The 57,671-nt window shown below is 40.6% G+C and carries 36 protein-coding genes and 1 pseudogene (1 of these 37 only partly in view); 4 read left to right on the forward strand and 33 right to left on the reverse strand.

The genetic code is table 11. The features are described from left to right. Nucleotides 1-45 precede the first annotated feature (45 nt). Nucleotides 46-279: an acyl carrier protein gene (gene acpP, locus BHF69_RS08555; RefSeq protein WP_075670633.1), complete on the reverse strand. Its 234-nt coding sequence runs from the start codon at nucleotides 277-279 to the stop codon at nucleotides 46-48. A gap of 299 nt (nucleotides 280-578) precedes the next feature. Between acpP and BHF69_RS08560 the strand changes: the two genes are divergently transcribed. The 3 genes from BHF69_RS08560 (at nucleotide 579) to BHF69_RS08570 (ending at nucleotide 2,927) form a co-directional block, all read left to right on the forward strand. After that, nucleotides 579-1,847 (forward strand): SLC13 family permease, encoded by a 1,269-nt coding sequence (locus BHF69_RS08560; RefSeq protein WP_075670635.1) that lies wholly within the window; start codon nucleotides 579-581, stop codon nucleotides 1,845-1,847. Between the two features lie 14 nt (nucleotides 1,848-1,861). After that, on the forward strand, nucleotides 1,862-2,359 hold the full coding sequence (locus BHF69_RS08565; protein ID WP_075670637.1) for a hypothetical protein: 498 nt from the start codon (nucleotides 1,862-1,864) through the stop codon (nucleotides 2,357-2,359). Nucleotides 2,360-2,654: 295 nt separating this feature from the next. Continuing rightward, nucleotides 2,655-2,927 (forward strand): hypothetical protein, encoded by a 273-nt coding sequence (locus BHF69_RS08570; RefSeq protein ID WP_143249515.1) that lies wholly within the window; start codon nucleotides 2,655-2,657, stop codon nucleotides 2,925-2,927. A gap of 128 nt (nucleotides 2,928-3,055) precedes the next feature. Here BHF69_RS08570 and BHF69_RS14165 read toward each other — a convergent pair whose 3' ends face one another. From BHF69_RS14165 to BHF69_RS08615, 10 genes are all read right to left on the reverse strand, one after another. After that, a complete protein-coding gene (locus BHF69_RS14165; protein WP_158022566.1) occupies nucleotides 3,056-3,217 on the reverse strand; it encodes a hypothetical protein in 162 nt (53 codons plus the stop codon). 131 nt (nucleotides 3,218-3,348) lie between these two features. After that, nucleotides 3,349-5,502, reverse strand: a complete 2,154-nt coding sequence (locus tag BHF69_RS08575; protein WP_075670641.1) for a glycogen debranching protein — start codon at nucleotides 5,500-5,502, stop codon at nucleotides 3,349-3,351. 17 nt (nucleotides 5,503-5,519) lie between these two features. Further along, nucleotides 5,520-6,557 carry an NAD(P)-binding domain-containing protein gene (locus BHF69_RS08580; RefSeq protein WP_075670643.1) on the reverse strand — a complete coding sequence of 346 codons (1,038 nt, stop codon included), beginning with the start codon at nucleotides 6,555-6,557 and terminating at the stop codon, nucleotides 5,520-5,522. 52 nt (nucleotides 6,558-6,609) lie between these two features. After that, on the reverse strand, nucleotides 6,610-7,386 hold the full coding sequence (locus tag BHF69_RS08585; RefSeq protein WP_075670645.1) for a hypothetical protein: 777 nt from the start codon (nucleotides 7,384-7,386) through the stop codon (nucleotides 6,610-6,612). 137 nt (nucleotides 7,387-7,523) lie between these two features. Continuing rightward, nucleotides 7,524-8,102: a sugar transferase gene (locus BHF69_RS08590; protein ID WP_330393090.1), complete on the reverse strand. Its 579-nt coding sequence runs from the start codon at nucleotides 8,100-8,102 to the stop codon at nucleotides 7,524-7,526. A gap of 177 nt (nucleotides 8,103-8,279) precedes the next feature. Beyond that, a complete protein-coding gene (locus tag BHF69_RS08595; protein ID WP_075670649.1) occupies nucleotides 8,280-8,768 on the reverse strand; it encodes a hypothetical protein in 489 nt (162 codons plus the stop codon). Between the two features lie 324 nt (nucleotides 8,769-9,092). Next, entirely contained in the window at nucleotides 9,093-11,192 is a 2,100-nt protein-coding gene (locus BHF69_RS08600) for a transglutaminase domain-containing protein (RefSeq protein ID WP_075670651.1), read from the reverse strand. Between the two features lie 169 nt (nucleotides 11,193-11,361). Then, nucleotides 11,362-17,667 carry a leucine-rich repeat protein gene (locus tag BHF69_RS08605; protein ID WP_075670653.1) on the reverse strand — a complete coding sequence of 2,102 codons (6,306 nt, stop codon included), beginning with the start codon at nucleotides 17,665-17,667 and terminating at the stop codon, nucleotides 11,362-11,364. 164 nt (nucleotides 17,668-17,831) lie between these two features. After that, on the reverse strand, nucleotides 17,832-21,182 hold the full coding sequence (locus BHF69_RS08610; protein ID WP_330393129.1) for a phage tail tip lysozyme: 3,351 nt from the start codon (nucleotides 21,180-21,182) through the stop codon (nucleotides 17,832-17,834). Between the two features lie 93 nt (nucleotides 21,183-21,275). Then, nucleotides 21,276-21,542, reverse strand: coding sequence for a hypothetical protein (locus tag BHF69_RS08615; protein WP_075670657.1), 267 nt, complete (start codon nucleotides 21,540-21,542; stop codon nucleotides 21,276-21,278). Nucleotides 21,543-21,761: 219 nt separating this feature from the next. Here BHF69_RS08615 and BHF69_RS13810 point away from each other — a divergent pair, with 219 nt between their 5' ends. Further along, on the forward strand, nucleotides 21,762-22,415 hold the full coding sequence (locus BHF69_RS13810; protein WP_083651170.1) for a hypothetical protein: 654 nt from the start codon (nucleotides 21,762-21,764) through the stop codon (nucleotides 22,413-22,415). A 298-nt stretch (nucleotides 22,416-22,713) separates the two neighbouring features. Here BHF69_RS13810 and BHF69_RS08630 read toward each other — a convergent pair whose 3' ends face one another. From BHF69_RS08630 to BHF69_RS08725, 22 genes and pseudogenes are all read right to left on the reverse strand, one after another. Continuing rightward, nucleotides 22,714-27,753: an InlB B-repeat-containing protein gene (locus BHF69_RS08630; protein ID WP_242946133.1), complete on the reverse strand. Its 5,040-nt coding sequence runs from the start codon at nucleotides 27,751-27,753 to the stop codon at nucleotides 22,714-22,716. A gap of 144 nt (nucleotides 27,754-27,897) precedes the next feature. Continuing rightward, nucleotides 27,898-28,371, reverse strand: a pseudogene (locus BHF69_RS14850) (C40 family peptidase); the annotation flags it as partial. Between the two features lie 346 nt (nucleotides 28,372-28,717). Continuing rightward, a complete protein-coding gene (locus BHF69_RS14450) occupies nucleotides 28,718-28,990 on the reverse strand; it encodes an immunoglobulin domain-containing protein (protein WP_242946134.1) in 273 nt (90 codons plus the stop codon). A 33-nt stretch (nucleotides 28,991-29,023) separates the two neighbouring features. Further along, a complete protein-coding gene (locus BHF69_RS08640; RefSeq protein ID WP_158022567.1) occupies nucleotides 29,024-30,550 on the reverse strand; it encodes an O-antigen ligase family protein in 1,527 nt (508 codons plus the stop codon). 337 nt (nucleotides 30,551-30,887) lie between these two features. After that, nucleotides 30,888-34,733 carry an immunoglobulin domain-containing protein gene (locus BHF69_RS08645; RefSeq protein WP_075670665.1) on the reverse strand — a complete coding sequence of 1,282 codons (3,846 nt, stop codon included), beginning with the start codon at nucleotides 34,731-34,733 and terminating at the stop codon, nucleotides 30,888-30,890. A gap of 292 nt (nucleotides 34,734-35,025) precedes the next feature. Further along, on the reverse strand, nucleotides 35,026-40,563 hold the full coding sequence (locus tag BHF69_RS08650; protein WP_143249516.1) for a DUF6273 domain-containing protein: 5,538 nt from the start codon (nucleotides 40,561-40,563) through the stop codon (nucleotides 35,026-35,028). After that, a complete protein-coding gene (locus BHF69_RS14455; RefSeq protein WP_075670669.1) occupies nucleotides 40,490-41,587 on the reverse strand; it encodes a reverse transcriptase/maturase family protein in 1,098 nt (365 codons plus the stop codon). Before BHF69_RS14455 ends, BHF69_RS08650 begins: the two co-directional genes overlap by 74 nt. A gap of 312 nt (nucleotides 41,588-41,899) precedes the next feature. Further along, nucleotides 41,900-42,034, reverse strand: coding sequence for a hypothetical protein (locus BHF69_RS14855; RefSeq protein ID WP_442855858.1), 135 nt, complete (start codon nucleotides 42,032-42,034; stop codon nucleotides 41,900-41,902). 15 nt (nucleotides 42,035-42,049) lie between these two features. Beyond that, complete coding sequence (locus BHF69_RS08660) at nucleotides 42,050-42,472, reverse strand: four helix bundle protein (RefSeq protein ID WP_075670671.1); 423 nt, start codon at nucleotides 42,470-42,472, stop codon at nucleotides 42,050-42,052. Next, entirely contained in the window at nucleotides 42,462-44,183 is a 1,722-nt protein-coding gene (locus BHF69_RS08665) for a phospho-sugar mutase (protein ID WP_075670673.1), read from the reverse strand. The genes BHF69_RS08660 and BHF69_RS08665 overlap by 11 nt, the downstream gene beginning before the upstream one ends. A gap of 70 nt (nucleotides 44,184-44,253) precedes the next feature. After that, nucleotides 44,254-45,564, reverse strand: coding sequence for a sugar phosphate nucleotidyltransferase (locus BHF69_RS08670; RefSeq protein ID WP_075670675.1), 1,311 nt, complete (start codon nucleotides 45,562-45,564; stop codon nucleotides 44,254-44,256). Between the two features lie 9 nt (nucleotides 45,565-45,573). Further along, nucleotides 45,574-46,515 carry a GDP-L-fucose synthase family protein gene (locus tag BHF69_RS08675; RefSeq protein ID WP_334292913.1) on the reverse strand — a complete coding sequence of 314 codons (942 nt, stop codon included), beginning with the start codon at nucleotides 46,513-46,515 and terminating at the stop codon, nucleotides 45,574-45,576. After that, the gene (gene gmd, locus BHF69_RS08680; protein WP_075670679.1) at nucleotides 46,515-47,585 is read right to left on the reverse strand and encodes a GDP-mannose 4,6-dehydratase; all 1,071 of its coding nucleotides are present in this window, start codon (nucleotides 47,583-47,585) and stop codon (nucleotides 46,515-46,517) included. The genes BHF69_RS08675 and gmd overlap by 1 nt, the downstream gene beginning before the upstream one ends. A 27-nt stretch (nucleotides 47,586-47,612) precedes the next feature. Beyond that, entirely contained in the window at nucleotides 47,613-49,934 is a 2,322-nt protein-coding gene (locus BHF69_RS08685) for an ATP-grasp fold amidoligase family protein (protein ID WP_075670681.1), read from the reverse strand. Beyond that, a complete protein-coding gene (locus BHF69_RS08690) occupies nucleotides 49,931-51,049 on the reverse strand; it encodes a glycosyltransferase family 4 protein (RefSeq protein ID WP_075670683.1) in 1,119 nt (372 codons plus the stop codon). The genes BHF69_RS08685 and BHF69_RS08690 overlap by 4 nt, the downstream gene beginning before the upstream one ends. A 40-nt stretch (nucleotides 51,050-51,089) precedes the next feature. Continuing rightward, nucleotides 51,090-52,460, reverse strand: coding sequence for an oligosaccharide repeat unit polymerase (locus BHF69_RS08695; RefSeq protein WP_075670685.1), 1,371 nt, complete (start codon nucleotides 52,458-52,460; stop codon nucleotides 51,090-51,092). Nucleotides 52,461-52,488: 28 nt separating this feature from the next. Then, nucleotides 52,489-53,694, reverse strand: a complete 1,206-nt coding sequence (locus BHF69_RS08700) for a glycosyltransferase family 4 protein (protein ID WP_075670687.1) — start codon at nucleotides 53,692-53,694, stop codon at nucleotides 52,489-52,491. Nucleotides 53,695-53,697: 3 nt separating this feature from the next. After that, entirely contained in the window at nucleotides 53,698-54,285 is a 588-nt protein-coding gene (locus BHF69_RS08705) for an acyltransferase (RefSeq protein WP_083651180.1), read from the reverse strand. 10 nt (nucleotides 54,286-54,295) lie between these two features. Continuing rightward, nucleotides 54,296-55,564 (reverse strand): glycosyltransferase family 4 protein, encoded by a 1,269-nt coding sequence (locus tag BHF69_RS08710; protein WP_075670691.1) that lies wholly within the window; start codon nucleotides 55,562-55,564, stop codon nucleotides 54,296-54,298. A 14-nt stretch (nucleotides 55,565-55,578) separates the two neighbouring features. Next, on the reverse strand, nucleotides 55,579-56,265 hold the full coding sequence (locus BHF69_RS08715; RefSeq protein ID WP_075670693.1) for a CpsD/CapB family tyrosine-protein kinase: 687 nt from the start codon (nucleotides 56,263-56,265) through the stop codon (nucleotides 55,579-55,581). Continuing rightward, nucleotides 56,262-56,990, reverse strand: a complete 729-nt coding sequence (locus BHF69_RS08720; RefSeq protein WP_075670695.1) for a YveK family protein — start codon at nucleotides 56,988-56,990, stop codon at nucleotides 56,262-56,264. The genes BHF69_RS08715 and BHF69_RS08720 overlap by 4 nt, the downstream gene beginning before the upstream one ends. A 15-nt stretch (nucleotides 56,991-57,005) precedes the next feature. Next, nucleotides 57,006-57,671, reverse strand: partial view of a nucleotide sugar dehydrogenase gene (locus BHF69_RS08725; protein ID WP_075670697.1) — the 3' portion only. 582 nt of this gene lie beyond the right edge of the window; the window shows 666 of its 1,248 coding nt (coding positions 583-1,248); its start codon lies beyond the right edge, outside the window; its stop codon occupies nucleotides 57,006-57,008.

A 57,671-nucleotide genomic window follows, 5' to 3' on the forward strand; every position in this document is an offset into this window, starting at 1 on the left:
GTGGCTTATAATCAAGTACGGTTGATTATAAGCCGTGTATTCTTCTTAGTCTTCTACACCTTTGTTCTTTAAGTAGTTGATAACATCTCCTACGGTATTTAAGTTTGTTAAATCTTCAGAAGGGATATCTACATCATATTCTTCTTCTAAAGCCATAACTAATTCAAATAAATCTAAAGAATCTGCATCTAAATCATCTTTAAAAGATGTTTCTAATTCTACTTCGCTTTCGCTAACACCTAACTGCTCAGCAATGATTTCTTTCATTTTTTCTAACATAACTTTAATCTCCTTTAATAAACCCTAATAATCATTTTAAATAGTTTGATAGTCAAAGTATACCTTCCAGTACCCCCTTTGTCAAGCTATTTCCATATGTTTCTTTTCTAATCACTATTATAATGACCCATTTCCCCGTATGCAACTCTTTTTTTTATGGATGAACACATTTCATGAAACGTCTTTTAAACTTTTGTATAAAATTAAAAACATACAAAAAAGTTATTGCAAAATGAAAAAATTGGGTCTACATTATTCAAGAAAGTTTAATACTTACCTATTAAAAGGAGGAACGCAAAATGACAATTCAACAAATTATTGCCGTCGTTATTTTCATAGTAACTATGACAGCAATCATGACAGAAAAGGTCCATCGTACCGTAGCTGCCATGACTGGTGCCATTTTATTATTGGTAACCGGTATCTTAAGTCTTGATACTGCAATTGGATATGTGGATGTAAATACCTTAGGCGTATTGGTAGGAATGATGTTATTTGTCGGCATCGTCAAAAATTCCGGAATCTTTGAATACATAGCCATCAAAGCAGCAAAGCTTGCCAAAGGACGCCCATGGCCTATCATGGTAGCTTTCATTGTGATCACAGCTGTCCTTTCTGCCTTTTTAGATAACGTAACAACCGTTTTATTGGTAGGACCTATGACTCTGGCCATTACAAAAATGCTGAATGTAAACCCAATTCCATATATTATGACGCAGATTATGGCATCTAACATCGGTGGTACTGCCACTTTGATCGGTGACCCACCAAACATTATGATCGGAAGTGCTGCCGACCTTGGATTTGGTGACTTCTTGTTAAATACTGGTATGGCTTCTATCATCGTTTTAATCATCAGTATTTTGTGCTATTATGTATTGTATCGAAAACAACTGATCGTAGATGAAGCAAATATTAAAAAAGTCATGGCTCTGGATGAGAAAAAATCCATTGTCAATCCGGCATTAATGAAAAAGAGTATTCTCATGCTCTGCCTGGTCGCTCTGGGATTCATTCTCCATAGCCAGTTACATTTAGAGTCCTGTTACATCTCTCTATCTGCCGCCTGCATTATGCTGCTGATCGGGAAACAGGATCCAGAAGAAATCATCGCTACTGTAGAGTGGTCTACGATTCTATTCTTTATCGGTTTATTCGTCGTTGTCGGCGGACTGGAGCAGGTAGGCATTATTGACAGCCTTGCACATGGTCTGGTGGACATCACAGGTGGCAATATGTTGATCACCATGATGGCAATTTTATGGATTGCAGCGATTGTTTCTGCATTTTTGGATAATATTCCATTTGTGGCTACCTTGATTCCACTGATCATAACCATTGGAAAGACCGGCATGGATATTACTCCTTTATGGTGGGCACTGTCTCTTGGCGCATGTCTGGGTGGTAATGGTACCTTGATCGGTGCCTCTGCCAATGTGGTCTTATCTGGCATCAGCAATAAGGCCGGCCATAAGATTACCTTTGCCTCCTACTTTAAGGTTGGTTTTCCAATGATGATCCTATCCATCATCATAAGCAGCATCTTTTTATTAATCCGCTTTGCATAAGGGAGGAATGATATATGAAATTATCTGTAAGTGGAGATTATATCAATATGCTTCTGCGTCAAATGGGCGCAACCAGCATCAAACATTTTGACAGTAAGATGAACATCGTAAACTTCGATCTGGGAGATGGACTGATCGTATCTTATGTATATAATGTCACAAGAAAAAATAAATACTTTCTTCAGCGTATGCGCCCGTACTCCTTAGTAGAAGGCTTTTACGCTACAGAAGAAGAAATCATTGAGTTTATCCGCAAAGATATCGCCAGATTTAAAAACGCGAAAAACAGCAAGAACTTTAATACTTTCCTGTTAATTTCCCATCTGGGTCATCATGTATCTTCCCATATCGAAGAATTATTCTTAAATTATAACGTTCCGGAAGAACAGATGCGAAAGATTGAAAAGGAACTGGAAGATTCTCTCTACGATATTCTGGAAATGTTCCACAAATGCGAAAAAATTGATGTGGAAGGAAAGCAGGACGAAACGAATTCTAATTTGGACGAATAAAGAGAGAAATCATCTTCCAATACACCGTACGTCATAAAGCTCATGAGTGTTTTTGTAAATAAATGTAAATTATAATTGGCTTTTCTGACACGAAATGTTATAATATTACCATCTGGTAAAATATGGAAAACAATAAATATTGAACCATCTGGCCAGAAATATTATACTAGAAGGAGAATGAGAAGATGTCAGAAAAAACCGAAGGATGATGGAGCGATGCCGAAAATTAGAGGAATCCATAGGAAAAGGTGTTCTGGCAGAATTTCTAAGAAAGAACAGAGATGAGGTGCGGGACATGATTTTGACAGAGTATAATGAACAAAAGCATATCGAAAACGAAAAAAAATGGAGTTACGAAGAGGGATTACAGCTGGGCGAGGAAATCGGTGAAGCACGAGGAAGACGGCTGGGTGAAAAAATTGGAAAAATGCAAGCAGTTAAGGATATGATCATACGATTATCTCAAAAAAAAGAGATTTCTTTAAAAGAAGCTATGGAAATGCTGGATATCCCGGAAGAATATCAAAATGAGTATCTTGATCTAATTAAAAGTAACGATAACAAGTAATAGAATAAATGCGGGTTTTATGGACTAAATGAAGAAGAAAATTTCTCCTCCTGCGCCTAGGATGCCAGAACGTAAGAACAACCAAAGCTGTCTGGATTTACCCCCGAGCCAAACCCTAATCCGCTCCGCTAGTCGGGCTTGGCATGGCACAAGACGAACTGCCTTCTTTTTTTCCATAACAGTTGGAAAGGTAAGTAAACTTCCCTACCAACTGTCCTATGGAAAACAGTCATCTTCGATGCCTGAAGCAGTTCTGGTGATAGAATCCAGCCAACAGGTTGTTCTAACATTCCGCATATGTCGCTTTCGGAGAAGTTTTCTTCTTTGCCATGTTCCGTTTCTCCATATGAATATAGGAAAAACATGTATCAGATTTGGAAGCTCCGAAGCCTGATTGCTTCTGGAATGATTTCGTTCTCACTCAGCATTCTTGATCCGGCTGATAAAAGCTTCTTGCCGTAAAGACAGCAACGGTCCGTGGACGCAATACATACGTATCGATGACCCTCTTTTCCTCTCCTTCCGGATAACAATACCGCCCTTTTTCATCTCCATAAGTATCCACACTCAAATACCAGGAGCCTGCCATATGGAGCTGTGGTAAAGTAATCTCCACATCTTCCCAATAGCTGTTCACAGATACATAGACAATATCATCTCTGCCTTTTTCTTTATCATATCCAGCAAAGCTGACAGAAAACGTTCTTGCATCCCTTGGTATCGTAAGGTCCTCCGCATCAATATTGTGGGTATGCAAAAGATCCATGCCACAGATTGCATTTGGAAGCTTCTTTCGAATGACCACATGCTTCTTTCGATAATCGATCATAAACTGAAAGAACTTGAATAATTCTTTGTTCTTTTCTAGCAAAGACCAATCCAGCCAGGAAATCTCACCATCCTGGCAATAACAGTTATTATTTCCCTGCTGGGTATTGCCAAATTCATCTCCAGCTAAGAACATCGGTGTTCCCCTGCTGCACATCAGAACAGCACATGCATTCCGAATCATCCGATATCGCAGACTTAGCACTTCCGGGTCATCCGTCTCTCCTTCTGCCCCACAGTTCCAGCTACGGTTGTCATTGGCCCCATCCGTATTAAACCATCCATTGCTTTCATTATGCTTTTCATTATAGCTATAGAGATCATATAAGGTAAATCCATCGTGACAGGTAATAAAATTAATACATGAGTTATACCCGGCATAGGCCCCCGCGTAATCGGAATAGAGCCCTCCATACAAATCTCCAGAACCAGATACGCTCCAGGCTGCATTCCAGGATTCCCAATTTTCTCCTTTTAAAAATCCCCGAATAGAGTCTCTATAACGTCCATTCCATTCGGCCCATCTCTTATGTGCCGGGAAGCTTCCCACCTGATAGATTCCGCCAGCATCCCATGCCTCTGCGATCAGCTTCACATTGCTTAAAATAGGATCATTGGCCAGACTTTCCAGAAGCGGAGGATTGTTCATCGGAGAACCATCCTTGTTTCTTCCAAGAATCGATGCCAGGTCAAACCGAAATCCATCGATACGGTAGTGGATCGTCCAATACTGCAGACATTCCAGGATCATCTGCCGTACAATTGGATGATTGCAATTTAAGGTATTGCCACAGCCACTGAAATTATAGTAGTTTCCATCCGGTGTCAGCATATAATAAATCTGATTATCAATTCCTTTATAACTAAATGTTTTTCCCTGCTCATTTCCTTCTGCTGTATGATTAAATACTACGTCTAAGATTACCTCAATCCCATTGTTATGAAGCTCTCGAATCAATTCTTTTAACTCTCGCCCCTCATAATTGTATTCATCGGCTGCCGTATAGCTGGAGTTTGGTGCAAAGAAGCTGACTGTATTATAGCCCCAGTAATCGATCAGAGTTTTTCCCTTCACCTTACGAGGTGCCAGCATCTCATCAAATTCAAAAATTGGCATCAGCTCTACCGCATTAACCCCCAATTCCTTCAAATACGGAATCTTTTCCTTTAATCCTGCAAAAGTACCTTTGTGCTCCACTCCAGAAGAATCATGCTTTGTAAATCCTCTTACATGAAGCTCATAAATAATCAAATCACTCATTTCCCGCTTAGACTGCGGCATTTCGCCCCAATCGAAGGAATCACGGACCACTCTGGCATGATAAGTCGCTGTCTGCTTCTGTCCCCAGATTCTCTGCCCAGCCACCGCCTTTGCATAAGGATCCAGTAAAATATTATTCTTATCAAACAGCAGCCCCTTCTCCGGCTCATATGGGCCATCGATACGATATGCATATTCAAACTTTTCAATATCCAGATTAAAGACGATCATAGAATATACGTCTCCAATTTTATACTCCTCTGGAAATGGAAGCACTGCATATGGCTCTTCCTCTCCCCGATGAAAAAGCAGCAGCTCGCAACTGGTTCCCTCATGGGTATGAATGGTAAAATTTACTCCCATTGGAAGTACCGTTGCCCCATTGCTGTCAAAATAGCCCGGACGAACCGGATATCCACAAATCTCACCCATTGGTTTTACTTTCAGTGGAAATTCTGATATATATTTATGGTTATATTGCTTCATCTTCTTCCTCCTGTGTCTTATACCTCTTCTTCTGCAAATGCTTCCCATGGAATCTGAATCTTTTTGCCTCTGCTGATCACATCATCGATATGTAAAAGCAATGGATAATCTGATTCTTTTAAAACTCCTCTTTTGGCCATATCCCGAACAGCTCTGGCCGTTCGCTTGGCAATGACAACTGCCTCTACGGTCTCTCCAGCTAACATTTCTCTGGCTTCTTCATATGGAATTCCTTTTCCAAGCAAAATTCCCATTCTCCGGCTTCTTCCATTAAAGACCGTTACATACAGATCTCCAATTCCATGTACCAGATTTTCCGGGTTTCCTCCTACCACCTGAAGCAGACGGGACATCTCCTTCATACTCTGGCCAAATAACATAGCCTGTGCATCAAACAGCTTCATTCCATCCTCTCTTAATTCTTCCATTCCGATAGCAGTAGCCGTTGCCATGGCATATCCATTCTTTAATGCCACCGCACATTCCACCCCTGTAATGTCCGTAGAAAGGCTAATATGGTAATAATCCGTTGCCAAAAGCTTCTTAAACTTTCGAAGTACGTTCCTATCTTTTCCACAAAAAGCCACATGAGTCTGATCATGATTGGCTAATTTTAATGCAATACAAGGTCCTCCAATGGCATTTAAAGATAACTGCTTTCCTTCTGGAAGCATCCGTTCCCAATAATAGGGATATGGCGTTAAGGTCCCATCCTCCTCATTGATCAGACCCTTCGTTACGGTAATGACCTCCATGCCATCTGGCAGTTTCGGAAGAATCTCTGTTCCAAACCAGTCCACGCCAAAGCTGCTGACACCTCCGATGACCACATCAGCGCCTTCCATAGCCTGATCCAATTCTTCTATCTGATAATATTGTATCTTATCATATAACGTAGCTTTTAAGGTCTTATGATAATTGTTCTCTCTTAATCCATCAATGATCTCCCGGTCCAGGTGTGTCCCAACCAGTCTCACTTCGTGTCCATTTTCTATGGCTGGAAAGGTTAAAGCTGATCCCATCTGTCCTGCACCAATAATTGTAATTCTGCTCATACGATTCTCCTTCTTTTGTATCACATAGAGATGTGGAATATCTCCCACTCCGTTATTCTTGTGTCTCCTCTGATTCTTCCGTAACTGGTGCCTCCGTAGCCGGTGCTTCTGTAGCTGGCGCTTCCGTGGTTACCGTTTCTGTCGTAGCTGCTTCGGTTGTCGATGCTTCCGTGGCTGGTTCTCTTTCCTGTTCATCTGAGTCATCTCTCTGGTATTCCTGTCTGGAAGAAGTATTGGACTGCTCCTCCTGGGTCACTGCTTCTGTGGTCACTTCTTCTGTAGTAACCTCGCTCGTCGCTTCTGTCTTTTTCTCTTTCTTTTTCTTCTTTGCTTCTGTCGTCACTTCTGTGGAAGCTTCTTTCACTGCCTCCGTCGTCGGTTCCTGCCCTTTATGGTTACGAAAAGCCTTCACTGCCATGCCGCTGATAACTACGACTAGCAAAAGAATCAAAATACCAATGACTATGGCAATCTGCTTCTTCCTATCTTCCTTTGGCTGCTCTAAAAGCTCCTCCCTTGTCCAGTACTGACTACCGGTCTTGGAAGACTCTTCCCATTTATTTTCTACATCTTTGACGTCTTCTTCCATTACCACTTCTGGTTCTGTAAGCTCTTCTTCTATCTTTGGTTCTTGTTCGATGACCTGTTCCGGTTCTTCTGCCTCTGCTTTTTTTCGTCCCTGAAATTCCAAGATCAGATTACTCAGCCCTTCGGATAATTCTTGGGCTACCAGTTCCTTCTCTTCGTTGGTCTGTTCCCAATCTGGAACAATCCTTTCTGTATTTTTCTCGTTGATGGCTTCATCCCTTTCCTCTTTCAACCCGCTCAAATTTGGTACCTCCCTCTTTCTTTCGTATGAATAGATTTTAACACAAAAAGAGCCATTGCCGTGAAAGAAAATCAAAAAATTCCTTTCATTTTGCAATCGCTCTTTTTATCAGTTCTTCTAACTAAGCATTTATATGTTTACTCTGCTCCTTCACACATAAGTACCACTCTTATTGTTTTTAGAATAACCTTACAATCTGTCCAAAAACCTCGTTCCTGTATGTACTTTAAATCAAGTTCTACCCACTGGGCAAAATCACTGATGTTACTTCGCCCTTCACATTCCCGATAACATGCCAATCCTGTCTTAACATCCAGCCTGTGCATCTGATACTGTGTATATTGTGCTACCTCTGATGGAAGTGGTGGTCTTGGACCTACAATTGACATATCCCCCTGTAGCACATTCACCAACTGAGGTAATTCATCAATACTAGTTTTTCGAATAAATTTTCCAACCCTTGTAATTCTAGGATCATCTTTTATCTTAAATGCCGGACCGTCCATCTCATTTTGCTCTAATAGCTTCTCTTTCTTTTTATCTGCGTCCATGCACATGGAACGAAATTTATACATTTTAAATGTTCTTCCATGCTTTGTCATACGTGTCTGCGAATAGATCACTTCTCCTCTATCTTCTAATTTAATCGCAATAGCAATAATTAAAAATACAGGACTTAGCACGAATAATGCAAATGCTGATAAAACAATATCCATGAATCGTTTTCCTATTTCATAGCTTTTTTGGTTGATGCAAAACGTTCTTTTATAAGTAACGTTTTCTTTTCTTTGTATATTCTCTACTCCACTTATCATCTTCATCCCTCAATGAATCGGCCAACTTCCCTACTTTACAATTTATTCTCTCTATCTCAGACTACAGATATCCCACTATTATTTAATCGTAACTTTACATCCCTTTGATTCCTTAGAAAGAATAACGGTATTTCCATCATATTTCCACTGGATTTTTTTCTCTTTTTCTTTTCCATCCGCTCCAAGTTGTTCAGAAATTGCGTTTTCCAAAGATCCTGAGTCTGTCTTTTCAAATAGCAAAGTAATCGTGCTCACTTTTTTATCTTTTGCCGTTAAAGATGCTATAACATCCTCTCCGAATAACTTTGTCTTGTACTGATCCGCTTTTTCATCTGCACCAAACATCTTATATGTATTTGCCTCTTTTTTACCAATTCTCCCTACAAGCTTATCAAATGTAAACTCATCCTTCGCTACATTCAATCCTGGATCTGTCTCTACTGTTTCCTTTGTTGCCTTTGTTTCCTCTGTGGTACTCTTTTTCTCATCCGCTGTCCCACCACAACCTACACATACGGTCATAATAATGAGAAAGAATAGTATCTGCAGCTTTCTTTTCATTTTCATTGTTCCTCCTTATAATTCTTTATTCATACATTGTTTTTTATTATAGCATTTTCATTATTTATTTTTTTTAGTTTGTCATAATTACCCAGGTTATGGTCATAAAAAGTACTTTTCTGCTTAAATATGAATTATATTTTTATCTATAATTAAAAAAGCTTTAATCAATAATAATGCCATTAGATTCACTCTGTACAGTTCCTGCCAAAGACCATTGAGAATATGAAAGATCTAAAGTTAATGCTGGTCGTACACCAATGTTATTAAACACATGATCTCTATCAATATGGCTATACTGATCAATTTCACCTGTAATGGCTATGACTGTTACAGATTCCGCACCATTTCTGTTTTCACAAACAATTTTGCAACTTCTGAGGTTACACTATTTCCATTTTTATCGGTTACAACACAGCGATACTGCTGTCCATCTCTCGCTTCCGTAATCGGTACATTCACGGTTGCTGTCCTATTTCCACTCTGAGAGGAATTTCTCCAGTTTTTCCCATCATCATTACTAAACTGCCACTGATATTTTAATCCTTCTCCTGCAGCCTGAATAGTAAATACAGCTGTATCTCCTACATCTCCTGTATAATCTTCTGGCTGACTAGTGATTGTTAATTCTGTTCCAACAATTAGCTTTGCTGCTTCTGAGGTCACACTATTTCCATTTTTGTCGGTTACGACACAACGATATTGCTGCCCATCTCTTGCTTCTGTAATCGGTACATTCACAGTTGCTGTTCTACTTCCACTTTGAGAAGAATTTTTCCAGATTTCTCCTTTATTATTACTGTACTGCCATTGGTATTTTAGACTATTGCCTGTTGCTTTTACAGTAAATGATGCCGTATCTCCTACTACTCCAGTATAATCTTTGGGCTGGCTGTTAATTACCAATGTTTCCGCTTCCACTTTTAAAACTGCTGCCTCTGATATTATCTGATTACCTTCTGCATCTTTCACCATGCATCGATATAATTGACCGCTTCTAGCTTCTGTAATTGGCACACTTATGGTTTTTGTTCGGTTTCCACTTTGTGAAGAACTCTTCCATGTTGTTCCATTATCACCGCTAAACTGCCACTGATAGCTTAATCCTTTTCCAACTGCATCTACGGTAAATTGAGCGATATCTCCAACCCCTCCGGTATAATCAGATGGTTGCCCCACAATTGCCAACGCTTCCGCTTCCACGATTAAAACTGCCACATCTGATATGACCTGCTCGTCCTCTGTATCCTTGATTACACAGCGATACTGTTGACCATCTCTTGCTTCTGTCACTGGTACCTTTAATCTTGCTGTCTTATTCCCATTTTGAGAAGAATTCTTCCATGTTGTTCCACCATCACTGCTGAATTGCCACTGATAAAGTAAATCCGTTCCTTCTGCTTCTACAACAAATTCAGCAATATCTCCTGCCTTTCCTGTATAATCCACAGGCTGCTTTGTGATTATAATCATTGGAAGATCTTCATAATCCTTACTTGCCATTGGATAAGACTTTTGAAATTCATCCGTTGTATATTCCTCATCTCTCGTATGATCTCCGAAATTTTCATTGCATTTCAAGAAATAGCGATAGGATGAGCGACCAGCATCCCAAGTAGCATCCAAGTTATAATACTGATTCTTTAAATCAACAATATTCCATCCATGTGGACCTCCATTACCAACTCCAGTAATGACTCTTGCATCTATATTTAATTCCAATGCCATTCGATAGAATAATACTGCGTATCCCTGACATACAGCAGTTCCATCCATTAAAGCAGCATATGCCGTATACTTTAATTTGTATTCATCATCCTCCAGATTATCATAATCATATATTACATTATCACAAATATAATCATACACCGCCTGAATTTTTTTATAATTACTGGTATTCTCGATATTCAGTTGATTTAATACTGAATCCATCTTCTGATCCAAAGCTTCTTCCTGCTCTCTGGTAGTATAATATGTCATCGTGTAAGTTATCGTCATATAACATATATTATCAGAACGATAATAACTGGTACTTGATTTCCAACCTGCATACTGCCATCTTAAGTAATCACCTTCTTTAGGATTACCCGTATGCTTCATAGCATCTGCTACAATCCCTTTTACCAGTTCGGAACTATATTCCTCCGCTTGATATTGTATTGTGATTGTTTCTTCGCGACCGACAAGATGACTTCTCATATCATTACCAGCTTCTGAAATATTATCATAATATTCTTCTTCCGAAGCTGGTGCAATTCCCAATTCCGATGGTTGATTTAAATCCGATTCGTCTATTACATCCTGATACAATGGATTAATATACGTAATCTCTTTTGTTCCGCTTGCTTTCACATCAACTCCCAATGCCGATGTCATAACAGAAAGTATCAACAAAAAGCATAGCAATACTGCTGTTAATTGTTTTTTCATCTCTTACCTCCTAATGAACTATAATTGCATTCATTATACTATTTTTTACACTTTCAGAATCTGGATTGTCATAAATGACCTTTTTAGTTACAAAATCGGTTTTAGACTGGATGCTATCTCAAAAATGGGAGAAGGATAAACTCCTTCTCCCATTCATGTTATCAGTATCTTATTGTACCCTCAGTGTACCTGCTTCTGAAGTCACACTATTTCCTCTTTCATCGGTTACCACACAACGGTACTGCTGCCCATTTCTAGCTGCTGTGATTGGCACGCTGATGGTAGATGTCTTACTTCCACTCTGAGAAGAATTTCTCCAGCTGGTTCCATCATCATTGCTATACTGCCACTGGTACTTTAACCCTTCTCCGTTGGCTCCTACCGTAAAGCTTGCCGTATCTCCCACTGCTCCGATATAATCTTCCGGCTGGCTGGTGATCGTTAGTTCTGTTCCAACGATCAGCTTTGCTGCCTCTGAAGTTACACTGCTTCCATTTGCATCGGTTACAACACAGCGGTACTGCTGGCCATTTCTTGCCTCTGTGATCGGCACCTTGATCGTCGCTGTCTTATTACCACTCTGGGAAGAGTTTTTCCAGGTTGCCCCTTTGTCATTGCTGTACTGCCACTGGTATTTTAATTCCTCTCCAGTAGCCGTTACGGTAAATGTTGCTGTCTTTCCAACTTCACCTGTATAATTTACTGGCTGTCCGGTAATTACTGGACCTTCGGATGCGGTTCCAACAATCAATCTTGCTGCATCAGATGTTACTTTATTTCCATTCACATCTGTTACCATACAGCGGTACTGCTGGCCATTTCTTGCCTCTGTGATTGGCACCTTGATCGTCGCTGTCTTATTACCACTCTGGGAAGAGTTTTTCCAGGTTGCCCCTTTGTCATTGCTGTACTGCCACTGGTATATTAACTCTTCTCCAGTTGCTGTTACGATAAATACTGCTGTATCTCCCACTGCTCCTGTATAATCTTCTGGCTGCCCTGTGATCATTGGACCTTCGGAAGCTTTTCCAATGATCAGACTTGCTGCACCCGAGGTCACACTATTTCCATTTTCATCGGTTACCACACAACGATACTGCTGGCCATTTCTTGCCTCTGTGATCGGCACCTTGATCGTGTCTGTCTTATTACCATTCTGGGACGAATTCTTCCAGGTACTTCCTTTGTCACTGCTGAACTGCCATTGATAGATAAGCCCATTACCAGCTGCCTTCACTGTAAAGGTTGCGGTCTCTCCCACCGCTCCCGTATAATCTGACGGCTGAGTAGCGATCACCAATGCTTCTGCTTTCTTGCTTACAACCAGTGTTCCTGATTCAGAGATTGCCTGATTACCTTCTCCATCTGTCACAATGCAGCGGTACTGCTGGCCATTTCTTGCTTCTGTGATCGGCACACGGATCGTATCCGTCTGGTTGCCGCTCTGGGAAGAGTTCTTCCAGGTACTTCCCTTATCATTACTGAACTGCCACTGATAGGTGAGCCCTTCTCCTATTGCTTCAACCGTAAATACTGCAGTATCCCCTACCGCTCCTGTATAATCTTCTGGCTGACTGACAACTTCTACCGAAGGTTTCCGATTTGGATCTACGATGCTAGAAGCTTTAAATCCCCATTCATTTCCAGAACTATCTGATACCAACTTAATCCTTATGGTATCACCTGGAATCGTTATCATCTGACCGGCTAATATGGTGCCTGTGTACTTACCTATCTCATTTCCATTACCATCATAAATATATAAGAAATCAAAGTCCTCTTCTATATTTGTTCTTTCATCAAATATAATGCTTAAAGTTTCTGCCCCTTCTAATGTGTAAACCCAAAAATCAGAGCAATTATTCTCATAGTTATGAGGACTTTCCATCTCTTCCACAGTAGCTGCAACATGAGCGGTATTACTTACCGTAACCGTACATTTATTGCTAACACCACTTCCGTCCTTTGCACTAACTTTAATCTCAGCTGTTCCTTTTCCTAAGGCTCTTACCATACCATTCTGGTCAATGGTTGCAACTTCTTCATTTGAAGAACTCCATTCCACTTCCTTGTTGGCTGCTTCACTTGGATTGGCAGTTGCTGTTAACTGATAAGTATCCAATGCCTCCATTGAAAGAGAAGTCTTATTCAGAGAAATCGAAGTCACTGGCTGTACCACAGTTACCTTACATGATGTGTTCACATCCCCCACGATTAATTTAATAGTAGCAGTTCCTAATGCTTTCGCTGTCACTAAGCCTGTATCATCAATGGTGATAATATCCGTGTTGGAACTCTTCCAGGATACTTCATCTGTGAAATTTGAAGGAGTAACAGACATAATCAGTTTATCCTTCTGTCCTTTATTTAACGTCAATTCTGTCTTATTTAAAGTAACTTCTGTTGCTTTTACTTCCTGGTTTACGAACTTGATTCCATGATCATTAGCAAATGTCTCAGCATACGTTCCTGCAATTCCATAAATGGTAAGTTTATCAAGATAACTGAACGCTGTAGAATCAATACTGGTAACTGCCCTTGGAATTATGATTTCCTTAAATTCTACGCTATTTGAAAATGCATGATCTTTTATCGTTGTTACTCGGTAAGGAACGGTAATCTTTTCTAATTTTGCACACTGGTCAAATGCATATGATGGAATGCTGGTAATTCCATTCCCTAATGTTACATCTGCTAATGTATCACAATGTTGGAAAATATATGTTCCTATGCTTGTTACACTATTTGGAATCTCAATTTTTGCTAATGCATCACAGCCATAAAATGCATACTTTCCTAGTGTCTTAATATTTTTTCCTAATACAACATTAGATAATGATACACAGTTGTTAAATGCTGATTCTCCAATGGTTGCATTAGAATCTTTAAATTCTACCGATTCCAGTGGTGAATTCTTAAATGCATTATTTCCAACAGATGTCACTTTTTCAGGAATCGTGATTGATTTTAATCCGCTATTTTCAAAAGCTGAATCATTAATATTTGTAATTGTATCCGGTAAAGCAATTATTTCTAAACTTGTACAATTATAAAACATGCTGTTGGTAATTGTAGCTCTAGTATCTGGTAATTTTACATAAGAAAGATTTTTACAATCGTAAAAAGTATTATTTCCTATTTGAGTAACAGAATTTGGTATTTCTATCCTAGTCAATCCTGTATTTCTAAATACATTATCTCCTATCGCTGTTATACTGTCTGGTATATTTATGTTACTTAAAACTGTACAGTCCTGAAATGCAACGGCTCCTATCCTCGTTACCGTATCCGGTATCTCCACACTTTTTAGCGCAGTTGCTCCATCAAATGCATAATCAGGTAATTCTGTCATCCCTTCTTCTATCACTGCTTTCTCGATATTACTGCCGCGAAATGACCCTTCTTTAAAGCCTCCTCCCTGCATACTAGTTGCTGTCTTTGGTATCGTGATCTCTGTCACTCCTGTATTCCCGCTCAATATCTCTCTTCCCATGCTGGTCAGATTCTTTGGCAGTGTTAATGATACCAATCCTGTATTTTCAAATGCAGCATCTCCTATCGCTGTCACACTGTCTGGTATATTTATGTTACTTAAAGCTGTACAGTCCTGAAATGCAACGGCTCCTATCCTCGTTACCGTATCCGGTATCTCCACACTTTTTAGCGCAGTTGCTCCATCAAATGCATAATCGGGTAATTTTGTCATCCCTTCTTCTATCACTGCTTTCTCGATATTACTGCCGCGAAATGACCCTTCTTTAAAGCCTCCTCCCTGCATACTAGTTGCTGTCTTTGGTATCGTGATCTCTGTCACTCCTGTATTCCCGCTCAATATCTCTCTTCCCATGCTGGTCAGATTCTTTGGCAGTGCCAATGATACCAATCCTGTATTTTCAAATGCAGCATCTCCTATCGCTGTCACACTGTCTGGTATATTTATGTTATTTAAAGCTGTACAGTCCTTAAATGCAACGGCTCCTATCCTCGTTACCGTATCCGGTATCTCCACACTTTTCAGCGCAGTGGCTCCATCAAATGCATAATCGGGTAATTCTGTCATCCCTTCTTCTATCACTGCTTTCTCGATATTACTGCCGCGAAATGACCCTTCTTTAAAGCCTCCTCCCTGCATACTAGTTACTGTCTTTGGTATCGTGATCTCTGTCACTCCTGTATTCCCGCTCAATATCTCTCTTCCCATGCTGGTCAGATTCTTTGGCAGTGCCAATGATACCAATCCTGTATTTTCAAATGCAGCATCTCCTATAGTTGTTACCGTATCCGGTATTTCTATGCTCTGCAGATTACTACATCTACTAAATACACTACTTCCAATAGATGTTATGCCATTCGGTATGATTACAGATTGAAGCAGTGTATTACTTGCAAAAGATTCATTCCCCAAAGCTACTACCTTATGCCCATCCAACTGACTCGGAATGATCAATGCTCTTGCATTTCCACTGTATTTGGTAATGGTTGCATTTCCATCTTCACTTAAACTATATTTATAAATCGTGATTGGATTTCCTTCTGCATCGTATCCATCTCCACTTCCACTGCCCCATCCACTTCCTGCATATTGAGAATAGCCAGAGGTTAGATATTTATAGCTTTTTCCCCTACTACAAAATCCTACTTTCTTACCATCTTCATAGTGATGGTCAATATTAATCGGTGAATTTGTTCCATCATAGATAACGACCTTCTTCTCATACGTCTCATCTATCCAGGAACAGCTGGCATATGCACCATACGATGCATATAAGTATGCGGTAAACTGTACGCATTTTTCTGGAGTCTGATCATCAAAGTACTGATCTGCTTCTAACTTTGCGATTCCTCCAGCTTTGGCATACACATATGCTTTGGCAAAACTTGGCTTCGTAAGTCCTGCTTTTATATTGATTCCAGCCTGTCCATTGGCCTCTATAGAAATAGAATATAATTTTGCCTGAAAGGACTGAAGAATACGCAATCCATCTTTCTTATTTAATGAAAATCCAGTTTCGATATAGGCTTTTTGTGTTCCGCTGATAGAACCTGACAGGTCAAAGTCTGCATTGATATCAATTCCACCTACTCCCTGAATTCCCCAATTTGCAATGGTTACTGTCTGGCTGCCCAATGCTTCTGTAATATTCCCTTTTCCCATATAGGTAATCTGAGCATCAGATGTAAATTTTAAATAAGCTTTTTGTTTTAAAGTACTGAATTCATAATAAACTTTAGGATTTGTAATATCTACCTTGACATCTACGGATACTCCGCTTCCCAGATTTACGGTTTTTGTAAAATGTGCAGATTTATATTGTTTCTCTGTTATTTTTCTCTCTGCTACACGAGCTGATGAATAAGTCTCACCCGTCTCTTCATTGCTGTACGTTACTTCAACCCCCTCTGCTGGCTGGATATCCATAAGATCAGCTTCAACAACTCCCTGTGCATCAACCGCAGCAAAGGCATCCTCATTATCAGTATCTTTTGTCACAATTGTAATTGTATTTCCATCCTTTGTCACACTCTCAGCAGTATATGCATTAGCAATTCCATTTTGATAAACAACAAACTGAGTTCCGCTTTCAATGGTAACTGGACAGTCCGTAATCGTAACACGATTCTCTTCATCTACAGAAACTATTGTTCCATCTGGTACTTCCACTACCCCATCTGCAAGATCATACTGACTGTCGTAGCTTTCATCTACTACATCCGCTTCTAATACCTTCTGTACATCAGATAACATGGTCTGTACTTCTTCTGACGTTATATTAGTCTCAGGTGAAAATCTTCCATCGACCAATTTAATCCATTGCCGATTCACCGAAATTTGAGCATCATCTGGTGATGAACAATCCGCTGAATCGCTGAATGTATATTCTGTTCCTTCATCCAGCTGAAATCCAAGACAGAAATTCAATGTCTTTACTGCAAAATCTCTGGTAACCGGATCATCTGGATGAATAGGATCTCCTTCCTCAATATCCACTACCCCAAACTGGATTGCTAAAAGAATATCCTTGTAATATGTATGATCTTCTTTCAAATCACTAAAATAATTGTCTGGATAATTATCCTCTTCTACTGTCATTCCAAAAACAACGGTCAAATCATGTAGCCATTCCGCACGGGTAATGATTCCATCTGTCCCATAAATCAGATTCCCACTTTCCTCTGTTGTGGCTCCAGTATCTGATTTTACCGTCTTATTCGTTTCTGTGATTTCTTCTTTGTTTTCTGTGGCATCAGATGAGTCTTCTTGTGCCTCTGCCCCCTCTTCCCCATCGTCCATTACACCATCAACTGCCTTTTTAACAGAATCTATGACTCCATCAATTGCAGAATTTTCCTTTTCTTCCGTCTCTGTCTTCACTGTTGTTTGATCCTTAGCAGCATATACCTCTACAGGCACTGAACCGATAATCATCATGATAGACAACAGTACCGCCAGAATACGCTTCTTGTGTCTTTTCATACGTTCCTCCTCTTTATGATATAATTCTAAAATGAATAAAAAAATTATATCACGTCAACAAGTAACATTTTTTTTATTGACATAAACGTCCTATTTAATGTCATAAATATCCAAACATACAAAACAGGAGAAGGACTTTCATCCTTCTCCTAATTAACAATCTTTTATTGTACCCTCAGTGTACCTGCTTCTGAAGTCACACTATTTCCCCTTTCATCGGTTACCACACAACGGTACTGCTGGCCATTTCTAGCTGCTGTGATTGGCACTTTGATCATATATGTCCGGCTTCCATTCTGGGAAGAATTCTTCCATGCATTCCCTCCGTCATTGCTGTACTGCCACTGGTAGCTCAGGCCCGTGCCTTCTGCCCTTACCGTAAAGACTGCCGTCTCTCCAACTGCCCCGGTATAATCCTCCGGATGGCTGGTGATGGATACTCCCTGGGTAGCTGCCCCAACGATCAGTCTTGCTGCGCTGGATATTGCCTTGTTCCCTTCTCCATCCGTCACCACACAGCGGTACTGCTGGCCGTCCCTCGCTGCCGTGACCGGCACTTTGATCGTATCTGTCTTATTCCCACTCTGGGAAGAGTCCTTCCATGCATTCCCTCTGTCATTGCTATACTGCCACTGGTAGCTCAGGCCCGTGCCTTCTGCCCTTACCGTAAAGACTGCCGTCTCTCCAACTGCTCCCTTATAGTCTTCCGGCTGGCTGGTGATCGTGGCCGCTTCCTTTCCGCCTTCTACTGTCAGAGTCAATGTCATGGATGCACCCCGGTAGTTCCTCGTCTCTTCTGAGGTGACAGTGACTGTCACTGTCCCTGCCTGTTTCCCAGTGATCATGCCGGACCCATCCACCGTGGCGATATTTTCGTCATCGATCTGATAGCGGATGGCGCCATCCCCAGATGTTGATGCGGATACCTTTGCTCTTTCCCCGGTCCGGATTGTATCAGCGGACAATACGGCACTGATGGCAGGGGATGCCTTTTCCACCTTCACCGTGATCTCTTTGGATGTAGCCTCATATTCCTCTGTCTCTGATACTGTCACCGTGATCACAGCCGTACCAGCTCCCTTTATGGCCACCCTTCCGTCATCTGTGACCTCTACCACACCGGTATCACTGGAATGATAAGAGAGGCTTCCATCTCCTTCAGTCAATCTGACATCCAGTGTGAACGGATCATCCCCATAGGTCTTTGTATAGGAATCGCTTCCTGCAATGGTCTGTCCGTATTTGACGTCATACTCACAGATCAATCCTCCATTATTATGATGATAAAAGCCGCTAGATGCACCAGATCTATCCGTCCGGTCGATCCACTCGCCCGGAGCTTTATTCGGTGGATTGTCCTTTGCTATGAAATAGGCATATCCTTCATTTTCCGCATTCCCTTCCGGATAATCGGTGTCCCAGTTGCTGTAGCTGAACGCTTCTCCTGTCACCCATTCCCATTTCCCGACTTCCTCCTCTGAACTGCATCCGATGCTGTAATATCCCTGGTTCCCTTCTGCCGTCAGTCCTTTCAACAGATCGTTTTCCTCCTGGCTGGTGATCGTCGCCAGATAGCCCCCTCTCGCTTCACAGAAAGCCCTAGCCTCCTTCCAGCTCATGCTGTAGTCATAGATCTCATATTTATGGTGCCCCCTGGCCACCTCTGCTGTTGCAGCCGGGTCTCCTTCCTCTCTCCATCGTGCATACAGGGTGTCCGCTGCATAGGTGCTGCTCCTGTTGATCCTGGTCCCCCCGTCCTCTCTGGTATACCATCCATCGAACAGATATCCTTCCCTCTCTGGTATCGGCAGGTCCCCATAGACCTCTGCATCCTCTACATATTTGTGGGATGCCAGATATGCATCATAGGAGCCGTAGGCATAGACCATCTGGTCCTCATAATCGCATCCGACATAATTCCCGACAGAGACCTGATCCGTGAATTCCACTCCGCCCTTTCCATTATCAAAATGGCCGGAGACTACCATCCCTCCGTCCGGTACCTTTACCTGCATCGTGGAGCCATATGCACGGATTTGTGTCATGGTCCCATCCGCAGAAACCACCACTTCTCCTCCATACTGATTGGTGTCTACGGTCATCCCTGGCACATTATAGACGATCAGCTGCTGTGTGCCCCTTCCCGTATTAAAACCGTCCACTTTACGCCTTGCATGCGCTTCCTTGAAACTTCCTCCCTGGGCATCAAAGGTGATCTTATGCCCTGTCTCAAAGTCACCATCTGTCCTGACCAGCCTGAACTTCTGTGCATTTATCAGGTTCTGGTTATATATCTGTACAGTATCCCCGATGTTTTGGTTGCCACTGCGCATATCTAGCGCTGTTTCCGTAGCATGCTGTGGGACAAGGCAGTATATGCTCCCGCATGGCAGCACATACCAGCTCTGTGCCTTAGAGCCATTATATGCGTGCTGCCATACATTTGTCCCGGATGCCGTGGCTCCACCTTCTATATCCAGATACATCCCCGATCCGACATCCCGGATGCTGTATATGCCGTTCCCTTTGTACTTAAAATAAAATGCCTGATATGCAGATGTTCTTGATTCCTGCACCTCTACATTCGCGTTTGATTCGTTCGAATCACCAGCGATCCCGACTGAACGGTCACTATTGGAATTTGAGCGTATATAGTAGGTCCCATCCTGGACCGTTGCCGAAGTACCCAGCACGGCAAAAGCTTTTGCCACCAGCCACGTTGTCCCGGCTGAATTGGTGGCGATGACACGATATGCATACATGCCTGCCGGCAGATTGTTGAATAAAATATCATTATCCATGTTATGGATATCATATGTCGTAGAGTTTGGATTCACGGTCTTCCCAGTCCAGCATTTTTCATCATAATCATAGACTCCTACGGTCACGGATGTCAGTTTGGTCGGGGAAGATATGGTGCCTTTGATGGAAAAGGTGCTTCCCTGTGTCAGTGTCCCCGGTGTATTATAGTTTGTGATCTTTAGCTCTGTTACTGCTGCATACTCAGGCCAATACTTATTCCTTGCAAGGTCCTGCCTTGTGGTATAATAACTACTTGAACAGCCTTCATAATATTTTGCCCAACACAATGCTGCTTCTGAGGCCCCATCTGCTGTATTGGCAACTGCTTTTAATGTAGATAACCGAAAATATGAATCACTATCTAATTCATGTTTCATAAAATACAACTGACCAGTTAAAGTAGTATAATCATATCCATTATTATTGCACCATGTAATTAACTTATTATATCTATTTCCTGCGGCTTCTCCATTGTTCCATTGACATATCCCATAACTTTTCGTTCCACCAGTGTCATTTGGATTTACTGCTGTTGGACTAAAATTTGATTCACATTGTATATTAGCCATTACGCCACATGCTCCTGCAGTATTCAGTCCAACGTTATTAATTAAGAAGTTATAAACCGTAGTTTCATGCGGGCTGCTTGTAACTGATTTTTTTAATCCATTTTTATTGGTAGCATTTGTTACATATATACCAGCATATGGCAGTTCGACTAAATTACATCCATATTCATTTTCATCCCATACAGGATTAAATTGATAATAGTAATAATGAGAATCTTCATAGTCACCCTCGCATTTTCAACTAACTGGTATCTCTGTTATCTCTTCAGAGTTCTCCAAATAAACTTCTATTGTATCTGGTAAGCTATTCATAATTTCTTCCAGATCCGGTTTCCCATTAAAATAATAATACTGTGGTTCTTCTTGTGCAAAAGATGAAATCATCTGCACTATTCCTTCTTTTGCAAATAATACCCGCATATTAAAAAATCCAACTGTATTATAATTAATACACATTAAAAATGCCAATATAACGACTGTTAACTGTTTTATTCTCTTCTTCATTTTTCCTCCTTTTTCTATAAATAATCTCTCGGATTCTTTAAACCAGTAAAATCAAGGCTTTCAGATTCTTTTTTTATAAAAATCACCCACTTTTTTCATTAAATTTTTTCATTAAAACACTTGACATATCCCTTTAAAAATGTGGTGCTTCGCGCCTTTTTAATCAAGAAGCATATTATTCCGGCGGCGCCGGTTCGTTTTTTGTTTGGAGACGATTTTATGTTACCTGTTAACTGCGGCAGTCATGCTGACTACCAAAACTTTGTTGTTACTAATCTTCGTAAATATTATCCTGATCCAGATTCTATTGCGCTTTCCACATGGGATATCATTGAGCGCTTTTGGAACCTTGATCTATCGGCTACTGATTCTCCTATGGCTGATAAATATTCAAAATTCGGTCCCGTGCCAAAAACTCCTTCCTGCATGCAACGTTCTTATCTTTTGTCCATTGATTTTAAAGTTACTTCATTAACTGAATGGGCTGCACAGCTTAAGATTGATCCACTTTATGCTATCCTCAGTGGTTTTGATGTTGGCGATACTCCCAGCTGTATTTCCTATACCTGTCAGACACCATGTTCTGATGCAAAATATGGACGAATGGTTCATTTAGTCATGAAAGATAATCCGAGATTATTCAACAATTCACCAAGAAGCAGTAAAGAATGGAAACTGGAATACAATGCAAGAACATCTGCTGAACGTTCAAATAAACGTGAGAAATTAGACTTTAAACTAGAAGACGACAGACGCCGTTCAACTAAGATGTGGTACTGCCGACTTTATCACATCCTTATGTTACAACATCTGGATGCATGGGATTTGCCATTTGAATCCACCCGCAGAAAGTTGATTTTGAATGTAGCATAATCCTATGGTCTATCATACCATCTTTTGAAACATAGTGAGCGCTATGTTTATTTCTCATGCAATTTTTTTGTTCCACAAGTAATATTTACTTTTCAAAGTCCAATGCCAGAGTTTAGCTGGCATGATCAATCAGAATTCCTAGAGATCATTTGATAGATGCACACATTATATCATTTTGAAAAACTTAATTTTCTTTAATGTCACAAATAGCCAACTTAATGTCATAATAATCTGTTATAAAAGAAAGACAGCATACCATCTCTGATATACTGCCTTCTTTTTCACTTATGTTTGATTACTACTTCACTATCAAAGTTCCTGCTTCTGAAGTCACACTGTTTCCATTTCCATCCGTTACTACACAACGATACTTCTGCCCATTTCTTGCCTCTGTGATCGGCACACTGATGGTAGATGTCTTACAGCCACTCTGAGAAGAATTTCTCCAGTTCGCTCCATCGTCATTGCTAAACTGCCACTGGTATCTTAAGCTTTCTCCGCTAGCTTCCACGGTAAATACAGCAGTCTCTCCTACTTCTCCCGTATAATCCCTAGGTTGACTAGTGATTGTTAATTCTGTTCCAACGATCAGCTTTGCTGCCTCTGAAGTTACACTGCTTCCATTTGCATCGGTTACAACACAGCGGTATTGCTGCCCATTTCTTGCCTCTGTGATCGGCACCTTGATCGTCGCTGTCTTATTACCACTCTGGGAAGAGTTTTTCCAGGTTGCCCCTTTGTCATTGCTGTATTGCCACTGATACTTTAACTCTTCTCCAGTTGCCGTTACGGTAAATGTTGCTGTCTTTCCAACCTCACCTGTATAATTTACTGGCTGTCCAGTAATTACTGGACCTTCGGATGCGGTTCCAACAATCAGTGTTGCTACATCAGATGTTACTTTATTTCCATTCACATCTGTTACCATACAGCGGTACTGCTGGCCATTTCTTGCCTCTGTGATCGGCACCTTGATCGTCGCTGTCTTATTACCACTCTGGGAAGAGTTTTTCCAGGTTGCCCCTTTGTCATTGCTGTATTGCCACTGATACTTTAACCCTTCTCCAGTTGCTGTTACCGTAAATACTGCTGTATCTCCCACTGCTCCTGTATAATCTTCTGGCTGCCCTGTGATCATTGGACCTTCGGAAGCTTTTCCAATGATCAGACTTGCTGCACCCGAGGTCACACTATTTCCATTTTCATCGGTTACCACACAACGATACTGCTGGCCATTTCTTGCCTCTGTGATCGGCACCTTGATCGTGTCTGTCTTATTACCATTCTGGGACGAATTCTTCCAGGTACTTCCTTTGTCACTGCTGAACTGCCATTGATACCTTAAGCCATTACCTTCTGCCTCTATTATAAAAGAAGCAGTTTCCCCTACAGTTCCTGTATAATCTAATGGTTGAGTTTTAATATGGATACCATCCTCAACAGATGGTGTATCTCCTTTATCTTCAACCCAATGTGCATATAAAGTTGTATCTTCTGAAAAAGTACTTTCTGCCGTAACCTGTTCCCCATCTTCTTTATCAGTAAACCATCCTACAAATGTATATCCTTCATATTCCGGTATTGGAAGTTCTCCGATAGGTTCATTTTCTAAATTAACTATTACTGCCTCATCAAGTTCTTTTCCACCATTCTCATCTAATGTAATAACTACATCTTTAGTAATTGGAATTGTTTGATCTGCCTCATATACAACATCCTGTACTTCACTATCATTCATATTCTCACATACAGCAACTGCTTTTAATTTTGCACTTAAATGAACAAGAATATTATTATTATCTTTGTCTTCTTCTGCATCAATATCAAATGCATCAATTACAATCGGACCGTCATATAATGTACTCTCCTTTGTAGGATTTTCATCTTCTAACGTATAGTAAATTTCCGCATTTTCCGTTGCTGACTCTAAATAAACTGCAACATAATCATCATTTTGTATAAAATAAGCTGATGGTGCATCTGCAGTCTCTGCATAAATGAGGATAGGTTTTATTGTCATATCTTCTTTAACATTCCACCATTCCTTATTTGTACTCCATCCTAGGAAGTCTCTGTCCTTTACATCCAATGCTGCCGGAGGTGTAGCCGTTTGTCCATATTCAATTTTTTGACTACTTATCGTTTCATCATTTTCATCCACAAAATTAACCATATAGGTTTGGGTTTTATAGACTGCATTAGCTACCATATTACTTTTTACTGTATCTTCACCATCAATGATGCAATCCCATCCAACAAATTCTTTTCCTTCTGCCTCTGGATCCTCTGGTGGAGTTAATTTATCGCCATACTGATAGTTTTCAAAACTAATTATACTATTGGCACTATCCACATATGCTACAACATATTGAAGCGGAGCAAATACTGCGCTAATTGTCATATTACCTTGCACATTAACTGCATTCATATTCCAACCGACAAATATATAACCATCTTTTTTTGGACTTTCAGGAACAATTGCACTATCGCCAGCTTTAACTTCCTGTGAAGATATTTCTTTTCCTTCTGAATCTGTATATTTTACTGTATATACTGGCTTAGGTGCTTCAATCATATCAATATTAATCAATCCAGTAGATCCTTCTAAGCCGAGACAAACCGTATAATCTCCAGTAAAATCTGTAGGTTCAGTTTTTGGTATAATCTCAAATGAATAAGCATTATCCTCCCCAATAGTTGTCTGACTTACATACTGAATCTGATCTTCATTTGGATCCGTATTCTTACCCTTATAAACCATAATAGTCGCAACCTTACCATTTAAATCAACATTAACAGAAGACAACTTTCCAGAAATACTATACGATTTTCCCGTTTCTTCGGTTCCTGCAAGATTACTATAAACTGGCACTAATTTACGCGTGCGATATAATGTCCTAGTTTCAACTTTACGAGAATCGCTGGCTGTATATCCATTATCTCCCCATTCACTCCAATCATTCCATTTATAATAATAATAAGTTGTAGTCTGTGTTCTTGTACGATAACGATATTCTTTTCGAATAACAGTTGCACTTGAATCTGAATCTTTTGTTCCAACTGCAGTAGAATTCAAATTTCCACTACTAAAGTTCCAACGTAATCCATCTCCCAATGATGTCGTATATCGTTTGTAGGTCGCATATGAATAAGTTGCAGATTTTGAATCTTTATATGCTGTCGGGAACCATTTTTCGACCCAGTTAGAAGAACTCAAAGTATATTTTCCACAGTCACTTTTTCCCTGTAATGGTTCCCTTCCTCCACAAGTAGGACAATAAAATACATAATAGCGATATGTAGTTCTAGTTTCTACCTGCTTAGAATCACTAGCTGTCTGTGAAGTTGTACTCCATCCACTCCAACTTCCCCAATCATTCCAAGTAGTTTTCGTATCGTATTTTTCCCAACCACTAAGGCTTGGAGACGTACTTGTAGTTGTAGACTTATCTGCATACCTATATTGTACTTTCTTTTCCACTTCTGTATCTTCTGATGCAGTTGCTTCAGAAGTACTCCATTCTGACCAGTCGGACCATACAGAATCAGATTGTACTGTAACATCTTTTGATACCAATTTAGAATATGCACTACCTGTTAAATCATTTCCTTTAAGACCAAGTACAACAGCAGTAGCCTTTGTCGCTGTCCCACTATATTTCAAAATCATACTTTCTTCAATTGTTTCATCTGCTGATATTTCAATTTCTTCTTTTGCTGATTTAACTAATTTACCTTCAGATGTCATCAAAGAAACTCTTAACAATGCTGTTGTTGTTTGTTTTGGATAATTTGTCAATTTTACTTTAACTGTATAATTACCTGTTTCTGCATTCCAGTTTGCAGATGTAATCTCACTAACTACTGGTAATTCATCATTTTCCCAATAATATACTGCCTGTAACTTCATATTAGAATCAATACACTTATAATCACCTTTGCTGTCATTATCAGATTCTATTACTTTCCATCCTGCAAAAACATATCCTGTTGGAATATCTGTCAAATCCTTTTCTGGAGATTCGGCTTTTCCTCCATATTCTACTTTTTGTGTACTTCCAACCTGATTACCAGATGCATCATAAAATCTAACTGTATAAGTATTAATCTTATATATAGCTTTAACTTCTAAATCGTTTTTTACGTTAGTAATCTTATCCTTATTTTCCCATGAAACAAAAGTATAACCTTTTCTTTCTGGATCATCTGGTAATGATGCATCATAGCCATATGGAACTTCTTGTTCTTTAATTATTGTTCCATCCCAGTCTACAAAATCTACCTTTAATGGTGCCATTGCTTCAACATTTAAGGTCGTACTACAATTTTCACTATTTCCGACAAAGTTAGATGCATATACTTTTAATTCATATTTACCTTTCTCACTCAAATTAAAAGAAGCTGTTTCTCCAGTTGTCGTTACAGAATCAACTTTTTCTCCGTTCTTATATAATGTTACTGTATAACTAGATGCCATTATATTAGAATCCCATTTTACCGAAATATTATCTCCTACAGGAACTTTTTCATCCCCATTTAATGTAAATCCCTCTGGAGCAGCTGGTTCTTCTAATTTTACAGTAGTTGTTGCAATTTCACTGTTTACATAACCACTTTTGACAGCAATTGCTTTTATTGTTTTTTCAGAATTTATAGAAACTGCACCAGAAAACTTTGTACTACTTATGGTTGGTGTATTTCCACTAGTTGTATAATAAATTGTTGTACCAGACGTACTACTATTCATATTTAATACTATATGATTTTCTGTTATACTTTGAGTAATAATTGGTGCTGCAGCTTGAGATAATGTAGTATTTCCAGATGTGCTGCTACTCTTAGTATATCCTGAACGACTTGAATATGCAGTCACAGAATAAGTTCCTACTGAATTTAAAGTTGTTGTATAAGATCCTGTAGCCGTTCCACTTACAAAGTTTGATCCATTCTTCTTGATTGTATAATTAATCGTATCTGAACTTCCACCTGAAATACTTAATGTTTTTCCTCCTATAACATCTGAAAATGTTACTTTAGGCGTTGAACAAGTCTTTCCATTAACTGTAAATTGTTTATATGCCGACTTTGTTGTCCCGTTTTGAAGTTTTGCTGTTACAACAAAATAGTATGTTCCTCCTGAAGGGATTCTTTCAAAATGAATCGCAGAATCAATATTGGAAAGATAATAATAATAACTATTTACTGTCTTTGTTGCCTGAATACCATTCACACAACCAGAACCGTTTGCATTTGTGTATACTCCAGCAGTTACAGATGCAATCTGAGAACCAGACGATGATACATTTCCACTAACGATACAAGTATCCCCAACATTCATTGTTGTTTTTGCTAATGTAGGTGTTATTGTACAATATATGGAATTTGAACTATTTATTACTCTCCGAATATTGCATGTAAGTTGCCATTCTTTTTTTCCATGTGACCAAGTCGTATCTAAATTAATATTTTTACTTAAATAACCATATGTTTGTGCTTGAACTGCATATCCATTTCCAGTATATATCGCAACATGATCACTTGATCCATCACCTTCATAATCAAAAAATATTAAATCTCCTTTTTGCAAATTTGTTTTATAATTTGAAAAACTTGACAATGAATATGATACAGGAGTACCATACCTCCTTTGATCATTTGCAGCACCTGGTACTATATTAATTCCAAAATGATTACACACATACCAAACAAGGCCGCAACAGTCAAACCCATTTCGACTTCGCCCCCCTAATACATACGGTATACCAACACAATTATTTAAAGCATACTGAACAAATGCATCTGGACTTACAGTCGATGCATAAGTTTTTTTCACTTGAAAACCACCAATATCAAATATTATTGTAATCATTAAAATAACTACAAATAATAATTTTAATAACCTTTTTTTCATCATTTTTCCTAATACTTTTATAGTCCCCTCCTTGGACTGATACATTTGATAGTCATAATCTCATATTGACTATCATTTTACATTACCATGTTTCTCGACTTAAAAAATAGCTAAATAATGTAAGGTATAAGCTAATTTCATAATCCTTATAATCACAATTTTACCACAATTTAAACAAAAGCTGTCCTTCATGGCAAAAACAGTGATTTTGACGTAAAAAATAGCATTCAATAATTCAATTAAACTAATATACACAGCTTCTTTCCCATTTTATTGCATTATATAATTTTTTCACTATATCTCTATTCCCCTTTATAATTCAGGTAGATTTGATAGCTGTATAAAACAGGAGAAGGACTCTCATCCTTCTCCCATTCATAATAGCAATATCTTATTGTACAATCAGCGTTCCTGCCTCTGAAGTCACACTATTTCCTCTTTCATCGGTTACCACACAACGGTACTGCTGGCCATTTCTCACTGCTGTGATCGGCACGCTGACAGTAGCTGTCTTACAGCCGCTCTGAGAAGAGTTCTTCCAGTTCGCTCCATCATCATTGCTATACTGCCACTGGTACTTTAACCCTTCTCCGTTGGCTCCTACCGTAAAGCTTGCCGTATCTCCCACTGCTCCGATATAATCTTCCGGCTGGCTGGTGATCACAATTGCTTCTCCCTTTCCTTCATGTTCTTTGTCTTAGTTTTCATAATTACTTTTGTAATACGCATTGATTTGTATTAAATATTGCCTGTAATTAGCTCCTATTTCTAACTTTGGATTAACCACTGCACGATAAGCTAGTTCCCCTATCTCTCGATTCTCCTGCTCTAATAGCTGTTGAATCCATAGTAGTTCTTCCAGATATACTTTCACCTCCTCTTTCCTTCCATTACGATCTGCTGATGAAAGCATCTCGTATAATCTTGTTATATATTCTTCATAAAGACTTACTTCACATTTTCGATGAAGGATTTGCTCCCTCTCATACTTCATCATCTGTTTATAGTCTTTATTCAAATATGCAATTTCTGCTTTAACCCCATAGGACTGACTAATATAAGGATTTCTTTTAACCAAATCATTGGCTATTTTTTCTGCCTGATTCGCGTCTGTCTCAATGGATAATTGATGAATCTTAACTGTAGTCATCCATGGTGCATATCGAATAAGTCTTTCAATTTCACCGGAATATTCCAAATACGATATGCCTCCTATATAAACAAACATACACCCGATGACAGCCATTGTTACGTAATACAGTTTTGAGAAATTCAATTCTATCACTTTGATTTTCTGAAATTCCATACATGACAAAGCAACCATCCAGATTACAAAATATTGCAAATTAAAATCAATACAACTATGTAAAAATATGACTAACAGCAAATGTTTCTGTAATTTGTTATTATCTTTCGCAAAAATTTGTTTTGCAAAAATGGCAATTAGAAGAAACATAGATACAACTCCAGCATCTAATCCCATCTGAAGAATATCGTTATGCACAAATTTTGTTGAATACTTTACTACCTGCATTGATGGCTGTAAATAATAAAAGCCCATATATCCCAAGCCTAGTGGATGTCCTTTTAACATTTTTAACCCATCCAAATCATATAGCAGCCTTTTCCACATTGTCCTGTTTTTCCCTGCCAACAGCAAAAATCGACCAAAATTCTGGTGATTTCCAGTAATCACAACCGTGATTACCGCAATAAAAATACTGATAATAAACAAGGCTATAATCTGCTTTCTCCAGGACTTTTCCTTCATAAAAAAGTAAACTGCATGAAAGAAAAGAAATAAGAAGATTCCTTTACTTCCTGTAAGAAAAATACCTGCAATTAATATCAGCAATTCTACAATTTGCTTTTTTTCCCAGCAATTTTCATAAACTAAAAGAATCATTCCTAATAAAAGAAATAGTGCGAAGGTATTGGAATATTGAAAAAAGCCACCTAATCTGCTCCCCTGAAAAAAATATTTTTTTAAAGGGGATGCATAGCAAACAACTGATACTATTGTCATTATGGCTGCAATATCTGGAATCATTTTTAGCAGCTCCTGTTTTTTCTCTTTTTCCATTTGCAACAAAAGCAATGCTAATAGCGGTATAACCAGATACCGAATGGCTCCAATCAAACTCATACCTTTATCAATCCCATAAACCATGGTTCCCATATGGAAGATTCCAATTAGCCCTAATGCTAAAAATGAACAATCCATTGAAATAACTATTTTCTTTTTTTCCCATATATTTCTACACAATATTACACATAACAAGATTCCACATAAACAGATTGTCCATATATAAAATCCCCCAAAACAAAAGGGTAAAGCTATAACTATTCCTGTCATTATCTTATTTTCCATCTACTTCTCCTACCCTTACAATCATTACCTTTTTTATATTGACCTTATTATAAAAGTTACTGAATCATTCAACCATAGGAGTTACATAATTAACCAGTTATCTGCAATATTTAGTATATTTTATTCTATATGGAAAAAGCAGCACACCATCTTGATGTACTGCCTTTTCTTTCATCTTATGTTTTATTCATTACTTCACAATCAGCGTTCCTGCTTCTGAAATTACGCTGTTACTATTTCCATCCGTGACTACACAACGATATTGCTGGCCATTTCTGGCTGCTGTAATTGGCACACTAACGTTCTCTGTCTTATTGCCACTCTGTGAAGAATTCCTCCAGTTTTCCCCATCGTCATTGCTAAACTGCCACTGGTATTTTAAACCTTCTCCAGTTGCCTGAACTGTAAACGTAGCAGTTTCTCCCACTGTACCTGTGTAATCTACCGGTTGACTTGTTATCTCTATTGCTACTCCAACAATTATTTTTGCCGCTTCAGATGTTACGCTATTTCCTGTTTCATCCGTTATCACGCAACGGTACTGTTGGCCATCCCTGGCTTCTGTAATCGGTACATGAATCGTTTTTGTCTTATTGCCACTCTGTGAAGAGTTTTTCCAAATACTCCCTCCATTATTGCTGTATTGCCACTGATATTTTAATCCCTCTCCTTCTGCTTCTACAGTAAAATTTGCTGTATCATTAACTTCTCCTCTGTAATTTATTGGTTGGCTTATAATTGTCAAGGTCTTTAACACTTTTAATATAGCCGCTTCCGATGTCACACTGCTACCTTTTGCATCTGTTACTACGCATCGATATTGCTGACGGTCTCTCACTTCCGTAATTGGCACTTCAACGGTTGCTGTTTTATTGCCACTCTGCGAAGAATTTCTCCAGTTTATTCCATCATCATTGCTGAACTGCCACTGGTATTCCAATCCTTCTCCCTCTGCTTTTATATTAAAACATGCTGTTTCTCCAGCCTCTCCTCTGTAATCTACTGGTTGACTGATAATTGCTAATGCTTTTAACACTTTTAATATAGCTGCTTCCGATGTCACACTGCTACCTTTTGCATCTGTTACTACGCACCGGTATTGCTGACAGTCTCTCACTTCCGTAATTGGCACTTCAACGGTTGCTGTTTTATTGCCACTCTGTGAAGAATTCTTCCAGTTTACTCCTCCATCATTACTATACTGCCACTGATATTTTAATCCTTCTCCTTCTGCTTCTACAGTAAAATTTGCTATTTCTCCTATGGTTCCCTCATAATTCACTGGTTGGCTTATCATTTTAATAGATAAATCTTCATCTGCATAAGACACTTTTTCTGGAAATTCATTATATACATAACTCCAAACAGTTCCATCTGTACGAACAAATGCATAATCCGCATATCCTAGATTTACATCCATTAATCTCGTACAAGATGCAATATCTGTTATAAGCTTTTCTCCCTTTACATAATAAGTTCCATCACTTGCCAATCCAGTAAATTTCTTGTCAGTAGGATTAATAGCGACTGATGTCCATTCAATTTTTTTTGTTGTCCTATTATATTTACTTTGTATTCTGTACAAGTTTCCATCCAAACTCTCGTAAATGTGCTGGCATTCTGGGAAAATGTATTTTACATTTTTTGCAATTTCTTCTGCTGAATGATCATTTCTAATATAATAAAGTGAATTGCCAGCAAAGAGGATTGGTGTATATCCATCCCATTTAACCTTATTATTTGCTTCAACATCTAACACTTTATATGAAATTTTAAAATTCATATCACAATACCAGGTAGTTCCATCATTTAATACAACATATTCTGTTGATAATACCTTGGAAACATTGGATATAATGATCTCCCCATTACTTTTTCTTACAAGATTTCCATTCATATATAATACAAATAAGGCTCTCGTCTGAGATAATAAAATTTGTTTTACATTTTCATCAATTTTCGTAAGATTTCCTTCCACATCAAATTTATACAAATCATGATCCTTCGTCAAAACATAATTTTTTAATATTGTATCAATTTCTTTATCTTGAATTGTTAACGATATATCCTCTGTACCCAAATAATCCCTTCCATTCTTTCCAACTTTATGCCTCAATATAAAGCCATCATCATACACAAAGTCTGCCGCATAAGTCTCTGCTGAATCAGTGATCTTTTTCCCAGAATAACCACTATATACATTACCATCTTCTTTTGTAATAGCAAATTTAGGCAAAGAAGATTCCTCATAATTCTGAGATAACACAGGTAATTCATCTACTTTATTCCCAATTGACTCAATATCATCCGAATTTTTTACTGTAATATGAATTGTTTTTGATACATTTGTACCTTTCACTTTAACATTAACATCAACTTCACCTTTTACAGTGAATTTATTGTTTGTAACCATGTCTGTATTTTCAACTGATACTTCAAATGGATTTTCATCATTAAAATATAATCCTCTTGCTTTCGGAGATAAACTGCTATTGATATTAGATCCAAGAACAACACTTTTATCCTTAAGATCTGCTAATTCAAGTATCTGCTCTGCTGTTGCATGATCAGGGACCGATATCCACGAAAAATCAATATTCTTTACTGCCTGAATGATGCTATCATTCATATCTGAAAAATGCATAACTCTCAAATATTTCATATTTTTTATAGAAGAATAGTCTTCTACGCTAGATGAAGTAACTTGCAATTTTCCCATACGTTTCATATTGGAAATACCTGAAATGTCTGTTAATTGATCTGATATTAACACTAATGATATTATATTTTTACATTTTTCTAAAGCATCTACATTTGTAAATGTTCCATTAAGATGTAAAATCTTTAAATTCGTTAATTTAGAAATCTGTTCAACTACTTCATCAGTAACTCTATTCAGTTCTAAGCATCTCAATTTAGGTGCTTTTTCCAATGGTGATAAATCTATAACATCATCAGAATCATATTTCATTGTCGCCCTTTCAACGGTTTTCAATTCATTTTGAGATACATAGCCATCCATATTGGCGTCACAGGCTAACAGCAGCTTTTTATCTTGCATCTCTACTAAATCTTCTGGTTTTTCTTCTACAACAATCGGAATTTTAATAGATGCTTCTTTACCAGAAATAATCAGGTTCGTCTTTCCTACTTTTTTTCCTTCAATATAGCAGTTTTTATTAGAAATAGTATTCTTGTATGGTGCCATATCAACACTAGCTACTGATGGATCTTCAATCGACAAAGTTACATTTACTCTTCTGTCATCCGGCGAATCACATCCAAGATCAATAATTCCATATGGATATATGTCTTTGGAATAACACCCTGTCTCATAAATATGAACGGCTTCGTTTTTAATGATATCTAATCTGTCTTTTTCAGATACACCCGTATTTGTTAAATACACACTATGCAAATTCGGTAGTTCTTTTAAAATAGACACATCTGTAAGATTCGGATTCTTCGAAAAATCTATTCGTTCAAGATTAACCGCTCTCTCCAGACATTCCAGTTCTTCATTAATTAGTTGTTGATTTGAACAGTACAGCAATTGAGCATTCTTTATTTCTTCCTCATCAATCATATCATCTTGATTCTCATCTACCTTTTGGCGACCGGACTTTTCAAGATTATAATATATTGTATATGATTTTAATGGAACCACATTCTTTGCTGCTTCTTTTACCGTCACCTCAACTGTATCCGTATAAATATCCGCACCTTTTTCAAATTCTGCAGTAATTGTTGCACTTCCTTCACTTTGTGGTTCGTAACGAAATGTAGTATTCCCACTCCATCGCCCTTTTTGTCCAACCTTTATAATACTTTCATCACTCGAGGTAAAACTTACTATACAATCAGAATCAACACTTCCTAACGGTATTTCCTTAAACTGGCCAATCAGCACCTCATCCGTATCAATAAGAATTTCTGGAACTCCTTCAGTTGCTGCTATTGGAACTTTTTCAATTGAGCAATTACAGATTGATACAATAAATACCAATATAAAAGCTAAAATCTTTCTTTTTTTCATCCCTATTCCTCCCTTTTTCAAATATTTAATAAAAAAAGTATATCATTTCAAAAAAATCTTTTCCTGCCATCTACATAAATGACCATCTTAAAGACAAAAAAAACAGCACACCATCTCTGATATACTGTCCCTATCCCTCTATTCATCTTACTTACCTGATTGTTCTATAAAATCAAGATATCCTTCCCTATTTTCTTCCCTTCTCTCCGATCTCTTCACCGGCTTTTTTATAATCCCTAGTATAAAACAGGAGAAGGACTCTCATCCTTCTCCCATTCATAATAGCAATATCTTATTGTACAATCAGCGTTCCTGCCTCTGAAGTCACACAGTTTCCACTTCCATCGGTTACCACACAACGGTACTGCTGGCCATTTCTCGCTGCGGTAATCGGCACGCTGACAGTAGCTGTCTTGCAGCCGCTCTGAGAAGAGTTCTTCCAGTTCGCTCCATCATCATTGCTATACTGCCACTGGTATCTTAAGCCTTCTCCGCTGGCTTCCACCGTAAATACAGCGGTATCTCCTACTGCTCCCGTATAATCCTTTGGCTGGCTGGTAATCTCCAGTGCTTCTTTCCCAACGATCAGGGTTCCTGCCTCTGAGATCACGCTGTTTCCACTTCCATCGGTTACCACACAACGGTACTGCTGGCCATTTCTCGCTTCGGTGATCGGCACGCTGACAGTAGCCGTCTTGCAGCCGCTCTGGGAAGAGTTCTTCCATGTTACTCCTTTATCATTGCTGTACTGCCACTGGTATCTTAAGCCTTCTCCGCTGGCTTCCACCGTAAATACAGCGGTCTCTCCCACTGCTCCCGTATAATCCTCCGGCTGGCTGATGATCGCAAGTGCTTCTTTTGCAGCGATCAGGGTTCCTGCCTCTGAAGTCACACGGTTTCCACTTCCATCGGTTACCACACAGCGGTACTGCTGGCCGTTTCTTGCCTTTGTGATCGGCACGCTGACAGTAGCTGTCTTACAGCCGCTCTGGGAAGAGTTTCTCCAGTTCGCTCCACCATCATTACTAAACTGCCATTGATAGGTCAATCCTTCTCCAGCAGCTCCTACGGTAAAGCTTGCCGTCTCTCCCACTGCTCCCGTATAATCCTCCGGCTGGCTGGTGATCGCAAGTGCTTCTTTTGCAGCGATCAGGGTTCCTGCCTCTGAGGTCACACAGTTGCCGTTTTCATCGGTTACGATGCAGCGGTACTGCTGGCCATCTCTCGCTTCGGTGACCGGCACCTGGATCGTGTCCGTCTTGTTTCCGCTCTGGGAGGAATTCCTCCAGCTGGCTCCACCATCATTACTAAACTGCCACTGATAGGTCAATCCTTCTCCAGCAGCTCCTACAGTAAAGCTTGCTGTATCTCCCACTGCTCCTGTGTAGTCTTCCGGCTGGCTGGTGATCGCAAGTGCTGATCCTTTTGTAAGATCCACGCTCCTCATGATCGTGTTGTTCTCCGTAAAGAATTCTTCCTGATCTGCCGTGGCCACTGCTGTAAACGTTCCGGAAGGATATTCCTGGTCCCCCAGATCCATGCTGATGATCTGGCTCTGGCCACTCTCCAGAGGATCTAGCGAAACGGAATAAACCGGCTCTTCGCTATTGTCCGGGGCATATACATCCAGAGTGCCTCCACTGGCTGCCATACCTACATTCTCTATCTTGCAGGATAAGATACGGCTGTCTCCCGTAACTGTCAGTTCTTCACTCAGCTGCAGGTCACAATAGCCAATGCCCAGTTCTTTTGTATCATCCTGCTCATCTGCATCACTGCTGCCATCTGCATTTTCGATCCTTACCGTATAAGTATCCCGGTCCATCTGATCCGGAAGCACCAGTCCGATGTCAAAGCTGCTTTCACCAGATGGAGCCAGATCTACCTCCTGCTCTTTCTCAAGCAGCACGGCTCCTTTTCCATCCGTGACTGTAATGGACAGGGCATCTACCTGCTGATCGCCGTTATTGCGTACTTCAAGGGTGATCGGAAGTTCTCCTCCGCCTGCCACATCCTCCTGCTGATAGACCGCAGATAAAAGCGTCAGATTATTGGAAGCATCTAGTTTTTTCCACACCAGATCACTGTCATCCTCCACATCATCTTCTGCAATGGTCACCTGCTTTAACATTCCCGTACAGTATGTATCCCCATTGACCGATGCGATGCCCAGATTATCCAGATATTGTTCCTGATCCGTGATCTGGATCGGTTCTGACCAGGCTCCCTGGGCTTTGTTGTATACGACTTTATACAGATTAGAGGCCTTCTGCGTTGCTGACGCATAATACAAGGTACTTCCATCTATGATATAAGTACTGTTTAGATCCGTGACCGCTCCTTCCATTGGATGGGTGATGGCTGCTCCATCTGTCGTAGCTGCCAAAGTTCCATTCTCGATATAGATCAGGGATGCAAGACCGGTATCCGGCATAACAGCAAAGGAAGGGGCTGATACGCTGCCTGTTGCGATCTTTTGGCTGTCCCCATCCAGTGTGCAGATGGATACGGTGACATCATCCGCTGTCCCCAGATCATTGTCTCCATCTGTGGCATAAGCGATGTAAGGACTGCCTCCCATGCTTCCCATGCTAAGCCCGGTCACCGCATGCAATCCTGTCAGGATCTCCTTTGGCTCTGTCCAGGCCCCGTCTACGTATTGGCTATAACGGAGCATGTTGGTGCTATTTTGTCCATAGATCTCAAAATCCTTGTTTGCGACCCATACTGCCGTAGGGACTCCGTCAAGGGTCCCCACATCTACCGCATGTTCGTACAGGGTATTGTCGTCAGAGAGCACTGTCAGATCCTCAAAAGCACCGGCCTCACTATCATAGCGGCTCACACAGACCTGAAGGGAGGATGCATATTCTTCCATATCCCCATTCCAGTCATCTGCATAAGCCTGATCTGCCTGCAGGCAGGCCAGATAGATACCTTCTCCTCCTCCAGAGGTCCGGATAAAGCCGGAGGAGACTCCTTCCTGTCCAAGTCCTGACGGAGCTGACCAGGAATTGGTGTCCGCATCAAATACCGAATAGCTGACCCTGGACTGATTGTACTCATTCTGTGCCGTATCCGCCTTGTTAAAGGCCAACACCATATGCGCCCCATCCGATGCCAGGACCGGGGCACTGTTGCGGTAGGTGCCGGATAATAACGTCTGAAACTCGCTGCTGTCCATGCTCCTGCTCCTTGCTCTCCCTGCTCTCCCCGCATTCCAGGAAGATTCTCCAGACAGATAGCTGGTATCCGAAAGCTCATACTGACTCTTGCTGTACAGCCCCTGCATCCATTCTTCTTCCTGAGCCGTCCCTTCCTCTGCGAGACTCCGCGTGCCATTGGTCCTGGAATAGAGAGGCCAGGTGTTATAGGCAAAACTCTTCTTGGCTTCCCAGGAAGCAAAGTAGAGCTTCGCTCCCAGTTCTCCGGTCAGATCCACCGTGTTGCATTTAAAGTTTCCATTGGTCCCCAGAAGAGCAAAGTCCATGTCAATCCTGCCGCTTCCATAGGCTCCTCCTCCCACCAGGCCTTTGACTCCGATCCCTCCAAATACTTCCATGCCGATCCCCGGTGCAAATGTCGCATTTCCAGAGAATACCGATTTGTTAAAGTCATACTCCAGCTTTCCTTCCAGCTTTCCGGATGCTTCCCCCTTGATCTGTACAGTGACAGGTACTGCATACGCTACAAATTGAAAATTCTTCTTGGCACTTCCCTCCAGCAGGAAATATACCGTACCGGAAGCCTGTGTCATACCCTTTTCGTTCCAGTCTCCCTCTATGAAGCCACAGACGCTCAGGCTGGCATCGGTATCCAGTGGAAAGGTACTCTTTCCCTTGTTCTTTAAGAGCTTCTGGAGTTCCTTTTTCGTCGTTTTGGAATCTATGTTCATGCTGGCAGCCTTCACCGCCTGCTTCATCTTCTTTTTAGCATCTTGATACTGCTCTTTGACGCTTTTCTTCCCATCTTTGTTCCAGACCTCTATGTTGATCCCTCCATAGATCTTCCCGTCTGAGACCTGCAACTCTACCGGAATGTCCTCCGGCAGCTTCATCTTCACTGTCGTATTGCCTACGAATGGAACATCCTCGGATACGGCAAAGGAAATGCTGTCGCTTAACTTAAAATAAGTATCTTTCACTGCCGCATCATCGGTAAAGGACAGATTGATCTTCGTGATGGCCACAGTGCCGTCCTGACCGGTGACATGGACCTTGACCTTCCCTCCTTCGGAAAACTGGCTGATTGCCAGATCACGGAAGTTCCCATCCGTACTGGATGCGATCTTTGCTGTTCCCTGATACAGATCATATCTCTTTGCCTTGGATGGATCACAGGCCCTGCATATCAGGCTGAACTTCCCATCATCCAGCAGGTTTGCATTGGAATTGGTCAGACTGAGCCGCTTTGTTTCTGACAGGAGGCTGACATTCCTGATTCCGCCCTTGTATCTGGCACTTTTAAGCTTGCAGTCGGATTCCTTTTCCGAATACAGGATCACATACTCATAACCATTCTCACTCTTCTCATAGTCTTCATCCGCATTGGAATACGGCTTATATCCATCACAGGTGACCGTAAGCTTGGGGTCTTCTACCGTAGAGCGGGAAAAGACTGCCGTACCGGAAGCATCCGTCACTTTCTCCGTTCCCGCAAAGGTTACTTTCGCATCCGGTACCGGCTCTCCAGAAGAATCTGTCACATAGATCGCGTACTCACCATCCTTTACTGATACCTTGATATACTGATCATCGCCGCCCACTTCGTTCTCTGTCCCATCGGAGCATACCTTCCCGGCATAGGACCACTGAGAAGATGAGAGATTCAGATACAAAGCCGGCCGCACACCATAATCCTTGTCGTAGACATTATAGCCGACATTGTCCACGTAGCCACTACTGTTTACACGCGTAGCACAATACGTATAATAGCCCGGCGAGCGCAGCCACCAGTCGCAGTTGCCCTGGTTGGCTGTGCTGATACTACTCCATGTTCCCATCGCCTTTGCATACACACTGCTCTTACTCCTTCTGCCTTCATCATGGATACCGCTATCCTTTACAAATCCATAAGAAACGGCGGTGTCTGTACGATAGACCTGTGATTCTGAAAGAAGAAAGACCTCATCACTGGTATCATTGCCTCCTTCTGTCCCGCAAGAAAGATTATCTTTATTTTCTACCTTTGTAGTCGCAACAAAATCCTGTTCGGAAGCTGTAAACGCACTATCCAGAAAGTTCTTGCTGCTATAGTCCACTCCATTCTGGTTGCTTCCGGCACCATATCCATTTAACCAGCTTCTTATGGTGCTGCTCTCCCAGGTGACAGATTCATGATCCAAATGATATTTCTGGTCATCCAACGCACGGTCTGACAATAGCAATGCCTGATCTCCATCTTTTTGTAACACCCGCCATTTGATCGCCTCATAGCGAAAGTAATGATAGGAGGTAGCATCTGACCAGTTATAATAAACAGATGAACCACTAGTTCCATAGGTAGCATCTGCCTTTTTCATCCTGCGGTATTTCCTCCCCCCTATGGTAATATCATTGTTTTCATCCCAACCTGTGGCTGCTTCCAAAGAAGCATAGATGCTGTCAGATACGACCAGATCCCCATCTGCAAGCATGCTTTTACTTAAAGCTGTATAATTCTCACTCATTTTAGAAGTGATCACTTCTGCCTGTGGATAACTTCCAAAGTAGATACAGTCCCAGGTGACCTTCTGACCTGCATCCATCGTAGAATCCTCAACGATCCTCGGATTGGATATGGATGCGGCTCTCGTATCCGCCGGTGTCAGTGTAAGCAGACCGACTGTCATAAGTACTGTAAGCAACAGCGAGACCGTTTTCCTGACTATAGCTATCCATTTCCCTGATTTCTTTTTCATGGCGTTCTCTCTCCTCCTTTGTCTCTGTCGATAATACTAAGTGGTTTAATAAATTTTTTTGTAAGCAGTAGGTATTTCCGTGAGATAGATGTCCAAGGTAACTATTCAAACTCCTGTTTATCGCCTCCATATCCATAATTCCTGTTCGATATGCATGACGAAACCTTTTCAGTCGCTTTTTGATTCTCTTTTTATTGATTGTTCGAAGCTTACGAATGACTTTTCCTGTATCGGTCAGATAAAAATGAAATCCAAGATAATCAATTCCCTGAGATAATGGTACAATCTGAGTTTTCTGATTAAGTGCTACTTTTCTTTCTTTATCAAGGTATTCTCTCATCTGTGACAAACACTCCATCAGATACTGTTTATCATCATGTACGATAATTCCATCATCCATATATCTCGTATAAAACTTTGTTCTAAATTTTTCCTTGATCATTCTATCCAATCCATCCAGATAGTAAAGTGCAAACCATGAACTAGTCTGGTTTCCCAATGGAATTCCTCTACCTGATTCCCATTCATAGCTGTCAATAAAAAGCTTGATCAACCAAAGAACTTTTTCATCATATTCAAAAGCCCTTTTAAATAATTCATATAATATCTCATGATCAATTGATTGAAAAAACTTTCGTACATCGAACTTTAAGAAAAATCCATTAGTACCATGTTTTCGATAAAAGCGATGAAGAAATTCCTCTAATCGATCAAGTGCAAAATGTGTCCCTTTCCCCTTGCGACTTGCAGCATTATCATATATCAGATGCCTTTCCATATATGGTTCAATCACGTTGTCACATAATGAATGCTGTACGATGCGATCTCGATATTGTAACGCATGGATATTTCTTTCTTTAGGATCATATATTTTAAATTCATTATAAGGTCTTGGTCGATATCTCCCTGTCTTTAATTCCCACTGCAGCTTACATAATTGTTGCCCTAAATCCAATTCAAAACTAACAACGTCCTTCTGTTGTCGTTTTCCCTTTCTGGATTTTTTATGTGCTTCATATAAATGTTCAAATGAACATATTTGTTCATACTTATTTTGGTTAATTCTTTCACATCCTTTCTATTTTCATATGATAGTCAGGCAGCTTATCCTTAGACACATTTAGAGATTAACCTCTTTTTAGCGAATAAAATAAGCTGCAATAGAAAAAAGAATTCCCGTTTTCCCATCTGACTATATGTGTTCTTCCATTGCTGGAAAGGAATTCGGTTCCTTTGAAATATGACACGGATAAAGTTTTCTTAAACTTTATATCTGGCCAATCCATCTCAAATCCGGCCGCACACCATTATTATTGTTGTTGACATTATTGCCGTTATTGTTCACGTAGCCATTATTGTTTACATTCGTAGCATTATTCGTATTATTGCCCGGCGAGCGCAGCCACCAATTACAACCTTATCCCTTATATCTATTCTGGTCGCTTTGAGACCATGCAATCAGCAATCGGATTACTTCCGATGACTGTATAGATATCTGTTCATATTGTTTCGGAAGGATACATCCTTGTTCTCTTGCCATCCATGCTATATAATTTAGTACCTTTAAATCTACATATGCATTCTTCTGATATTGCTTTCGTTGAGCAATTCGTTTATTATCATTACTATTTTTAATAAAGATCATATTAGCCCGATATAAATTCTCAACAACTGATAAAATCAAATTTTGTAAACGACTAATTAAAGTAAAACGAAACTTTTTTGGTGATTTCTCTGTAATAAGAAAGATATAATTTCCCAAATCTTTTGACTTTGTAATAACGTATAATTCACTCTCTCTCTCTTCTTCATACTCACTCCTCACCTGTTTATCCAGCATTTCTTTCTTCCAGGATGCAGGATATAAGCTTCTTTACTTCCCTTATCATCCGCTCTTCTATAACCCTGCACTGCTCTTCCTTCTCTCCACAGATAGAGAGATAGACCTTAAGCTTCGGTTCTGTCCCAGACGGCCGAATCGTCACAGAACAATGGTCCTCCAATAAAAACTTCACCACATCGGCTTTCGGAAGCCCATTGATTCCCTTTTGATAATCAAGCATCCTTTGGACCTTCTTTCCGCCCAATCGGTCGATTCCCTTTCGGAGCTGATGCATGATCTGATTCATGTCATCTTGTCCATCGGCTCCTTCAAAATGAATGCAGTGCTGTATATCTAAGGTATATCCATATAATTTATATAACTCTTGTAGCTTTTCATACAATCCAACTCCCTGTGCCTTATAATAGGCGAACATCTCACACGTTAAAAAGGCTGCATTGACGCCATCCTTATCTCTGACGTAGGTGCCGCTTAAGTAGCCATAACTTTCTTCCAGACCGAAGAGAAACTGTTCCAGCTGATTCTTCTGTTCTAAGAGTCCGATCTGCTCTCCGATAAACTTAAAGCCTGTCAGAACGTTGACTATCTTTACCCCATAATGCTTTGCAACCCTCTCTGCCATATCCGTGGTTACAATGGTTTTTATGGCGATGGGATGTGCAGGCATAGTTCCCATCTCCCTTCGACGAGAACAGATATAATCCAGCAGAAGAACTCCCGTTTCATTTCCAGACAAAAGAACATAGTCTCCATCCTGTCTGCGCACGGCAATTCCCAGCCGATCACAGTCTGGATCTGTCGCCAGTAATAAATCTGCCTGTTCTCGCTTCGCATACCAGATTCCAAGCTCCATGGCCTTTTTGTCCTCTGGATTTGGATACGGACAAGTAGGAAATCTGCCATCTGGCTGTTCCTGTTCCTCTACTACCTTGATGTTACTATATCCGCTTTCCTTTAACGTCCGAAGCACCGGCTTTAATCCGGTTCCATTGAGCGGAGAATAGATGATCGCTGCACTTTTATCCATCGGTGTATCTATCCCCGTCAAAGTCTCCTCCTTCACCGCTTCAAGATAGGCTTGGTATACATTCTCAGAGATGAACTGTATTCTTCCCCTGGCAATACCTTCTTCAAAGTCAGCCAGCCTCACATCATCGAATACATCCAGCTTATGAATTTCCTTTTGAATCCTTCTGGCATCTTCGGTAGTAATCTGACATCCATCCGCACCATACACCTTATATCCGTTATATTGTGCCGGATTATGGGATGCAGTGATGACAATGCCCGCCACACAGGAAAGCTCTCGTACCGCGAAGGATACACATGGTGTGGGCATAATTTCCGGATAAAGCAAAACCCTGATTCCCTGATCAGCGAAGATGGCTGCTGCTGCTTTGGCAAAGACATCTGACTGGATTCTGGAATCATAGGCAATGGCCACCTTCCAGTCGGGCTTAAGAAAACTCTTTTTGATATAATCAGCAACTCCCTGAGTGGCTTTTGCCACCGTATATACATTAAGACGGTTAGTTCCTGCTCCCAGAATGCTTCGGAGACCGCCGGTTCCAAAAGTCAGCTCCTGACAGAAGGCATCACGAATCTCCTGTTCTTCCATTCGTTTTAATTCTTTTATCACATTCCCATCCGCAACAGCCCGTTCCTTCCAGCGTTGGTATTCTCTTATGATTTCTTTTTGTGTTCTCATACTTATCCCCTATTCACTCTAAGATATCCCCCTATATGTAAAGCTGTTCTTCAATCTATTGGAATTTTGCTCATTTTGGATGTTTCTGCTTATCCTCTACGCTGATATCCTTCCCCATCTGAACCTCGATCACCTGTATTTCTGTATCTGCAATGATGGTGTGTCTGCATCCAGCCGGCATACAAATCACATCGCCAGGCCCTACTTCCTGTTCTTTCTCATTGATGACTGCTCTTCCATAACCGGATATGACAGTCCAGACCTCATCTCTTCTCTCATGGCTGTGGTAATTCATCTTATGCCCCTGATTTAACGTCACCTTAATGGTTAGGCTTTCCTCCGATGCATCGATGACACGAAAGCTCCCCCAGGACTTCTCGGCAAAGCGAATCTGCTGAACGATACTGTCCACATAAGGCTTGATATAACTGGACTGATTCTTATCTGATACCAGAATGCCCTCGGGGCTTGCAGATACGACCATATCCTTTAATCCCATGCACAGAATTGGCACATCCAGCTCATTGATCACATGAAGGTTCTCACAGGCATCATTCATCATGACCTTTCCGACCTTTACCTCTTCCATGGATTCTGTAAGTGTATTCCAGGTTCCAAGGTCTTTCCAGCTTCCGGCATAGCGGATTACGGATATCTTTTCTTCCTTTTCCACCACCGCATAGTCGAAACTGATTTTGGTCAATGTATCATATTTTTCAAATAAATCATAATAATCCGTAAAATCGATCCATTCATGTGCTTTATCCAGAACATATTTCAGACGATATGCGAAGACTCCTCCATTCCAGAGTGCTCCCTGTTCCATATAATGCTGTGCTGTTTTGGCATCTGGCTTTTCCTGAAACGTACTCACCCTGCTGATTCTCTCCTGATCCATTGGAATGATATACCCATATTTCTCACTGGGATACGTCGGTTCGATTCCCATAAGCACCAGATTGGCATCTCCCAACCTTGCATAATCTCCAAGCTCCTTTAAGGTCTCAAAGTAGCTGTCCTCCACATAGGGATCCACCGGACAGACGACGACTGCCTCATCTTCTGAGATTCCCTGCACGTCGTGAAGATACGCCGTTGCCAATGCAATGGCAGGAAAAGTATCCCGACGGCATGGCTCTACGGAGATTCCGATGTTCCCACCCAATTGATTATGCAGAGCAGATACCTGATTCTTTGCTGTTGCAATAGTAACCGTAGCCTCCGGATCCACCGTGCGAATCTGGCGATATACCCGCTGCACCATGGATTCATATTCTCCATTTTCCTTGCAAAAGAGCTTAATGAACTGCTTCGAACGTACATCGTTGGACAGTGGCCATAGACGTTTTCCTGATCCTCCCGATAAAAGTACAATATTCATACACCTCACCTATCTTTCCGCACGCATTGGATTATGTAAGAAATCCTCATAGGCCAGACGGATGCCATCGACAAGCTCGGTCTGATAAGTCCAACCAAGTGCTTTACTCTTCGATACATCCAGAAGCTTCCTTGGTGTTCCATTGGGCTTGGTCGTATCCCAACGGATCTCTCCTTCATATCCAATGACTTTTGCCACTAACATTGTCAATTCCTTAATGGATAGTTCCTTACCCGTTCCTGCATTGACCGTTTCATTGCCACTGTAATGATTCATCAGGAATACACATAAGTTGGCAAGATCATCCACATAGAGAAATTCCCGCAGAGGACTTCCATCTCCCCAACAGGTCACATGAGAAAGCCCCTGCTCTTTTGCTTCATGGAAGCGGCGGATCAGAGCTGGCAGTACATGACTGTGGGTCGGATGATAATTGTCATTAGGACCATACAGGTTGGTCGGCATGACACTGATATAATCGGTTCCATATTGACGATTTAAGAACTCACAATACTTAAGGCCTGAGATCTTTGCCAGTGCATATGCTTCATTGGTCTTTTCCAGCTCACTGGTAAGCAGGCAGTCTTCCTTCATAGGCTGAGGTGCCATTCTCGGATAGATACAGGAGGAACCTAAGAATTCCAGCTTCTTACATCCATTCTTCCATGCAGAATGAATCACATTCATCTCCAAAATCATATTGTCATACATAAAATCTGCCAATGCACTCTGATTTGCCACGATTCCTCCCACCTTTGCCGCAGCTAGAAAGACATATTCTGGCTTTTCCTGTTCAAAAAAGTCCTCTACGGCATTCTGGCGACACAGGTCTAATTCCTCGTGTGTGCGGGTGATGATATTGGTATATCCCTGTCTCTGTAATTCTCTTACGATGGCAGAGCCTACCATTCCCCGGTGTCCGGCAACATAGATCTTCGCATCCTTTTCCATCATGCTTCATTTCCTCCCTCATTTACAGCCCTCATGGCCGCCTCTCTTCTGGCCAGAGCCCGGTCGTGCTCTGCCATAAGGTGAACCAATTCCTCATAGCTGGTCTTCTGTGGATTCCAGCCAAGAACCTTCTTTGCCTTTGCCGGATCTCCCCATAAGTTATTCACATCCGTAGGCCGAAACCAGGCAGGATTTACACATACCAGCATTTTTCCTGTTGATGCATCATATCCCTTCTCCTCTAATCCAGTTCCCTCCCATCGGATGGTCATATCATTGGCTGCAAATGCCTTTTCTACAAAATCTCGTACGGTATGCTGTTCTCCCGTAGCGATCACAAAATCCTCTGGCTGGTCATGCTGTAGCATCAACCACATGCATTCCACATAATCCTTTGCATAACCCCAGTCACGAAGGGAATCCATGTTGCCCAGCTCCAGATGATCCTGCAGCCCTTCTGCGATCCGTCCAGCTGCCAATGTGATCTTACGGGTCACAAAGTTCTCTCCTCTTCGTTCAGATTCATGGTTGAATAAAATTCCATTTACAGCAAACATGCCATAAGCTTCCCGGTATTCCTTTACCATCCAGAATCCATACTGTTTTGCGATAGCATATGGGCTATAGGGATGGAATGGTGTAGTCTCCCTCTGCGGGATTTCCTCCACCTTACCAAATAACTCAGAAGTGGATGCCTGATAGATTCTGGTCTTCTTTGCCAATCCAAGAATACGCACTGCCTCCAGGATTCTTAAGACTCCAATGGCATCCACATCTCCGGAATATTCCGGCACATCAAAGGATACCTGTACATGAGATTGTGCTGCCAGATTATAGATTTCATCCGGCTGTACCAGACCAATGATTCGAATCAGTGAGGATGCATCCGTCAAGTCCCCATCATGAAGCTTGATTTCCCCGTGTTCCAACAGATGGTCAATTCTTCCTGTATTGGAAATAGAGGCACGACGAGTCATCCCATGCACCTCATATCCCTTTTCTAATAAAAATTCTGCAAGATAAGAGCCATCCTGCCCGGTAATTCCTGTAATGAATGCTTTCTTTTTCATATGTATCTCCCCATTCCTAAATCACTCTCAATTCTTATTCATTCCTAACTCTATTTTCTCTCCCAGGATCCGGTCCCATTCTTCCGGAATGAATGGACTCATCCCACTTGCCGGATACATGGTAATCTCTCCAAAATACAGCCTTTTTCCATCATCGTAAAAATCAATTCGGGCAAAGGCCATCTTCCCTGCCAGCTTTTTGGCAATCTCTAACATCTCCTCAAAATGTACCGGCTTTTCCAGTGTTCCATCTCCATTTGGATGAGCCGGTCTTCGTATATCCAGATGATTCCACTCGGTGTCAAAAAAATCTTCCTGCAATCCAGTCTTTGCAAACCGACTGCTGCACACCAGAATTATCTCCGGAACACCGTGAAAGACATGAACTTTATAATCCTTTAAGTCCCCACCCTGACTTTCTTCCATATAGGCTTCTGCAAGGATTCGTGGCTTTACATCCTTATAAGGCCATTGCCTTCCTTCATAAAAGTAATTGTGCTTGAGTGCTCTGGTAAGCTTCTTCTTCGCCACGTCCTTCTCAAACCTGCTCTTATCCTTACAGATGATCACGCTGTGAGAATCATGGGTACATTTAAGCACAAAACGCTCTGGAAGCTGGTCAAATGGAATTTCTTCAAAGCAATCCCACACACCCAGACAGGGAATCAGGTATTTCTCCCCTATGGTATCCTTTATGTATCCCCGCACTTCGTATTTATCCACCATTCTGGTATATTCTGGATTTCGGTCATATAATTTCAGCCATTGCAGTTTTTCATTAAAAGTCTTAGGATCTTCTAAATCTAGTTTCTGATCCATCATGCCTCGGAACAATAACTTAAGATATATCTCGTCCGGCAAAATAGAAAAATCATAAAACTTCGATGCATAGACGAACAGTATACATGGATTATGTATCACTTTCTCAAGTTTTGTCCCCTTCCATATCGTCTGATTGATAACCATCAGGCACGGAAGTCCTATGATCAGATAGGTCATTCCTCCCAGAAGAATCTCTGTGATCAGTCCACCAATACCAGTAAAGCCTCCATCTGCTGCAAACATTCGGACAACACCATACATGCTGCCTGCTGGTATAAGATAGATCAGGCATTTTAATAAATTTCTGATAATGGTCAGATCCTTTTCGATCACATAGACATGGCCAATGCAGACCAGGCATTCTGCGATCATAGTTGCTACTGCTGCCCCCTCTGCACCTGCTCTCGGAATCATAAGGATATTCATAATGCAGTTGATTCCGGCTCCTGTGAGGACGATAATGGAATATTCCTTTTCTTTGTTATGCGGAATCAGATACTGCGTCCGAATAATGTTGGCAATCGTCTTAAAGATAATGGACACTGCCATAATATTGATCAGAAGAACACAGGCATCGTAGCCAGGTCCAAAGAAGACTGGTACGAATTCCTTACAAATGCTTATGATTCCTCCACACAGAGCCACTGCAAAAAATAAGATCATCGAGAGGGAATTTCGCAGGAATACCTCATTTTTCTTTTCTTCTCCTTTTGCAACCATACTGGTAATATGCGGAAGCATTACTACGCCAATCCCAGTAATGATCCCCGTAGGAATCTTGATTAGTTTTTCCGCATTATAGTAGCAACCGCTATTTTGATAATCGCTAAAGATTCCGATCATGGTCTTATCCAGATCGTGATTTAAGGCAAATGCGATTCCTGGGACAAAAAGAATCAGATTCGGCTTTAAATGCCTTAGGATTCCCTTAAGCGTCGGCCTGTAGAAGGTCACATATCTCCTTGCCATCACAAATAGGATCAGCTGGCTAAGCACCTCTCCGCCTGCCATGATCAGCACATATTTCCACAGATCATCTTTCTCTCTGACAAACAAAAAGATGGAAGCGATGGTAAATAACTTAATGATGATATTTCTCGTAACTGTGGTCTTAAATTTCTCCAATCCGAAGAAAAACCAGTTCACATTGAACATACAGGAGGTAATCATTAACATCTGAATACAGGACACCAGCAGATGATCCTGATTCACTTTGAGCATATATCCCGTATACACTGCCATTCCAAAGATGGATAGAAAGATCTGCATTGCCATGATCTCGACAAATACATAAGAGCGCTCCTTTCGGCTGTCTCTGACGGTCGCAATGGTCTTACTTCCATAAGTGTTCGTTCCCAACATGGCCAGAATCAGAAAATAATTGGATATGGAGTTGGTATAAGAATACACTCCCAGTCCTTCCGCTCCTAACACACGTGAAACATATGGCGATGTAATCAATGGGGTGATAACGATCAACACTTGATATACCGTTTGAAATATAAGATTTTGCTTTACCTTGCTCATCTTGGTTTCCTTCTTTTCTTTCTTATTTCTAGTAATCCTTCAACTGCCCTTTGGGCTCTGGATTCCCAGGTATATTTCCTGATAAAGTCTTCATAAGCATGCATTCTTATGGTTTCAAAAAGTGTTTCATCCTGTTGCAGTCTGCCAATCGCCGTAATCCATTCCTGTACATCCCCACAATCAGCTAAGAGTGCATTCCTGCCATCGCATATGACCTCCTGAAGTACCGGAAGCCTGGAAGCAACGATTGCCTTCCCATACGACATGTATTCGAACAGCTTCATCGGTGACGTATATGCACCGATATCTGTCATTCCTTTTTTCCCCACCATCATATTTCTTTGATTAGGAAGCAATGCAATGTCAATATCGTCGTATAAAATCTTCATTGCCTCTTTCTGCCTGACAAATCCATGCCAGATAATATTTTCTCCCGGATACTGCTCCTGAAAAGCCTCTATCTCTTCTTTTTTTCCTCCCACAATGTGAAACTGCATCTCCCGACATGCTGCCGCAATCTCAAGAATCAACTCCACCCCTTTTCCTTTTTGAAAGCTTCCGATATAACCACATGTCATTGGCTTTCCATGGGATGCTCTCATTGGGAGCTCTGGCTGATCCGCACAGTCCGCCAAAACCAGGCAATCCTTATCGTTTAGAGTTGGATTCATCTGCTCATACGCTTTTCTTAATGATTCTGTGATAAATACATGCCTGACATTCTTCTTTCTAGAAAGCAGCTGCTCCAGCCATCGATTTATTACAGATTCCATAATGCCGTGATATTCGTAGATAACCTGCCTGCCCAGAAGGTAGCTGACAAGAAATGCCGCTATCGTATATCTGGTATAGATTAGATCATACTCTCTGGAAAGATCTAGGATTGCTTTCATCTTTCGAAGAATTGCTAATCTGCCCGGTCTGATCAATTTCAGATCAAACACCGGGTCCACATTATAATATTCATATTTATCTTCCTCTTCGATACTACCCTGTATCCCAAACAGAGTAACCTGATGTCCATTCCTAGCAAGAGCCTGACTCATCTTCATAACATGGACACTATTGGCATACTGTGACGGCAGTATGGAAGCAGATATATAAAGAATCTTCATTTTTATCCTCATTTCTATTCTTTCTATCTTCTTACATGTTCTATCTAGTTCCTGCTCCGCTCTTGCACTGATTGAGAAAGGACGCCACACACAGGAATAGAACAACTCCTACATAATTAGATCCCAGAGAGGACCAGCTTGTAGCCAATGAAATGGTCGGAAACATAAACATCATGGTAATCACCATTTTGTATCGGCCGTTTTTACTATGATTTAACTTCTTCTGAATCAAAGAAAGAAGACAGCCCAGAAAGAAACTTCCTGCAATCATTCCCACATATCCCATGTCATAATAGAATTCCGCCATCGGTGTTACTGCATACCCTCCGTTTACACTGGAATCGAAGTTCTTAAAAGCGATTGCAACAATCCGTCCCAACTCCACTGGTTTCCATGGAAATATACTTCTTGGAACCCAGAAAATAAATGGGAACAGAAACTGTCCCAGAGAATACTGCGGAGTCAGCTCCCTTAACGTTCTGGATAGATAATATAAAGAATCAAAGGTGGATGTTGTAATGAGAAGATCATATGTATCCTTTAACACGGCAAAGGAAAATCCTTCTGCATCTCTGTTAAAGCGAACCAGGATAGCGATCAAAACTCCCAGGCCTCCGAATAAGATTCCTCTAAATATCCATTTGCGCTGTTTTCTGGTTATTCGTATCTTCTCTTTCCTATTCTCCACATCATCACTGGCAAATATCTTCATACAGCAAAACGCAACCAGCTGATATAAGATGGCTAAAGACGCTCCACTGGCATAGGACATCGCCAGATGAAATACAAAATAAATTCTGGCCACCCAATGAATCGTACTTCTTGGCTTTTCCGTTACATAGAGAAGATTATAGTAAGCGAACGGAGCCACCAGCTTCCCAATTCCTCCTAACATTTTTTCCGCAGCTACCGAAGAAAACTTTGCCTGATAAGAAGCACTAAAGTAGGCCACAATTCCTCCCGCCGAATAAATCTCAAGCAGATGGACTGCTACTGCCAGAAGCAGAAGGACGTAATAGGAAAATATTCGTGGCTCCTGGTCCAGGAACTGAAATCGTTTTGTCTTAATTCTTCGCATAAATCTCACTGCGATCATCATCAGTAGGAAAGAAAGAATACAAATTCCCTCCGCTTCCTTATATTCCTCTAAGGATATCGAATCTTTATTCAGGAGATAAAGCTGTGCCATAGTCATATAGACAAAATAGAAGGCAAAAGCGAAGGTGGAAATCAGATGTTCTTCCAGCTTATGATTCACAGCGACCATATAGACTCCACAGATGGATACAAGAAGAAATATAAGTCCCATCGCCCACACATCTACAGGCTGTCCAACCAATACTGGAACACTCATGACAAAATAAAAGACAGACATGAGTATGGCAATCAATGGTGTGTTTTTTAGTATCATTTTTCTTCCTCCCTGATCAATCCCTTACTCATTCTCCCTCTTCTGCAAGTACCCGAAGCTTTTGATAAAATTCTCCTCTTCGTTTTTGCAGCTCTTCTTCTGCATACTCCTCAGCCCTTATCCGATTCTCTTGGCTTGCCTTGCACATCGCTTCTGGATCAGTAATCAATGCTTTTATCTTATCTGCCAGCTCTTTCGTGGCACCAACTTCCACCAGATAGGGGGCATCCAATAATTCCGGAATCCCATTAACATTAGTTGAGATGCATGGAAGTCCCACAGCCATCGCTTCAATCAACACCCGTGGAAGTCCCTCTGCATGAGACGGAAAGACAAATAAATCACTGTCTAGCAATTTTTTCCTTACCTCTCTGCTATTAGACAGCTTCCCAATGAAGGAAATCCGATCAGATACCCCAAGGTGTTCTGCATATCGTTCAAATTCCCCAATCAACGATCCTTCACCGACAAAATCCACCTGCACCATAATGCCTTCCTGTTTTAAGATAGAAACTGCTTCGATCAGCTCTTCATGTCCTTTCACATGGTTACCAATAAAGTTGGTAACATGAACAATGCGATAGGGGGTCTCTGTTTTCTGATATTCTCTGGCTTCTCTGAAATAGCTTTTCGGAATATTCACAGAAGAATAGTATGCTTCAAAATGTTCTTTTCTTTCTCCATGCTGTCTGGCATAGCTTGGATACCTTTTTTGTAATGCATATTTGGTTACATAAGAGGCTCCGTTGGCCTTATAACAGGCTTTTTTCAAATCTTTCGTCCAGATTCTCCGAATCAATGGCCTTGCCACTGTTTTTAATGTTCCTGGTGCTGCAAAATCCCATGGGTCCACCACAACCTCTACCGCATAGGGCTTTCCTGTCTTTTCAAAGCCATGAAGAAACTGATAGCCTACCGTACTCGGAATTCGAAAAATCCCACAATCACAGCCTTCAAAATACTGTTTCATATTCATTTTTATGGACGCATACTTTATGATATATTCCTTTGGTCCTTTAAATTCTTCAATTGGAAAAAACTCCACATGTGGACCGCTGCAAAGATTCGGAAACTCTTTATTCGTTTCAATCTCCTGAATCCGCATAGCAATTCGTACTTCATCAAATGCACTTAAATATCTTGCAAAAAAGGAGTAATCATAAATTCTCGCACTCCAGACTCTTCCATCGGGAGTTCTGCCAAGATGCCCATCCACAACGACTAATACTTTCATCTTTTATCCTTTCAGTTTCTTTATTACTTTGGCTGGATTGCCTGCTATGACACAATCATCCTCAAATACACCACATACCACAGCTCCTGCTCCCACGACACAACGATCTCCCAGAACAGTACCTTTTAGTAAAATAGTATTACAGCCAATAAAACAATCTTTACCAATGACAATAGGTCTTGCTCCAATCCACTCTGCTTTATGACCTGAATCCGGTGCTTTTTCCTGAAGAAGTTCATTCCTTTTCTCCATCTCAACTGGATGAAAGTCATTGTCCAGAATCTTACAGTTACCACCAATACAAGTGCGATCACCAATCTGAATGCTCTTTCTTGCATAAATCGTTGATCCTGAGATGCCTACCTGATCACCAATCTTAATTTTTGCTCCAGGTGTTCTGGTAACAATGATCGTTCTGGAATATAATCCAACCAGATTGGATAAGAAGGAACTTTTGATTACGCAATTTTCCCCGATCGTCAGGCTGGCCCCTCGCTTATTAAAGATTACCGGCATCCCTTTTAGTAACAGATTTCTGCCATATTGAATTCCAGTGGCTTTCATCACCAGCTTAAACCAGTTACTGTTCATCCTCTTCACCTCAGCTTTTCAAGATTGCTTTTTTATATTTTTCGACAGATATGCCTCTTGTCAGATTCTTCATCAGATGCTCCCGTCCATTCTGCCCCATAACTGCTATTTCCTGACTTCCTGCATGGTCGATAAACCATTGGATGTCTTCTTCAATCTGCTTATAATCTCCTGGTTCTGCGCAAAATCCACATTTGGTCTCTTCGATCAACAGTCGTACTTCTGAATCTGTCTCCAGCACACCTAATACCGGTTTCCCTGCTGCTGCAATTCCATAATATTTTGATGGGCAGGATACCCCTTTGATTCCTTTGGCATTGACACACCAATGTACATCTCCAGCATTCAGACTATAGATCAGATCCTCTTTATCCTGATATGGAATAAAGCTTACATTTCTCATCTCATGCTCCTTTACATAGGATTTCAGCTGATCCAACACACTGCCTGCACCTACAAAGGCAAATCCAACTTCCTGACCTGTCGCCGCTTTGGTTCCTGGCTTGAATCTTTCTATCACTTTGATCAGTCTTTCCAGATCATAGTACAATCCAATATTCCCGGAATACATAATGACAAATTTATCTTCCAATCCATACTTTCTACGAAATTCCATTACTTTTTCATGTTCATACGGCAGCGGATAAATCTCCTTCTCATCAATCCAGTTATTGATAAATATCGTCTTTGGAACTCTCCTTCCGTGGAATCTTTTCTTCATTGTTTCCACCAGATCCCGTCCGACAGTAATAACAAGGTTGCTCTGCCTGCAGCTAAATTTATCAAGTATCATCATGAGCCTTAATATCAGTGGATTTTTGCTGTAATTTACCGCCATTACCTGCTCTGGATTAAAGTCCTGAATGTTATAGATAAATCTGGCATGTTTGACCCATTTTCCCCAAATACCTAATAATCCTCCCAAAATTGGAGGCTGAGAAATGGAAAATACATAATCCTGTCTTCCTGTCTTTCGTGTAATTGCCATAGCTCCAAAAAAATACCCCAGAATATTTCTAATTCTGCTTATCTTATTAGACTTATCAAATTCAGGCACCCGAATCCGAAAGACCCTTACGCCATTTATTATTTCTTTATAATACTTTTTCTTTTTATACTTTTCCTCAATGACTCCACTATAAGAAGGAACCACACAAATAACTGTAATTTGAAAAGTATCCAGCATTCCCTCTGCCAGTTCCTTTAGAATCTGTCCGGTGGATGCCACATCTGGAACATAATAGTGTGCATAAATAAGCAAACGTTTCTGATTGGTCACTTGTGACTCCTCCTTTAATAAGACTGATAATAACCACTTTTGTAGTAATAGCCCTGCTTCTCATATTTTTTCCCATTCAATATTCCACCAAGAATGCGGACACCGGAATGCTCCAGCTGTTTTTTCACCTTCTTAATCATCCTTCGATTCACCTTACCCTGACGTACTACCAGAATGGCTCCATCCATACATGGACCGATGACTGCAGCATCAATAACCATTCCAAGTGGAGGTGTATCGAAAATAATCTTGTCATATTCTCCTTTTACTTCTTCTACTAATTTTTGGAACAATGGCCCTTCCAGTAATTCCGTTGGATTTGGTACGTCTGGTCCGGTAAAAATCATATCCACATTTTCAATGGTGGTACTATAGATAATTTCCTTTAATGTCTTTTGTTCGCTTAGGTAATGAGATAGCCCAAAAATGCTTTTTCCATTTTCCTGATAAGCACCCAGACGTCCAATGGTCACCGATCTGCGGATATCGCAGTCTACATATAATACTCTTTTATTAGATTCCGCCAGAGAACGTGCCAGATGAAATGCAACCACACTTTTTCCCTCATCTGCTACGGAGCTTGTGACCATGATCGTCTTTATATTTGCTCCACAAAACTGAATATTAGTCTTAATGGTTCGAAAGGCTTCGACGATTTCATATTCCTGATCCTGAATTTTACCTAACGTTACCTTATTCATGATCGTTTCTCCTTTCTACCTTTTTTTCTGCTCTTTTGTACTTTTTTCTCAAACACGGATTTGCTCTCCGGAACTTCTCCCAGAACATTTAAATCCAGATAATTTTCCATCGTTTCAATATCCATGACTGTCTCATTCATAAAATATCGAATCAGAATGAATCCACACATTCCAATTGCCCCCGCCAAAACTCCCCATATGGTATTCTTAACCTTATTCGGGCTGATCGGATCGCTATTTACTTCTGCCTGCTCTAAAATACTTGGACATTCCTGATCCATCTTATCTTCTATGTACTTTACAGTCACCTTGGCCAATTCATCTGTAATCTTTGCTGCCTGTACTGGATCTTCATCTACAACTGTTAATTCCAGAATTCGTGTATCCTCTGGATTGACTACCGTAATTCTTTTTTTCAGGTCACGGTAATCCTCATCCAGTTCTAATCGTTTTACAACTTTCTTTAATACGGTTTTTCCTGTTGCCACTCTCATATAATCCTTGGTCAAACTGTTGCTTGTCTGTAGATCGATAATCTCATTACTGTTTCCTTCTGAAAAAATATAAATCTCCGAAGCAGACGAATATTTTGGTGTAATGACAAACTGATTGATTACTGCTGTAATCATTCCTATTACGCATGCAGCAGCCACAATATACTTCCATTTTCTCAGCAACAAAAAACCGATTTCTTTTAAATCAATATCTTCTTCATATTGCTCCATCTCAACTTTCCTCCATTAATCTCTCTGAAAAATATCTCTTGTATATACCTTGTCATTTACATCATCCAACTCTTTGCTGTAACGATTTACCAGAATTACATCACTGATCCTTTTAAACTCTTCCAGATCATTCTCAATTCTACTTCCGAAAAAGGTTGTGTTTTTCTCAATCGTAGGCTCATAAATAATGACATGTGCCCCTTTCGCTTTAATTCTTTTCATGACTCCCTGGATGGAACTTTGGCGAAAGTTATCGCTGTTGCTCTTCATCGTCAGCCTATATACTCCAACGGTTACTTCCTTCTCCTTCTTTTTCTGCCATTCATCAGATGGTTCATAATAATGTGCCATCTGAAGAACCCTTTCAGCGATAAAGTCCTTTCTGGTTCGGTTGGCATCTACAATTGCTTTTATCAGATTTTCCGGAATGTCCTGGTAATTGGCCAATAACTGTTTTGTATCCTTTGGAAGACAATATCCTCCATATCCAAAAGATGGATTATTATAATGACTTCCAATTCTTGGATCCAAACATACTCCATCAATAATCTGTCTGGTATCCAATCCTTTCATCTCGGCATAGGTATCCAATTCATTGAAAAAGGAAACCCGAAGTGCCAGATATGTATTGGCGAACAGCTTTACCGCTTCTGCTTCCGTAAATCCCATAAATAAAGTATT

The organism is Anaerostipes sp. 992a, assembly GCF_001940245.1.
Lineage (GTDB): Bacteria > Bacillota > Clostridia > Lachnospirales > Lachnospiraceae > Fimousia.

Excerpts from the sequence above, each read along its gene's own strand:
- BHF69_RS08640 (WP_158022567.1), bottom strand. The coding sequence starts at position 30,550 with ATGGATTGTTCATTTTTAGCATTAGGGCTAATTGGAATCTTCCATATG.
- BHF69_RS08565 (WP_075670637.1), top strand. The coding sequence starts at position 1,862 with ATGAAATTATCTGTAAGTGGAGATTATATCAATATGCTTCTGCGTCAA.
- BHF69_RS08645 (WP_075670665.1), bottom strand. The coding sequence starts at position 34,733 with ATGAAAAAAAGAAAGATTTTAGCTTTTATATTGGTATTTATTGTATCA.
- BHF69_RS08720 (WP_075670695.1), bottom strand. The coding sequence starts at position 56,990 with ATGGAGCAATATGAAGAAGATATTGATTTAAAAGAAATCGGTTTTTTG.
- BHF69_RS08615 (WP_075670657.1), bottom strand. The coding sequence starts at position 21,542 with ATGAAGAAGAGAATAAAACAGTTAACAGTCGTTATATTGGCATTTTTA.
- BHF69_RS08575 (WP_075670641.1), bottom strand. The coding sequence starts at position 5,502 with ATGAAGCAATATAACCATAAATATATATCAGAATTTCCACTGAAAGTA.
- gmd (WP_075670679.1), bottom strand. The coding sequence starts at position 47,585 with ATGAAAAAGAAAGCATTCATTACAGGAATTACCGGGCAGGATGGCTCT.
- BHF69_RS08660 (WP_075670671.1), bottom strand. The coding sequence starts at position 42,472 with ATGCTGGATAAACAGGTGAGGAGTGAGTATGAAGAAGAGAGAGAGAGT.
- BHF69_RS08670 (WP_075670675.1), bottom strand. The coding sequence starts at position 45,564 with ATGAATATTGTACTTTTATCGGGAGGATCAGGAAAACGTCTATGGCCA.
- BHF69_RS08605 (WP_075670653.1), bottom strand. The coding sequence starts at position 17,667 with ATGAAAAGACACAAGAAGCGTATTCTGGCGGTACTGTTGTCTATCATG.
- BHF69_RS08715 (WP_075670693.1), bottom strand. The coding sequence starts at position 56,265 with ATGAATAAGGTAACGTTAGGTAAAATTCAGGATCAGGAATATGAAATC.
- BHF69_RS08675 (WP_334292913.1), bottom strand. The coding sequence starts at position 46,515 with ATGGAAAAGGATGCGAAGATCTATGTTGCCGGACACCGGGGAATGGTA.
- BHF69_RS08590 (WP_330393090.1), bottom strand. The coding sequence starts at position 8,102 with ATGGATATTGTTTTATCAGCATTTGCATTATTCGTGCTAAGTCCTGTA.
- BHF69_RS08665 (WP_075670673.1), bottom strand. The coding sequence starts at position 44,183 with ATGAGAACACAAAAAGAAATCATAAGAGAATACCAACGCTGGAAGGAA.
- BHF69_RS08690 (WP_075670683.1), bottom strand. The coding sequence starts at position 51,049 with ATGAAGATTCTTTATATATCTGCTTCCATACTGCCGTCACAGTATGCC.
- BHF69_RS08560 (WP_075670635.1), top strand. The coding sequence starts at position 579 with ATGACAATTCAACAAATTATTGCCGTCGTTATTTTCATAGTAACTATG.
- BHF69_RS08595 (WP_075670649.1), bottom strand. The coding sequence starts at position 8,768 with ATGAAAATGAAAAGAAAGCTGCAGATACTATTCTTTCTCATTATTATG.
- BHF69_RS08695 (WP_075670685.1), bottom strand. The coding sequence starts at position 52,460 with ATGATACTAAAAAACACACCATTGATTGCCATACTCATGTCTGTCTTT.
- BHF69_RS08650 (WP_143249516.1), bottom strand. The coding sequence starts at position 40,563 with ATGACAGTCGGTCTGCTTACACTGACACCGGCGGATACGAGAGCCGCA.
- acpP (WP_075670633.1), bottom strand. The coding sequence starts at position 279 with ATGTTAGAAAAAATGAAAGAAATCATTGCTGAGCAGTTAGGTGTTAGC.
- BHF69_RS08600 (WP_075670651.1), bottom strand. The coding sequence starts at position 11,192 with ATGAAAAAACAATTAACAGCAGTATTGCTATGCTTTTTGTTGATACTT.
- BHF69_RS08700 (WP_075670687.1), bottom strand. The coding sequence starts at position 53,694 with ATGAAAGTATTAGTCGTTGTGGATGGGCATCTTGGCAGAACTCCCGAT.
- BHF69_RS13810 (WP_083651170.1), top strand. The coding sequence starts at position 21,762 with ATGTTACCTGTTAACTGCGGCAGTCATGCTGACTACCAAAACTTTGTT.
- BHF69_RS08570 (WP_143249515.1), top strand. The coding sequence starts at position 2,655 with ATGATTTTGACAGAGTATAATGAACAAAAGCATATCGAAAACGAAAAA.
- BHF69_RS14165 (WP_158022566.1), bottom strand. The coding sequence starts at position 3,217 with ATGTTAGAACAACCTGTTGGCTGGATTCTATCACCAGAACTGCTTCAG.
- BHF69_RS08580 (WP_075670643.1), bottom strand. The coding sequence starts at position 6,557 with ATGAGCAGAATTACAATTATTGGTGCAGGACAGATGGGATCAGCTTTA.
- BHF69_RS08630 (WP_242946133.1), bottom strand. The coding sequence starts at position 27,753 with ATGAATGTTGGGGATACTTGTATCGTTAGTGGAAATGTATCATCGTCT.
- BHF69_RS08685 (WP_075670681.1), bottom strand. The coding sequence starts at position 49,934 with ATGAGCAAGGTAAAGCAAAATCTTATATTTCAAACGGTATATCAAGTG.
- BHF69_RS08705 (WP_083651180.1), bottom strand. The coding sequence starts at position 54,285 with ATGAACAGTAACTGGTTTAAGCTGGTGATGAAAGCCACTGGAATTCAA.